This is a genomic window from Thermovibrio ammonificans HB-1 (assembly GCF_000185805.1).
GTDB lineage: Bacteria > Aquificota > Aquificia > Desulfurobacteriales > Desulfurobacteriaceae > Thermovibrio > Thermovibrio ammonificans.
Genome location: NC_014926.1, coordinates 1 through 53,870, shown reverse-complemented (window position 1 = coordinate 53,870; position 53,870 = coordinate 1). Strand labels below are relative to the sequence as shown.

The 53,870-nt window shown below is 48.9% G+C and carries 66 protein-coding genes and 1 tRNA gene (1 of these 67 running past the window's edge); 37 read left to right on the top strand and 30 right to left on the bottom strand.

Going from position 1 to position 53,870, the window contains the following annotated elements; translation table 11 throughout:
• The 3 genes from THEAM_RS00335 to THEAM_RS00325 form a co-directional block, all read left to right on the top strand.
• Positions 1-21: the 3' end of an efflux RND transporter periplasmic adaptor subunit gene (locus THEAM_RS00335; protein WP_013536826.1), read on the top strand. 1,164 nt of this gene lie to the left of the window's left edge; only the last 21 of its 1,185 coding nucleotides appear in the window; its start codon lies beyond the left edge, outside the window; it ends in the stop codon at positions 19-21.
• On the top strand, positions 14-3,124 hold the full coding sequence (locus THEAM_RS00330) for an efflux RND transporter permease subunit (RefSeq protein ID WP_013536825.1): 3,111 nt from the start codon (positions 14-16) through the stop codon (positions 3,122-3,124). Before THEAM_RS00335 ends, THEAM_RS00330 begins: the two co-directional genes overlap by 8 nt.
• Positions 3,125-3,156: 32 nt before the next feature.
• Positions 3,157-3,232: transfer RNA gene (locus tag THEAM_RS00325), tRNA-Asn, on the top strand.
• A gap of 423 nt (positions 3,233-3,655) precedes the next feature.
• Here THEAM_RS00325 and THEAM_RS00320 read toward each other — a convergent pair.
• The 17 genes from THEAM_RS00320 to THEAM_RS09330 form a co-directional block, all read right to left on the bottom strand.
• Positions 3,656-4,183, bottom strand: a complete 528-nt coding sequence (locus tag THEAM_RS00320; protein ID WP_013536824.1) for a YiiX/YebB-like N1pC/P60 family cysteine hydrolase — start codon at positions 4,181-4,183, stop codon at positions 3,656-3,658.
• Positions 4,176-4,709: a hypothetical protein gene (locus THEAM_RS00315; protein WP_013536823.1), complete on the bottom strand. Its 534-nt coding sequence runs from the start codon at positions 4,707-4,709 to the stop codon at positions 4,176-4,178. Before THEAM_RS00315 ends, THEAM_RS00320 begins: the two co-directional genes overlap by 8 nt.
• A gap of 12 nt (positions 4,710-4,721) precedes the next feature.
• Positions 4,722-5,630, bottom strand: a complete 909-nt coding sequence (locus THEAM_RS00310; RefSeq protein WP_013536822.1) for a hypothetical protein — start codon at positions 5,628-5,630, stop codon at positions 4,722-4,724.
• Position 5,631: 1 nt separating this feature from the next.
• Positions 5,632-6,015, bottom strand: coding sequence for a hypothetical protein (locus THEAM_RS00305; protein WP_013536821.1), 384 nt, complete (start codon positions 6,013-6,015; stop codon positions 5,632-5,634).
• Between the two features lie 69 nt (positions 6,016-6,084).
• Entirely contained in the window at positions 6,085-8,505 is a 2,421-nt protein-coding gene (locus THEAM_RS00300) for a phage tail tape measure protein (protein WP_332254044.1), read from the bottom strand.
• A 916-nt stretch (positions 8,506-9,421) separates the two neighbouring features.
• Positions 9,422-9,730 (bottom strand): hypothetical protein, encoded by a 309-nt coding sequence (locus tag THEAM_RS00290; protein ID WP_013536819.1) that lies wholly within the window; start codon positions 9,728-9,730, stop codon positions 9,422-9,424.
• 10 nt (positions 9,731-9,740) lie between these two features.
• A complete protein-coding gene (locus THEAM_RS00285; protein WP_013536818.1) occupies positions 9,741-11,000 on the bottom strand; it encodes a terminase large subunit domain-containing protein in 1,260 nt (419 codons plus the stop codon).
• Position 11,001: 1 nt separating this feature from the next.
• Complete coding sequence (locus THEAM_RS00280) at positions 11,002-11,496, bottom strand: phage protein Gp27 family protein (RefSeq protein ID WP_013536817.1); 495 nt, start codon at positions 11,494-11,496, stop codon at positions 11,002-11,004.
• Complete coding sequence (locus tag THEAM_RS00275) at positions 11,496-11,786, bottom strand: hypothetical protein (protein ID WP_013536816.1); 291 nt, start codon at positions 11,784-11,786, stop codon at positions 11,496-11,498. Before THEAM_RS00275 ends, THEAM_RS00280 begins: the two co-directional genes overlap by 1 nt.
• Positions 11,765-12,184, bottom strand: a complete 420-nt coding sequence (locus tag THEAM_RS00270; RefSeq protein WP_013536815.1) for a hypothetical protein — start codon at positions 12,182-12,184, stop codon at positions 11,765-11,767. The genes THEAM_RS00275 and THEAM_RS00270 overlap by 22 nt, the downstream gene beginning before the upstream one ends.
• Entirely contained in the window at positions 12,174-12,455 is a 282-nt protein-coding gene (locus tag THEAM_RS00265; protein ID WP_013536814.1) for a PDDEXK family nuclease, read from the bottom strand. The genes THEAM_RS00270 and THEAM_RS00265 overlap by 11 nt, the downstream gene beginning before the upstream one ends.
• Positions 12,452-12,892 carry a 3TM-type holin gene (locus THEAM_RS09340; RefSeq protein WP_013536813.1) on the bottom strand — a complete coding sequence of 147 codons (441 nt, stop codon included), beginning with the start codon at positions 12,890-12,892 and terminating at the stop codon, positions 12,452-12,454. The genes THEAM_RS00265 and THEAM_RS09340 overlap by 4 nt, the downstream gene beginning before the upstream one ends.
• A complete protein-coding gene (locus THEAM_RS09335; protein WP_013536812.1) occupies positions 12,892-13,395 on the bottom strand; it encodes a lytic transglycosylase domain-containing protein in 504 nt (167 codons plus the stop codon). The genes THEAM_RS09340 and THEAM_RS09335 overlap by 1 nt, the downstream gene beginning before the upstream one ends.
• 9 nt (positions 13,396-13,404) lie before the next feature.
• Entirely contained in the window at positions 13,405-14,313 is a 909-nt protein-coding gene (locus THEAM_RS00250; protein WP_013536811.1) for a hypothetical protein, read from the bottom strand.
• A 73-nt stretch (positions 14,314-14,386) separates the two neighbouring features.
• Positions 14,387-15,283, bottom strand: a complete 897-nt coding sequence (locus THEAM_RS00245) for an LAPAL motif-containing putative phage structural protein (protein WP_013536810.1) — start codon at positions 15,281-15,283, stop codon at positions 14,387-14,389.
• 54 nt (positions 15,284-15,337) lie between these two features.
• Positions 15,338-16,402 (bottom strand): hypothetical protein, encoded by a 1,065-nt coding sequence (locus THEAM_RS00240; protein ID WP_013536809.1) that lies wholly within the window; start codon positions 16,400-16,402, stop codon positions 15,338-15,340.
• Positions 16,403-16,418: 16 nt separating this feature from the next.
• The gene (locus THEAM_RS09330; RefSeq protein ID WP_013536808.1) at positions 16,419-17,087 is read right to left on the bottom strand and encodes a LexA family protein; all 669 of its coding nucleotides are present in this window, start codon (positions 17,085-17,087) and stop codon (positions 16,419-16,421) included.
• A gap of 146 nt (positions 17,088-17,233) precedes the next feature.
• Here THEAM_RS09330 and THEAM_RS00220 point away from each other — a divergent pair, with 146 nt between their 5' ends.
• The 12 genes from THEAM_RS00220 (at position 17,234) to THEAM_RS09620 (ending at position 21,560) form a co-directional block, all read left to right on the top strand.
• Positions 17,234-17,473: a hypothetical protein gene (locus tag THEAM_RS00220; RefSeq protein WP_013536807.1), complete on the top strand. Its 240-nt coding sequence runs from the start codon at positions 17,234-17,236 to the stop codon at positions 17,471-17,473.
• A complete protein-coding gene (locus THEAM_RS00215; RefSeq protein WP_013536806.1) occupies positions 17,470-17,667 on the top strand; it encodes a hypothetical protein in 198 nt (65 codons plus the stop codon). Before THEAM_RS00220 ends, THEAM_RS00215 begins: the two co-directional genes overlap by 4 nt.
• A 220-nt stretch (positions 17,668-17,887) precedes the next feature.
• Positions 17,888-18,436 (top strand): RNA polymerase sigma factor sigma-70 region 4 domain-containing protein, encoded by a 549-nt coding sequence (locus tag THEAM_RS09325; RefSeq protein ID WP_157629595.1) that lies wholly within the window; start codon positions 17,888-17,890, stop codon positions 18,434-18,436.
• The gene (locus tag THEAM_RS00205; protein ID WP_013536803.1) at positions 18,436-18,738 is read left to right on the top strand and encodes a hypothetical protein; all 303 of its coding nucleotides are present in this window, start codon (positions 18,436-18,438) and stop codon (positions 18,736-18,738) included. Before THEAM_RS09325 ends, THEAM_RS00205 begins: the two co-directional genes overlap by 1 nt.
• Before the next feature lie 63 nt (positions 18,739-18,801).
• Positions 18,802-18,987 carry a hypothetical protein gene (locus THEAM_RS00200; RefSeq protein ID WP_013536802.1) on the top strand — a complete coding sequence of 62 codons (186 nt, stop codon included), beginning with the start codon at positions 18,802-18,804 and terminating at the stop codon, positions 18,985-18,987.
• Positions 18,988-19,021: 34 nt separating this feature from the next.
• Positions 19,022-19,282: a hypothetical protein gene (locus tag THEAM_RS00195; RefSeq protein WP_013536801.1), complete on the top strand. Its 261-nt coding sequence runs from the start codon at positions 19,022-19,024 to the stop codon at positions 19,280-19,282.
• Complete coding sequence (locus THEAM_RS09625; protein ID WP_013536800.1) at positions 19,282-19,437, top strand: hypothetical protein; 156 nt, start codon at positions 19,282-19,284, stop codon at positions 19,435-19,437. The genes THEAM_RS00195 and THEAM_RS09625 overlap by 1 nt, the downstream gene beginning before the upstream one ends.
• A 110-nt stretch (positions 19,438-19,547) precedes the next feature.
• Positions 19,548-19,766: a hypothetical protein gene (locus tag THEAM_RS00190; RefSeq protein ID WP_013536799.1), complete on the top strand. Its 219-nt coding sequence runs from the start codon at positions 19,548-19,550 to the stop codon at positions 19,764-19,766.
• 12 nt (positions 19,767-19,778) lie between these two features.
• Entirely contained in the window at positions 19,779-20,072 is a 294-nt protein-coding gene (locus THEAM_RS00185; RefSeq protein ID WP_013536798.1) for an HU family DNA-binding protein, read from the top strand.
• A complete protein-coding gene (locus THEAM_RS00180) occupies positions 20,072-20,833 on the top strand; it encodes a hypothetical protein (protein ID WP_013536797.1) in 762 nt (253 codons plus the stop codon). Before THEAM_RS00185 ends, THEAM_RS00180 begins: the two co-directional genes overlap by 1 nt.
• 9 nt (positions 20,834-20,842) lie before the next feature.
• Entirely contained in the window at positions 20,843-21,220 is a 378-nt protein-coding gene (locus THEAM_RS00175) for a hypothetical protein (RefSeq protein ID WP_013536796.1), read from the top strand.
• 13 nt (positions 21,221-21,233) lie between these two features.
• The gene (locus THEAM_RS09620; RefSeq protein ID WP_013536795.1) at positions 21,234-21,560 is read left to right on the top strand and encodes a hypothetical protein; all 327 of its coding nucleotides are present in this window, start codon (positions 21,234-21,236) and stop codon (positions 21,558-21,560) included.
• Here the strand turns inward: THEAM_RS09620 and THEAM_RS00170 are convergent.
• Positions 21,502-21,900: a hypothetical protein gene (locus THEAM_RS00170; RefSeq protein WP_013536794.1), complete on the bottom strand. Its 399-nt coding sequence runs from the start codon at positions 21,898-21,900 to the stop codon at positions 21,502-21,504. The genes THEAM_RS09620 and THEAM_RS00170 overlap by 59 nt on opposite strands.
• A gap of 71 nt (positions 21,901-21,971) precedes the next feature.
• Between THEAM_RS00170 and THEAM_RS00165 the strand changes: the two genes are divergently transcribed.
• The 20 genes from THEAM_RS00165 (at position 21,972) to THEAM_RS00075 (ending at position 37,533) form a co-directional block, all read left to right on the top strand.
• A complete protein-coding gene (locus tag THEAM_RS00165; protein ID WP_013536793.1) occupies positions 21,972-23,249 on the top strand; it encodes a ParB N-terminal domain-containing protein in 1,278 nt (425 codons plus the stop codon).
• Positions 23,250-23,252: 3 nt separating this feature from the next.
• Positions 23,253-24,659 carry a helix-turn-helix domain-containing protein gene (locus THEAM_RS00160; protein WP_013536792.1) on the top strand — a complete coding sequence of 469 codons (1,407 nt, stop codon included), beginning with the start codon at positions 23,253-23,255 and terminating at the stop codon, positions 24,657-24,659.
• Between the two features lie 13 nt (positions 24,660-24,672).
• Positions 24,673-25,392: an AAA family ATPase gene (locus tag THEAM_RS00155; protein WP_013536791.1), complete on the top strand. Its 720-nt coding sequence runs from the start codon at positions 24,673-24,675 to the stop codon at positions 25,390-25,392.
• Positions 25,389-25,949, top strand: coding sequence for a hypothetical protein (locus THEAM_RS00150; RefSeq protein WP_013536790.1), 561 nt, complete (start codon positions 25,389-25,391; stop codon positions 25,947-25,949). Before THEAM_RS00155 ends, THEAM_RS00150 begins: the two co-directional genes overlap by 4 nt.
• Positions 25,939-26,445, top strand: a complete 507-nt coding sequence (locus THEAM_RS00145; protein ID WP_013536789.1) for a hypothetical protein — start codon at positions 25,939-25,941, stop codon at positions 26,443-26,445. Before THEAM_RS00150 ends, THEAM_RS00145 begins: the two co-directional genes overlap by 11 nt.
• A gap of 8 nt (positions 26,446-26,453) precedes the next feature.
• Entirely contained in the window at positions 26,454-27,098 is a 645-nt protein-coding gene (locus THEAM_RS00140; RefSeq protein WP_013536788.1) for a P-loop NTPase family protein, read from the top strand.
• A gap of 25 nt (positions 27,099-27,123) precedes the next feature.
• A complete protein-coding gene (locus THEAM_RS00135; RefSeq protein WP_013536787.1) occupies positions 27,124-27,423 on the top strand; it encodes a helix-turn-helix domain-containing protein in 300 nt (99 codons plus the stop codon).
• Between the two features lie 68 nt (positions 27,424-27,491).
• Complete coding sequence (locus THEAM_RS09320) at positions 27,492-28,097, top strand: OmpH family outer membrane protein (protein ID WP_013536786.1); 606 nt, start codon at positions 27,492-27,494, stop codon at positions 28,095-28,097.
• Positions 28,097-29,218, top strand: coding sequence for an SU10 major capsid protein (locus tag THEAM_RS00125; protein ID WP_013536785.1), 1,122 nt, complete (start codon positions 28,097-28,099; stop codon positions 29,216-29,218). The genes THEAM_RS09320 and THEAM_RS00125 overlap by 1 nt, the downstream gene beginning before the upstream one ends.
• A gap of 11 nt (positions 29,219-29,229) precedes the next feature.
• Complete coding sequence (locus THEAM_RS00120; RefSeq protein ID WP_013536784.1) at positions 29,230-29,436, top strand: hypothetical protein; 207 nt, start codon at positions 29,230-29,232, stop codon at positions 29,434-29,436.
• On the top strand, positions 29,423-29,881 hold the full coding sequence (locus THEAM_RS00115) for an HK97 gp10 family phage protein (RefSeq protein WP_013536783.1): 459 nt from the start codon (positions 29,423-29,425) through the stop codon (positions 29,879-29,881). Before THEAM_RS00120 ends, THEAM_RS00115 begins: the two co-directional genes overlap by 14 nt.
• Positions 29,881-30,234: a hypothetical protein gene (locus THEAM_RS00110; protein ID WP_013536782.1), complete on the top strand. Its 354-nt coding sequence runs from the start codon at positions 29,881-29,883 to the stop codon at positions 30,232-30,234. The genes THEAM_RS00115 and THEAM_RS00110 overlap by 1 nt, the downstream gene beginning before the upstream one ends.
• Positions 30,234-30,635 carry a hypothetical protein gene (locus THEAM_RS00105; RefSeq protein ID WP_013536781.1) on the top strand — a complete coding sequence of 134 codons (402 nt, stop codon included), beginning with the start codon at positions 30,234-30,236 and terminating at the stop codon, positions 30,633-30,635. The genes THEAM_RS00110 and THEAM_RS00105 overlap by 1 nt, the downstream gene beginning before the upstream one ends.
• Positions 30,636-30,637: 2 nt before the next feature.
• The gene (locus THEAM_RS00100) at positions 30,638-31,960 is read left to right on the top strand and encodes a phage portal protein (RefSeq protein WP_013536780.1); all 1,323 of its coding nucleotides are present in this window, start codon (positions 30,638-30,640) and stop codon (positions 31,958-31,960) included.
• Entirely contained in the window at positions 31,957-33,549 is a 1,593-nt protein-coding gene (locus THEAM_RS09315; RefSeq protein WP_013536779.1) for a structural protein, read from the top strand. The genes THEAM_RS00100 and THEAM_RS09315 overlap by 4 nt, the downstream gene beginning before the upstream one ends.
• A complete protein-coding gene (locus THEAM_RS09615) occupies positions 33,482-33,766 on the top strand; it encodes a hypothetical protein (RefSeq protein ID WP_157629594.1) in 285 nt (94 codons plus the stop codon). The genes THEAM_RS09315 and THEAM_RS09615 overlap by 68 nt, the downstream gene beginning before the upstream one ends.
• Before the next feature lie 69 nt (positions 33,767-33,835).
• A complete protein-coding gene (locus tag THEAM_RS00090) occupies positions 33,836-34,174 on the top strand; it encodes a hypothetical protein (RefSeq protein WP_013536778.1) in 339 nt (112 codons plus the stop codon).
• Positions 34,171-34,770, top strand: coding sequence for a phage minor tail protein L (locus THEAM_RS00085; RefSeq protein ID WP_013536777.1), 600 nt, complete (start codon positions 34,171-34,173; stop codon positions 34,768-34,770). Before THEAM_RS00090 ends, THEAM_RS00085 begins: the two co-directional genes overlap by 4 nt.
• Positions 34,767-35,126: a C40 family peptidase gene (locus THEAM_RS00080; protein WP_013536776.1), complete on the top strand. Its 360-nt coding sequence runs from the start codon at positions 34,767-34,769 to the stop codon at positions 35,124-35,126. Before THEAM_RS00085 ends, THEAM_RS00080 begins: the two co-directional genes overlap by 4 nt.
• Positions 35,113-37,533 (top strand): phage tail protein, encoded by a 2,421-nt coding sequence (locus THEAM_RS00075; RefSeq protein WP_013536775.1) that lies wholly within the window; start codon positions 35,113-35,115, stop codon positions 37,531-37,533. The genes THEAM_RS00080 and THEAM_RS00075 overlap by 14 nt, the downstream gene beginning before the upstream one ends.
• 340 nt (positions 37,534-37,873) lie before the next feature.
• On the opposite strand, the gene THEAM_RS00070 is transcribed toward THEAM_RS00075, so the two are convergent.
• The 10 genes from THEAM_RS00070 to THEAM_RS00025 all read right to left on the bottom strand — a co-directional run bounded on the left by THEAM_RS00070 (position 37,874) and on the right by THEAM_RS00025 (position 48,282).
• Positions 37,874-38,650, bottom strand: a complete 777-nt coding sequence (locus THEAM_RS00070; RefSeq protein WP_013536774.1) for a DUF1828 domain-containing protein — start codon at positions 38,648-38,650, stop codon at positions 37,874-37,876.
• 6 nt (positions 38,651-38,656) lie between these two features.
• Positions 38,657-39,220 carry a DUF6978 family protein gene (locus tag THEAM_RS00065; RefSeq protein WP_013536773.1) on the bottom strand — a complete coding sequence of 188 codons (564 nt, stop codon included), beginning with the start codon at positions 39,218-39,220 and terminating at the stop codon, positions 38,657-38,659.
• A 211-nt stretch (positions 39,221-39,431) separates the two neighbouring features.
• Positions 39,432-40,451, bottom strand: coding sequence for a hypothetical protein (locus tag THEAM_RS00060; RefSeq protein WP_013536772.1), 1,020 nt, complete (start codon positions 40,449-40,451; stop codon positions 39,432-39,434).
• An 81-nt stretch (positions 40,452-40,532) separates the two neighbouring features.
• On the bottom strand, positions 40,533-42,386 hold the full coding sequence (dxs, locus tag THEAM_RS00055; protein ID WP_013536771.1) for a 1-deoxy-D-xylulose-5-phosphate synthase: 1,854 nt from the start codon (positions 42,384-42,386) through the stop codon (positions 40,533-40,535).
• Positions 42,387-42,471: 85 nt separating this feature from the next.
• On the bottom strand, positions 42,472-43,356 hold the full coding sequence (locus THEAM_RS00050; RefSeq protein WP_013536770.1) for a polyprenyl synthetase family protein: 885 nt from the start codon (positions 43,354-43,356) through the stop codon (positions 42,472-42,474).
• Between the two features lie 9 nt (positions 43,357-43,365).
• Positions 43,366-43,944 carry a glycerol-3-phosphate 1-O-acyltransferase PlsY gene (gene plsY, locus THEAM_RS00045; RefSeq protein WP_013536769.1) on the bottom strand — a complete coding sequence of 193 codons (579 nt, stop codon included), beginning with the start codon at positions 43,942-43,944 and terminating at the stop codon, positions 43,366-43,368.
• Positions 43,941-44,462 (bottom strand): CDP-diacylglycerol--glycerol-3-phosphate 3-phosphatidyltransferase, encoded by a 522-nt coding sequence (gene pgsA / locus THEAM_RS00040; protein ID WP_013536768.1) that lies wholly within the window; start codon positions 44,460-44,462, stop codon positions 43,941-43,943. Before pgsA ends, plsY begins: the two co-directional genes overlap by 4 nt.
• Positions 44,462-45,556, bottom strand: coding sequence for a DNA polymerase III subunit beta (dnaN, locus tag THEAM_RS00035; RefSeq protein ID WP_013536767.1), 1,095 nt, complete (start codon positions 45,554-45,556; stop codon positions 44,462-44,464). Before dnaN ends, pgsA begins: the two co-directional genes overlap by 1 nt.
• A gap of 247 nt (positions 45,557-45,803) precedes the next feature.
• On the bottom strand, positions 45,804-47,219 hold the full coding sequence (gene dnaA / locus THEAM_RS00030; protein WP_013536766.1) for a chromosomal replication initiator protein DnaA: 1,416 nt from the start codon (positions 47,217-47,219) through the stop codon (positions 45,804-45,806).
• Positions 47,212-48,282 carry a glycosyltransferase family 4 protein gene (locus tag THEAM_RS00025; RefSeq protein ID WP_013536765.1) on the bottom strand — a complete coding sequence of 357 codons (1,071 nt, stop codon included), beginning with the start codon at positions 48,280-48,282 and terminating at the stop codon, positions 47,212-47,214. The genes dnaA and THEAM_RS00025 overlap by 8 nt, the downstream gene beginning before the upstream one ends.
• Before the next feature lie 42 nt (positions 48,283-48,324).
• On the opposite strand from THEAM_RS00025, the gene THEAM_RS00020 reads away from it, so the two are divergent.
• Positions 48,325-50,031 (top strand): proline--tRNA ligase, encoded by a 1,707-nt coding sequence (locus THEAM_RS00020; RefSeq protein WP_013536764.1) that lies wholly within the window; start codon positions 48,325-48,327, stop codon positions 50,029-50,031.
• A 22-nt stretch (positions 50,032-50,053) separates the two neighbouring features.
• Positions 50,054-50,866: a RecB family exonuclease gene (locus THEAM_RS00015; RefSeq protein ID WP_013536763.1), complete on the top strand. Its 813-nt coding sequence runs from the start codon at positions 50,054-50,056 to the stop codon at positions 50,864-50,866.
• On the opposite strand, the gene dnaB is transcribed toward THEAM_RS00015, so the two are convergent.
• Both dnaB and trpE read right to left on the bottom strand, forming a co-directional pair.
• Positions 50,863-52,317 (bottom strand): replicative DNA helicase, encoded by a 1,455-nt coding sequence (dnaB, locus tag THEAM_RS00010; RefSeq protein ID WP_013536762.1) that lies wholly within the window; start codon positions 52,315-52,317, stop codon positions 50,863-50,865. The two genes, THEAM_RS00015 and dnaB, sit on opposite strands and share 4 nt — an antisense overlap.
• 30 nt (positions 52,318-52,347) lie before the next feature.
• The gene (gene trpE / locus THEAM_RS00005) at positions 52,348-53,826 is read right to left on the bottom strand and encodes an anthranilate synthase component I (protein WP_013536761.1); all 1,479 of its coding nucleotides are present in this window, start codon (positions 53,824-53,826) and stop codon (positions 52,348-52,350) included.
• Between the last annotated feature and the right edge of the window lie 44 nt (positions 53,827-53,870).

The following is a 53,870-nucleotide window of genomic DNA, read 5'->3' as shown; positions in this document are numbered from 1 at the left end:
GCGGAGGCGTTCAATGGGTAGGTTCGTTGAGTGGTATCTAAAAAAACCCCACGGCGTTCTCGCACTGCTACTTTTCCTGTGCGCCATAGGGGTTTTAGGTTTTAAAAACATTCCCAGGAAGTTCTTCCCCGACGCAAACAGGCCGACCGTTGCAGTCGTAACCTTATACCCGGGAGCTTCCGCAGAAGACGTAGCCTCGGAAGTGACAACACCCATAGAGAGAAGGCTGAAAACCATAGACCAGGTAAGGCTGGTAAGGTCTACCTCAAAAGACGGCGTTTCGGTAGTTACCGCAGAGTTCAAGTACTCTAAGAGCATAGACGCCGCGGCAACCGACGTAACAAACCAGCTCTCAAGAGTCCTCCCCTACCTGCCGAAGGGGATTCTACCTCCCCAAGTGCTCAAAGTGACCGACGCCACAAACCCGGTGATGGTTCTCGCCGTTTACCCCAAAAAAGGCTCTCACCTCACAATGGCCCAGGTCAGGGAGATAGCGGAGAACCAGATAAAGAACAGGCTCCTTAACCTGCCCAACGTAGCAGACGTTGAGGTATTCGGAGGGTTCAAAAGGGAAGTTGAGGTAGAGCCCGACTACCTGAAAATGGCCCAGCTCAAAGTGAGCCTGAACCAGCTTTTAAAGGCCATAAAAGAGAACAACGAGAACGCCTCCGCCGGCTTCATAATAAACAGAGAGGGAACCCTCGTCCTGAAGCTAAAGGGAAAGGCCGAGAGGATAGAGGAGCTACGCCAGATAGTTGTAAAGCCGGGAGTAAGGCTTAAAGACGTTGCAAAGGTGAAGTGGGGCCATGCCGACAACTTCTCGGCCTACCACGGTAACGGCCACAGGGCAATCGGTATATCCATTCTGCGCTCCGAAAAAGGGTACGAGCTTCCCGCCATAGAGTCGGTAATGAACTACCTGCCGAAGCTGAAAAAAGAGTTCCCGCAGCTGAACTTTGAAATCGCAGACACCCAAAAGTGGCTGATAGAGCTATCCAACAAAAACATGCTGGAGTCCCTACGGGACGCGATAGTAATGACCCTGCTGGTAATCTTCCTCTTCCTCGCAAACGTAAGGATGCTCATCGTCTCGTTCCTCTCAATTCCGGTAACCTACCTAATTACGGTGGGCCTTATGTGGGCCTTCGGCTTCAACTTCAACATAGTTACCTTAACGGCTGTTATCCTGGCCCTCGGAATGCTTACAGACGACGCAGTTGTGGTTCTCGAAAACATAGAGCGCCACTACTTTGAGCTAAAAAAACCGATAGAGAGGGCGGCAGCCGAAGGAACCAAAGAGGTGATGCTTGCGGTCTTAAGCGGAACCTACACAACGGTTTTAATGCTGCTGCCCATAGCGTTCGTAGGCGGCTACGTTCAGAAAATAATGAGGCCCCTGTCGCTCACCCTAATAATAGCCCTTGTGGTCTCCTACGTTGTTGCGGTAACGCTGATTCCCATAGCCGCCCCTCACATACTCAAGAAAACCCCCGATAAAAACTGGCTCGAAAGGCGAATATACGACTACTTCGTAAAAGGTGCAGTATACAGGCTGAGGGAGTTTTACGCCTCCCTTACAGAGCCTTTTCTGAAGAGAACGTGGCTGAAAGCTCTGGCGGTAGTTCTGGGGTTCTTCCTGTTCGGAATAACGATGAAATCGGTAATGCCGGTAATCGGCAGAGACCTGATGCCGCCGATGGATACCGGCATAGTAATAGTAAGGGCGGAAGCCGACCCTAACACCTCCCTCGAAAAGAGTGAGGAGATACTTACGAAAATGGAAAAGCTCCTATACCAAATGCCCGGCGTGATAAGAGTCTCCTCTACCGTAGGCTCCGAGCCGGGAGTTCTCTCGTTCGGAAGCGGCAAAACCCCCCAACAGATAGAGATGAAAATCCAGTTCATAGACAGGTTCCACAGAAAAGAGACAATCTGGCAGATAGAGGAAGAACTTAGGAAGAAGTTCTCCGCCGTTCCGGGGCTCAGGTATGTAACGGTTATGGACTTCGGAGCAACGCCCCTTTCGTCCATAAAGGCAACGATAGACGAAATGATTTACGGCGACGACCCGAAAGTCCTCAATTCACTTGCCCAAAGGCTTGAAGGTTTAATGCAAGAGGTGAGGGGGCTTACCTCTACCGCAAGGAGCTGGTACTACGATAAAGAGGAGCTACGGCTTAAGGTAGACGGTAGTCAACTTGCAGCTTACGGCCTAACCCCGCTGGAGCTCGTTAAGTACATAGCCGCTTTTGTTAAGGGGGTTCCGGCATCAACGTTTGTCGTGCCCTTAGAGAACGGGCTGAGCGTGAAGCTCATCCTCCCGCAGAACAAAAGAGACTTTGCCGATAAGCTCAACTCCCTACCCGTCCAAACGAAACTCGGAGTTGTTCCCCTCTCAACATTTGTAAAAGTGGAAACGGTTAAAACCCAGAGCAAAATAACCCACCAGAACCTTCTCAACACCATAGACGTGTACGGCTACAGGGCCACCGCTCCAACAACTTTTCTTCAGTCCCAGGTAAACAAACTCGAAAAGGAGCTGAAGCTCCCCACAGGTTACGGCATCTCCCACGAAGGCGAGATAAAACAGATGAACGAAAGCTTCAAAAGGCTAATGAAAGCCCTCGTTATAGGAATAATCATCCTCTACTTCTCGCTTGTTCCCGCCTTCGAGTCGTTTGCCTACCCGATATCTATCCTTGCTGCAATCCCGCTGGCACTCATAGGAGCCGCCTTTTCAATGCTTATAGCCCACAAACCCCAGTGCATGCCGTCGTTTATGGGAATGATTCTCCTTGCGGGCATAATCGTCAAAAACTCCATACTCCTAATAGACTTCATAAAATGGGCCCGGGAGAGGGGTGAGCCCCTTCAAGCAGCGATAATAAACTCCATACGGGTCAGAACGCGTCCGGTTCTAATGACTGCATTTGCAACCTCTGTTGGAATGCTCCCCATAGCCCTGGGCTGGGCGCTTGGGCTTGAAAGGCTTGCTCCCCTTGCAGTTGTAGCAATAGGAGGCCTGATACTCGGAACCTTCCTTACCCTATTCTTCGTTCCGGTTCTCGTCTCACTTATAGAGGACATTAAAAGTTTTTTAACCGGGAAAAGGGTTGACACCTAAGGAAGGTGGTCTATATTATTAGGCAGCAAAGCTCCCCGGTAGCTCAGCTGGTAGAGCGGGTGGCTGTTAACCACCAGGTCGCTGGTTCGAGCCCGGCCCGGGGAGCCATTTTTATTTATACTGAGCTACCCGCTTATAATTTTTAAAAAATTCTGTATAATTTTTAAAAAATTCTGGAACGCCTACAATAACGTTGTAGATTTTTCCCCTTCTCTCCCAACGTCTTAACAGCTCGTTGAAAAAACTTGGAACGGTGTTCCATCAAAATTCAAAACTTTGGGTTTTATGGTTAATCTTCTTAGTCAATACAAGTGGGGAAATTCTTACCCGAGTAAAGAATGCACCATCTCTGTTAGAAATATTCAGATTTTTACCCGGGTAAGGAATTGAACACTTTAAGTTAAGTCTTAACGCTTCTTAGAACATTTTTCAACTTTTATTATTAAAGTTGGCACAAGAGTGCCGTTGATATTTTTAAGCATCAAAGGCTGAATTATTTTGACACAGTCTGCAGTAGCTGTTGAGAAAACACTAAGTAGAAGTACAATGACAGCCAATCCTCTCACGTTCATCCCCCAAATTTGTTGAATATTCAAAGGTCAGTAGCGGGCTCTTAAGAAAGAGCCTTGGGCTAACTTCGCTTGGGTGTGTATTTTTGAGGAGCTCTATCCCTGCTCTCTTGAAGGCCGTGAAAACGAGTTCCGAGCAAAACCATCTATTCCTCTTTTCCAGTTTCCAGTTGCGCAGAGGAAAGCCGAGAATGCCCAGCCAGTCGTAGGGCTTTCCTACCTGGTCGTGGAGGAAAATTTCAATAAGTTCCTTTTGAGCCTCTGATACCTTCACGGAGTAAACGGCAAACTCTGTTCCAGGGGTGTGAGCCCCTGAGAACCTACCCTCTCTAACCCCGCTCCACCACGCCTCAACGACGGTAGGGTCGGTAGGGTCAGATAGGTCCAGCACATACCCTACGTGAGTAAATTCAAAGCCCCACTGCCACCACCTGATAAGGCGGCTCGTGAGACTGATGCCCTTAGAGGCGAGGACGTAAGCCTTAGTCACCGCTGACCTCTAACGGGATTTGGGCATAGGCATCTTGGCAGAGTTTCTTCACGTCAAGCTGGAGGAGCTCCTCAAGGGTCATTGAGTCAACTTGTTCTTCAAGCGTGGCTTCAGCTTTCCAGATTGCCTCCTTCCACGCGATTATCTTTGCTATCTCTACAGCGCGCTTAAAGTCCGGGATAAGGTCTTCAGGAATGGAAAGCTCAGAGATGGCTTCGTCTACTGTCTTTTGTCCTATTACGACGGCAACCGTTGCGTTCCTGACATCTTCCGGTGAAATACCTCTGGCGGCGAATACCCCTTCAAGCCAAGATTTTTCTGATACAAGGTCAGGCAAATCTTCCTGAATTTCTTGAAGCTTCTGATTGATGTATCTTGTAGTGAACCAGTCAAGAGTATCTTTGAAACAGGATTTTAGCTCTGTTTCATCCTGAGGAATGTTCCAGATTTCATTTCCGTTTTCATCAACGGTTTTTGGTTCAATATTTTGGTATATAAGATTTCCAATTTTGATTAGCTTAAGCATTAGTTACCTCCGTTAAAGAATTAAGTTTGAAGTAATATTTCTTGGTATTCCGTTTGCATCGCGAACAAGATTTGCTATCAGACCTGCCAAATCGGTTATTTGTGTTCCGTTGCAAGTAATTACAGTATCTGTAAATCGAAGTATGTTCGTATTCCTTGCATCACATAGCTTAAATAGGTTATTGCCTGTTGAATTGTTGTAGTTTATTTGCGTTTGATAAAAACGCATTACAAACTCGGAGCTACCAAGGTAAACGTAGTAATCACTATCAACGTTTATGTTGATGTTACAACCCCAAAAACCAAGTGTATTTAGCATTGAATTTCCTGCTTCTCCTGCGAAAATGTGCGTAGCCCATTGAAAGAGCGAACCAATTGGGGCTGTAAATCCAGACGCATTGATTTCTGTATCAACCCACCTGAACCAAAGTTTGTTTCCGCTACCGTACAGAAAGTTGCGAACGTTATTTAGCGTTATTTTTGGGTTAGCGTCTAATCCCGGGTATCTATCAAAAACAACTGTTATGTTATCTCTCTTTGCAGACAAAAGAGAGACATCATCAATCGTGAAGTCTCCCATTACGAAGATTCTTCCACAGCCTCCATTAGGTATAGCAGAGAGAGCTTTAGCCGGACTTGCGAATGGCGCATCTTCCGTCCCCGGCGCGTTGTCGTCTCCGTCTGGGTGGACGTAGAGGGTTCTGTTCCACCACTCCTTAATCGTTGCCTCTGCGTCGTTTATAAACCCGTCAACTTCGGCTTTTAGTTTCGGGAGGCCGGGGAGGGCAATTTGGGTTCCGTCGCTGAAGGTAAAGGGAACATCACCGTTTGTGGTGGCTATTTCTGGAAGTTTAGAAAGGACCTCTCTTGCATCCATTCCAGCTGCGTTTAATGCTGCAAGGACTTCTTCAAGGGTTGCCATATTAACCTCCTAATTTGCTTTCAAGGATTTCAACTCGGCGGCGCAGTCCGCTGAGCTGGCTTTGTAGGTCAAGGATTGCCGAGAAAAGGGTTGATATGTTGATGATTAGAGCGTTTGCTACTTCATCTGAGATGTCTTTTACGGCCGTAAGGTTGACAAGGTCGGCTATGAAGTTTTGGAAGTCTACCCAGGTGATGCCGTTCCAGAAGTAGAACTTATCTTCGTCTATGCGGTAGCAGAATTGACCGGGCCGGGGATTGGGAGGGAAAGTCTGGCCCATAAAATTCGTTCTAAGGGCTTCAAGAGCAGATTTCAGAATTGGTGGATACTCAGTTAAGGCTGTGTTTATGTTCAATTTATCTATGGGGTAACTCTGTTCTGACACGCCGGCCTCCGTGGTGTTTGTTTTAGGTTACGGCAGGCCGTCGGTTAAGGCTGTTTACTGTGGCGAGAATTAGGCTTTTATAACTTTTCTGAGTATTCCATTCTGCATGTAATCTTCAGCAACCCAGAGGATAACTTGCTTTTTGCCTATTTGAGGAGCTGGAACCTTAGAGCGGTCGTCAACGAGAACGATTTCTATGTTTACCTGTCCGTTCCCTCCTTTCCCTTCAAACTTCACTGGTATTGACCGGCCATCCGGGAGCGGAACAACGGCTTCAGGGTATTTCCCTTCTCCCACAAGTCCGAGGGTTGGTCTATCTACTACTCCGCCGTTTGCGAAGGCTTTGATGTTTGAAACTAACTGTGCCGTTAGCGATTTGAGCAACAAACTGCTATTTTTCTCCGACTTGTAGTAAAGCGTTCTATCAAAGACTTCTGAATTAGAAGCGATAACATAAGCCGTTCTTTCAGAGTTTCTACTTTGAATCTCTTTTAGAATTTGAATAGCCTGTGCAGGTAAAGATATGAACGGTAATTGGCCTAAGCTTGAATTTTGCTCGGTACTGATTATACTTGCAGGAATGCTGAGCCCTGACGGAAGAGGCACGTAGGCTTTATCTCTTTCAACAACAACCCGTATAGACTTTTTGTCCAGTAGGGGGACGATAGCTTCAGGATATTTGCCCTCTCCCACAAGTCCGAGGGTTGGTCTATCTACTACTCCGCCGTTTGCGAAGGCCTTGAGGGGTATGAAGTGGCCCTGAATTATGCCCCCCTCTGCGGCGGTAAAGCCAAGGATGGACTTTCCAAATTTCACGATGCTTGAAGCTACCCCATGAGCGGCTATGCCTGCAATAGCACTTTCTACAGAAGCTAAGAAGGAGTTAACGTAATCACCAAGGGATTTAAGTTTTCCCCTCATAGCGTCAAAGAAGATAGTTTCAAGGCTGTTTTCTAAAGCCTGAAAGGTTTGGGTCGTTGCATCGTAAATGAGCTGATTTGTATCTCCCCATTTCTTCGACAACTCATCAAGGGACTGAAATACCCCGGCTTTCCAGCTGCTCGTTTGGCGTAGCTTCTCTATGTAAAGCTTTTTCTCCTGCTCGTGTGCCGTCTTTTCTATTTCAAGTCGCTTGTGCTCATAGACCTCCTGAAGCTCCTCGCTCTCTCCAAGTATTCGCTTCTGTTCCTCGTACCACTCCCGGAGCTCAGAAAGTTTAAGCTTCTTCCACTCCTGAGGTTTACGCTCCTTTGCAAACTCTAAGTACTGCTCACGCAACTTCTGAGAGGCTTTTTCTATTTCTGTTTGTCTTTCTAAAGACAGGCTTTCAAGGCTGTAATCGGGCATCAAGGAGAGAGAATTCTCAAAGCTCTTTGAAAGGCCAAAGTCGTAGTTAAAGAGCTCCTTCTTGTTTAGAACGCTTTCAAGTAGCGTTTCTTCAAGCGTCTTTGAGCTGAAAAGAGAAAAGGCCTGAGAGCTTAATAGACTCTGAGTAACCTCAAAGGTTGAAAGGAGCTCTCCCTGTTCCTTCTGGCCACTTTTACCGGCTTTAGGAGCTCCTTTAGGGGAGTAGGAAATCTCTTCCTTTGAAGAACCTTTACTCCAAAAGTCCCCGCTAATTACTCTCTGCTCCAGCTCGCGTAGCTTCTTAAGAATTGCGTCTCCGAGCTCAGTAGTGCTTTCGGTTTTAACAGGCAAGGGCACGGGAGTGTCGGTGAGTTTCTTCGGGTGGTTCCTTTTGTATTCTTCAAAGGCCTTGAAGGTTTGAGCGGAAGGAAGCTGTGGGGGTTGGCCTGATATCCCCAGAACCGAACGTATGTTAGGCTGTTTTTCAAACATCTGACTGGTTGTAGGAAAGGCTCTCTTTGATTTTTCTGCTATTTCAGCTATGCCGCCTATAACGGTTCCAAGGAGAGCTCCCCTTTTACCCAGCAGAAGGTAGCCAAGAACGCCAAACTCCGTAATCTCTTTGTGAGAGTTAACAAAGTCGTAAATGCTTTTGCCGAAACTATAGAGGCTGTCTGCCGCAACTATTACGCTCTCTGTGGCATGTATGAACTTAAGGGCAACCTCTTTTGAAACAGACTTCAGTTTCTCCTCATCTTTCAGAAGGCCTTGGAGGTAATCCCTTGCGTCTTTAAGCGCTTCATTCATAACGTGGAAGGTATCTTTAAAGACGCTTCCCTCAAGCATTGAGATGAGGTCTGAAACTGAGGAGGTCACGCCCTCCCAGGTATCTGCAAACTCTTGTGAGGCCTGAACGAAAGCACGGAATTTCCCCATTACATTTTCGTAAAAGGTTCCCTGCTCCTTCCAAGTTTGAAGGAGCTCCCTATTAAGCCCTAAAGCCCTCAAAAGCTGGTCGTTCTGGTCAACGTACCCCATGAGGAGGTCTCTACCTTCCTGTGCCGCCTGTCCGTAACCGAGTCCTATAGCCTTTGCGGCGTTAACGAGAGCCTCGGAAAGGTTTAAGACCTGCTCAAGGGACATGCCCATTTGGGCGGCAAAAGGAAGGATGGCCTGAAAGGTCTGAAGGAGCTCCTGAGAGGTTGAAGCCGTCTGCATTGCTCTATAGAGAATTTTCCTGTAGAGCTCCTCAGCCTCGGCCTGAGCGGCCTTAAAGGCCTCCATGCCAGAAAGAACCTGCCCCTGAGCGTCTCTGAGCTCGTAAGCAGAGGTTATGAGGGCCGCCAGTCCCAGCTTGGCGGTTTGAAGCTGGGAATTGAACTCTATTCCGCCCTTGACAATTTCGCTGAAAGTAAATCCACTTAATGCCGTGGCGGCTATTGTTTTGAGATTGAATACCGCGCTCTGCAGGGCCTTTACGCGCTTTTCTAACACGGAAAAGGCGGCAGCACTCTTACTTGCAGCCTCTTTAGCCGAAAGAGATAAAGAGCGAAACCTGCCAGAGGCTTGAGTAGTCTCTTTCTCAACTCTGTCAACCTCTTTCCCCAGCTTTTGAAAACTATTTGAAACCAGACCAACAGAGGTTGCGGAAGAAGAAAACTGCTTAAGGTTCTTTGAGAGCCCTTGAAGCTCCTTCGCAGCCTTTTCAAGCGTCGCACTGGCCTTATCTACTGCCTCAATTTCTATTCTGAGCTTAGGTTCCATCTCTCGGCCTCTGCCTCAGCTATAAAAGACTTAATTAGTTCAACTATCCTGATGTCCCTGAAGCTCCAATCTGACAGTTTCTCACCGTAAAGCAGGTGGCCGTCTTTATAGTGGTTGTAGAGCCTAAAAGCCCTTCTGATTTCAGGATTAAGGAAGTAGGCAAAGGGACACCTGTTAACGACGACTCCGTTTTTAGGGCTTCCGATAGTTTTAGAGAACTTACTGCCCGCCTTATTCGGGCAGTTTCTAACTCTTTTGAGGTTCTCCGTGCACTTTTCACAGTTGAACTCATCCCTTAGCTCCTCTGAGAAGACTGCGACGAAGCTGGCGGCTCGGAGCTCCTCTCTAAAAAATCCGGAACGAGGGTAAGGCCAATAACAGCGTCAACGACTGCCCTCATGTCAAGGTAGTGGAGTTCCTCAGGGTTAAACCCAAGTACCTTGGCGATTTGAGCCTGATGTTCAGGGTGAAGGAACCTTCCCTCTTTGGCCGCTTTATTAACCTCAAGCTCAAGGTCAAAGGGTAGCTGAGCCACCTGTGCCCCGGTAAGGGCTTTTACTTTCACTTTTTGCTTAGAGACCGGGAGAGTAATCTCTTTTTCCACGGTTAACCTCCTAAATGAACTTGAGTTTTAAGGGTTTAAAGAAAAATCCGCCTCTCTTTTGAGTGGCGGCGTGAACGGCCAGAGCCAGACTCCAGAACCTGTCGGCGTGGCTCTCCTGCGTAGAGCCCTCGTATCTAACGTTGCCTGCGTTCGTAACGGTCTTCCTGACAGAGTGTAGGTCCTCTCTTAGGTCAGGGTCTGCCGGAACTCTTATGAGCCTATCCTGAAACTTGGCACGGAGCTTTTCTGCAAGCTCCTCTTTGTTTTTCGCAGAAAAGTAAACGGGAATGACTTTGGAGCCAAAGCGCTCTTTCAGCTCCTCGGCAAGTTGCATTCCAAGACCCGTTTCGTCTATCGCTAAACGGCGGGCATAGTGAGCGTAGTGGCTGATTAATTCAAGCTGTTCCCTGAAGGGCTTTTTTGAGAGCTCCTCAATCCTGCGGACGTAGAGGACGTCTCCGAGCTTTTCAAGGAGAGTAATCACAGTAAGGTCTTTCCTCCTTCCAACGTCAACGCCGCAGTAGAGCTCTCCCTTTAGCTCCTTAATGTCCTCAACGAGGAGCTCCTCTTTCGGCATTTCGCACTTTTGAATCAGCTCGTAAGGGAGAACGGCGTCTGCCTCGTCTATGAACTCAACTAAGTACTCGGTTCTCCATGCGTCCTCATTCTTTATACCGGCACGGAGCTCCTCTACGTCAACTTTAAGGCCCTTGGCAACTGCCTCAAATATGTTCAGGGAGTAGCGGAACCACTTAGGATTGTTCTCGCTAATGCTCCAGAGGTAGTAAAAAAGGTCGTTCTTCCCGAAGGGCGTTGAGATGGCAACAAGCTTGTAATCTTTCTTCCTCGTGATAATCGGAAATACCGCCCTGTAAACTTCCTGCCAGTTCTTGAAGAAGGCCACCTCGTCCATTATGACGTCGCCGGAGAAACCTCTAATGCCGTCAGGGTTTGCAGGAAGGGCTATTATCTGGCTACCGTTGGGGAAGTTGACCTCAAGCTTTTTAAGCTCGGTGTCTTCAAAGAACTTAACGCCGGTTAACCTCATTGCCTTTATGTGGAGCTTCACCTTGTCAACAAAGAGCTTGCTCTGCCTCTCGGTGGGAGAGACTACGACTATCGCGTGGTTGGGCTTTGTGGTTGCCCTCCTCGTTGCCCAGTAGGAGACCACAAAGGACTTTCCTGTCTGGCGAGCCATCTTGATTACGCTGAACTTGTGGGAGTCTATGCCTTTAACTATCTCTATCTGGTAAGGAAGGAGTATTGCCACTTTAAGCTCCGTAGAGTTCCTGTATTTTCTTCAGGATTTCCGGGGCGACTTTGCCTTCCTCGGCTCCCTTTTTAAGGATTGCCATTGCCGCCTTTTCTCTCTCCTCTCTTGCCTTCTGGAGCTCGGAGATGGTCTTTGCTAACTTCTGAACCGAGGAAATCAGCTCGTGGGGGTCGTCAAAGTCCATTGATTTAATGTCTTTAACGAACTTAAAGAGGCGGTTGGCAAGGATAACCGATATGCTCTCTATAACGTCGGTTGCCGGGTTCTCTTTGAGGGTCTCTATGAGGGCCTTCGTCTCCTCGTAGATTTTTTTGTAATCCTCAGCGGCCTCGGCGTAGGTTCTGTAAGCTCTATGGATTGAAGACTTTGAAATGTCGTAGCCCTCGCTCCTTAAAACGCTCTCTATCTGCTTGAAGCTCAGCTTTTCCTTCTCGTAGAGGTAAACAATTCTATTTATAAGGTCGTTAAGGGTAGCTTTGCTCCGCCTTGGCATTACTCGTCCTCCAGCAGGATACCGTCGTCGCTTAGAGTCCCTTCAAGAAGGTCCTTACCTCTGGGCAGGAGCTTGAAGACCTTTATTTTTCGGCGGCGTTTAAGGGGGTGGGGGAGCTCCCTTTTTTCTACGTACCCCTTGTCAGCCAAGTATTCAAGGCTCTGCCTTATCTCTTTATCTCTCCAGTATTCGTAAAAGACCTCTATTACTGCCGTCTCGTCCGCCGCTTCAGGGTATACGTCGTGAAGGAAGGAGAGAATTAGCCCTCTCAGTCTTTTCTGGCTGTGCATCTATCACCTCCAGCAAGCTTGAAAAGTTGCTCTGTAAGCCACCTCTGGTAGCCGTCTATTTTGAGGTGGAGCTCCCTTACTTCTCCCCTCCATCCTGAAACGTCCTTCCAGTGGAGCTCCTTTGGGGTGTATTCCTTTTGAACGCTCTTCACCTCTACCTTCAGTTGACCCAGCTCGTTTTTGAACTGCTCGTGCTCCTCCTTGATGTAGCGGAGCTCCCTCTCAAACCACCTCTGGAGCTCCCTGTTTTCTGACTTTATAGTCTGGCGGAGCTCCAGTATCTCGTCGTGTAGAGGATTTGAAACCCAGCGCTTGAAAGCCCAGATTGCCGTGATTATCGTTGCTCCCATCTGGGCCGCTATCTGAAGAACTTTCAGAAAATCTGCATCAAGAGTCACAGTTTCCTCCAATCAGCTTGATGAAGGTTTTTAGGGGAACAACAATTAGAGGCTCCTTCTTGTCTGCCTTGACAGCTAAGATGTCTGCTCCCTCAAAGAGACCATAGATAGAGAGTTTCTTCCTGACTTTGCACTGAACGCTCCCAAGGCCCTCTACAAAGAGGTCTGCTTTTCCAAGGCTTGCCGCAGACCTGACTACCTCAAAGCCTGCTTCCTCAAAGACCTTCTTTACCTGACGCTCAAACCTCGTCCCCTTTGCCTTTGCGTTCATTTGCTCCTCACGATTTTGACAATCTTCTCAAGGCTCCTGCCACCGAAGTAGAAACCGTAAACCCAGAGCAGGAGGCTCTGAAAGGTGTTAACCATCTGGGCGGCAAACTCGTTCTTTGCAGATAGAAAGAAAGCTATTGTGAACATTACAGTCAGGTAAATAAGAACCATCGGGCGAACGTTCTTTGAGAGGAAACTGTCGCTGGTCATGTCGTACCTGGCCATTTCCCTTGCCGAGGCCCTGTCGGCAAGCTCCCACTTTTCCGGTTCCATCTGGAGCTCCATCTTCCGGATGGCCAGTTTCTCAAGCTCAATCCTCGTCTGAGGGTCGGAAAGGAGCTCCTCAACTTTCTGAGCAACGTCAGGAGCTTTCTTTTTGAGAAGTCCTTTCAAGGCTTCAACTATTCCCGGAATTAGCGCCGCCACGACGGGAGCCATTACTTACTCCTCCACTTGTCTGCTCTTTTAAGAACCTTGTTTACATAGCTTTGGTTTACATATGTGCCGTCAGATTTTCTCCTCGGGCTTCCGGCGTTGTAGGCCGCCACTGCGTCGGGGACGTTCCCGTACTTTTCGTAGAGCCTGAGGAAGAACTTAACGCCGTAGTAGAGCTGTTTTTCCCAGTCGTCAAAAAGAGCCGTGAGCGGGCCCTTGTAGCCCATCGTGCGGTAGTTGGCCCCCATAACTTGCATGAGACCAAGAGATGTTTTCTGAAGGATTACTTCTATTTCCGGGCTTGAGGAGTAGTAGCGGTAGTAGCGCTCTGGGGAGACGAGATAGCGGAAGTGGGATTCGTAGCGGGCGGCGTAGGGGTTGAAGGAACTCTCAGTCTCCACTATCCCCATTATTACCGGTAGCAGGTGCCGGTACCTTTCGGGAAGGAGCTCCTTTACTTTTTCCCTTACCATTTCAGGGCTAATTTCAGGGCTAATTCTCGTCATCTCAACCTCTTACCAGATTTCAATTGTGAATTCGTCATCTACGCCGGTTGCTTCAAACTGAATCTCATCAACTACAATGCCGTCTTGAACTGCATCTGAGACGTTGGTGTAGGTGACGCGGGGAAGGGTTATCTTGTAGCGGCTTCCCGGCTCAACAACTGTCATGGTTGGTCCTGAAGCGTCAACGACTATCGGGTCGGTCCCGTTGCCAAGGTAAACGCCCCAGACGTCAAAGGTTGCCCTCTTTTCAGCGTCAGGGTTGAACTTGCCCTGAACTACCCTTTCCTGAACCACAATCCCGGCTATTCCACCGGGAGCCGTAATTGCCGCCCTCGGCTTAACGTCAAGTCCAAAGTCAAGCTCAAAACTCTCGCAGGTAACCGGGTAAGCAGTTTCCCCTACAAGGATTTTCACGTTCTCGTTTACAAGGGGCGTGGCAATCGCTTCGGGAGCTTCGTCTGGAAGGTCGGCATCCTGAATGTCCTGAATAAGGGCCGTGAAGGTGTAGTTAAGGTAAGGAATGTTCCCGCTTTTTATTTCTATCTTTGCTGAGCCTTTACCCGCAGAGCCTACAAACTTTTTCCCTGCTCTATACAGCTCAAACTGAACGGTGTCGGAGCTCCCCGTAGTTGGGGTTATTACAGTTTTGCCGTCTGAGAAGTTTACCTTGCACTCGCAGGCCTTTAGAATCTCCAGATGGGTCGCTACCCTATCGCCGCGGCCGCACAGGGGCATCTTGAAGGAGAGCTCTATGTATCTCCTTACAACCCTGTCCGGCTGGATTTTTGAGATTGTATTTCTGTAGATGTTTCTTCCAGCTTTATCCGTCTTTACTGAATAGGAAATGTCCTCGGCATCAACGAGAACTAAAGAGGAAGTTCCAATGCGAAGGGCCGTCTGTTTGTCGGTGAAAGGCATATTTACCTCCTGCTCGGCTGTTGTTTTTCAGGTTATCGCCGAACAGGAGATATTACTGTTTACTGTGGCAGGATTAGTAATTCAAAGGAAGTTGCGGCTGTTGAGGTGGAGGAAGTACCTCGTGGACTTTCTTAACAATGTATTCTTTGTTAATGTACACCCTTAACTCTTTGTCAAGAACTTGAACAATTTCCAAATCACAGATTAATCTCGTTCCCACGGTGAAAGAGTACTTTCGGTTTTTTAAGTTTTCATAGAAAGTATCATCCTCAATATAAGCAGAGATTTTTTCTCCCTTGTAAATAAACTCCCACTTACGCTCCCGGGCAAAAACAACCTTGAGTACTATGAGCTCTTCTTTTTCAAAAAAGAGGCACCTTGTCTCCTCTTTAAGAAGTGGGTTTGTCTTTATAATGTAAGGGATTTCTGACTTAGATAGTTGAAACAGCTCTTTCCTCTCGTTTCCTATTATTTCCTCTATCTCTACACCAGATACCTTATCTTCCTCTACTATAGGTTCAAAAGTATCCTTAATGGCCCTATCTATCCTCTCGCTCTTAGTGATTATCTTGTAGGTTGTTTTATCCAGCTCTATACGGTTATTGTCGCCACTAATAATTACAACCTTGCTCCCCTTATCTTTTATCTCCTTAGGTTCTTCACCCCTAAGGAGTTTTTTGACCATTAGTATGGCACCGACAGTGTAGGTTATCTTTTCAAGGGTTTGAGCATCAAGGTTGTTAAAAAGACTCTTAATTTTCTCAAGAGTATCAAGCAGTAGATTGAGGTCTACTAAAAAACTTCCTCTACGGGTGGAGGATATGCGGATATTGAGCTTTTTACCAGTTCTAAGTTCTTCATTGACCTGCTCAATTAAGGAAACAAACCCCAGGAGAGATTGAAGCAGTACCGGGGCTGAAATATCCTCTAAGTCTCCCTTGTACTTAAAGGTGATTCTCTTTTTCTCCATTACATTACCTGGCATAGTCCGAAACTCAACGCTTCCAAATGATAACAAAAAATATCAATCGGTGCAGACTACTCCTTTAAGGCTTTCCTTGACCTGTTCTTCGTTGTCGTAGTGGTAGGTTTCAGTCTGATTATCAATAGTTTGTGTTATATCCATACCGTTAGAGCTGTAAGAGATTACGACGCTTCCATTCTGAGCCTGAACTGTTATTTCCCCATCAGTAACTTCGTCTCCGGAGTATTTAAGCGGCCTGGTGGTTTGCACCTTCAGCCAGCCGTCAAGGCACCCAAGTTTCACGTAGCCTGAGAAGGAGTCGGAAGTTTCATTACCGCTTCCTGCTATGTCAAAGTCATAATCTATCTGGGCTTCCGTGGCCAGAGGGAAGTCGCCGAGAACGTAGGTTGCCCAGCCGGTAAGTTCGTAGTTTGCCGAGGAGAGCTCCTCCCCTGACCAGGTAATATTTGTATACGTCAGTTTTAGGTTGTCATAGATGTAAGTCTCGTCAACATAACCGTCGTATGGGTAAGCTTCGTCAGGAGTCCCGTTTTTAAGGTGCTTCACAGTACCACTGACCTCTATTGTGGCACTCTGGGGAAGACAATCTGGGTCTTTCAGGTCTGACGCGGTTATTTTCATAACGAACTGAGGAACCTTATCGCCACCAACAATGTAGTCGCCCAACCGACATATCATATCTGACTTAGAGTAAAGGGCTATGCGAATGTACTTTATATCACTACAACTTTGTTCCTGCACAACTCCCTCTTTCAGCTCGTAAAGGACTGAAGCTCCAAGCCAGTTCCCGTTATCGCACCTGATGGATGCTATTCCCCTGCTCGTGCTGGGGTTTAAGTCTTTAATTCTGTTTAAGATTTGAGGAATTAAGCCGGTCGGCTGGGAGCTCCCTCCTCTTGTATTAATACCCTCTGACGAAATTCCGGTAAGGCTGTTAATAGTTCGGGCAGTAGTTGTAGGAGTAGCTTCAACTTCTTCAGGACTGGATATTTCCGCAAGTTTATAGGTTTCAGTAGTTGTAGAAACTGACGAGGTTCCTCCTCCACCGCCGCCCCCGCAGGAGGCAAGCAGGATAACTCCCCCTACCGCTAATGCTTTCTTCATAATATCCCCATAAAACTTATTTATGGTTATAGTCTATCAGGTCACCGTTTGGAACTATAAACCTTACAAGGGCTATGTCCCTTAACTCTTTCGGCCTTACAACTATTGGGGGATAAGAGGGGTTAATGCTCTCAAGAACTACCGTTCCATCGCCGTTGTTTTTCCAGTAGCGTTTAACCACCAGGGTGCCGTCTTTTAGTAAAGCCGCTACCAGGTCCCCCTTACCCACCGTGGCATCTTTATCTACCAAAACAATGTCCCCCTCAAAGATGCGAGGCTCCATAGAATTACCAACTACCTTAATGAAGAAGAGCCTGTGATTTGCAAGGCTTGTAGGAACCGGGAACCACACGACTTTATCTGGTTCCACTAAATTCGGGATAAACTGGCCAAAGCCTGCCTCCCCTTCGGCTATCAGGGGAATAGGCTTTACAACAAATTCGGGGGTTGCAATTATCTGGGCCTCTGTTTTGGGCCTGAACATCTCCCCCTTGCCTTGGCGGAGCCACTCGGGGTTTACGTTGAATGTTGCCTCAATTTGACGCAATGCTCTTTCCGGAATGTCGTATCCTACCTGTTCGTATCTTTGATAAGTTTTTAAACTTACCCCCAACTCTTTTGCCATCTTGCTTTGACTTAACCCTAAATGCTCACGGAGTTTTCTTAATCTCTCATTTACGCTCATTCAGCTCTCACTGTTGAATTTTTACCCGGGTAAGATTTCAACACCTCAAAATTCACCTACTCCACTTGACTGCTACCTCATTTTGTCCTATACTATCCATAAGCCCACTACGAAACACGCTACAAACCAGCTACGGGGTAGAGATAATGATAGCAAAAACCTCCACACGGCGATATTTCGGCAAGAACAAGGCCAAGAGGATTAAGAGAATAATTCTCCAGAAATACCCCACTCTGAAGGCCCTTGCACAGGAGCTTGAAGTCAACCCCAATACCCTCCGTGGAGTTGTTAACGGAACCGTTTTTTCCCGCCGTATAGCCCGCCTCATTGAGGAAAGGGTTGGCGAAAAACTTTTCCCCTATACCCAAGCCGGAGGTGAGAAATGAAAAAGCAGTTATCGGAGCTCACTATTGAGGAGCTCCAGCAGGAGTGCCTCAAGAGGGGCCTCGTGGCAATACCTGTTGAAGCCCTCTACCTCATGGCTGTTATTCCTCCTGAGAAGCGCGACCTGAATGAGTTGCCCTATCCCCTTCGGATTCTTCCAGGCATTCCAGAACCGTTTGGTGGAGAGCAGAAATGAAAGAAAACAGGTTATTCCTCAACCTTTTCTGGTATTCCTCGTATGAAAGAGTCTTTGGTTTCACTACGGCAACCAGGTCTTTAAGTAAGCCTCCTTCTTGGAGAAGCCTCAGTGTTTCAACTGTAAGTTCCATCGCTTTTACCCTTTTGTCCATGTTCCACCTCCAAGCTGTTTTCCTCCCTGCCTCAATTCTACAACGGGGTGGGGAGGCCCTCAATCTTTGTGCAGGTTTGTTTTGAGCAATCAAAAAACCAAGTTGGGAGGAGATAGGATGAGCAGAGCAAGAGCCAAGGTAGTTGAGAGGGTTCTTCCCTACGAATCAATGAGTGTTAAGGAGGTTTTAAACACGGCAAGAGGCGTCAGTGGAAGGACTTATTCGGAAATCGCTGATGAGATGGGAATAGGTACAGAGACAGTAAGGCGATACCACTCAGACCCTGATTATAACCCGCCGCTGCCGAGGGTTCCAGAGCTTAACAGGGCATACGGAAACGACATTCTTATTCAGTGGCTTGCCCGCAAGTGCGGTGGAGTTTTCATAAAGACCAACGAGGTTCGCTCCCCTGCAGAACTCCAGAAGGAAATTGCTTTCCTTGCAAAAGAGTTTTCTGACGTTTTAAGGGTTCACGCCGACGCGATTAAAGACAACGAGCTTACAAAAGAGGAACTTGAAAAGCTACACAAGGAAGCAGAGGAGCTCCTAATCAAGTGCGCCGAAGTGGTCTTTGCAGTTAAGAAGGCAATTCAAGGAAACAGGGAGGGCGAGTAATGGAGAGGCTTGTGGAGCTCTCCCTCATCGTTATTGCTGCGTCAGCCTTGGCCTTTGCCTGCGGTTACTTCGTTGCCCTTTTAGTCGCGTCAGCGGCTGAGCTCTTTGAAGAATTTAAGCAAGTCCGCAAAGCTCCACGCAAAGTAAAGGAGGAAAAGGAAAGCGAAGTAGATACTTCCAATGAGGACAGCAAGGTTAAGGAAGTCAACGGCTCTACTGACGTCAACTCCGTAGCGCTTCTTGATAAGCCCAAGAAGAAAAAGGGCAAAAAGAGAGCAGAAGTAGAGAACAAGGAAGGTTAGAAGACTGGCTGGTTTAACGAACTTTACAAGCTCAATAAACTCCACGACTTACCGGAGGTGGTTATGAAAAAGTTTAGCACCTTTGACCACTACCTGCAAGAGGCTCTCAGGGAGCTTGATAAGCCCTGTGAGGAGTTTGATGAACAAAAGTGCCAAAGGCTCCTTGAGCGCTACTGCAGTGCCTTAGTTAGTAGCCAGAAGCCAAGGGAGAACAGCAGGAAAGAGACTGAAGACCAGAAGCCACTTTAAAGCCCTTTCAACTTCAAGAGAGTAGGGGAGAGAGATGGAAAAGAGGAATTCAGCAAAAGGAACCTTTAAACGGGTGAAGAGCCTGATGATTTCCATTCTTATAGCGGTAGTCCTGTTCCCCGGCTTTACCCTTTTGCTGTCGGGAGCAATCCTTCTGTCTCTCTCCCTAAAACTTCTGGAGCTCTTAGGAATAGAAATTAGCTCCTTTGGCCTACGGGTCCTGTGGCATAACCTCGTCTTTTTCAAGAGTGAAGTTCCTCCGAACTACAAAGAGGTTCCCGAGGAGGTTCACTAATGAATGTTCCCGGTAAGGAATTGAAACTGTTCACTGTGGTAATTGACGAAAAAAGCGGCCTAACGATTGAAGTAGAGGGGAATACTCTTGAAAAAGCCCTTGCTGAAGCTCTTGAAAAGTTAACTGGCATTAAGACTACTGTGGTGGAGGATTAGCCGTGCTTGGCATAGCCGCTGAGTTTCCCCCGTTTCTCCCTCCTTCCCATCGCGGCGATGGCGGGCCTTCGGGCCTGCCCCTTTTTCAAAAACAAACCAAGGAGGTTGTTATGTGGCTGGAGCTTAACGGAGTGCTCATCAATCTTGACAACGTAAAACACATTGAAAGGAGCGGTCGTCTTGTCGTCTTCCACTACCGGGGCGACAACACCCCGCTTACGGTTTCCTTTGAGTCTGAAGCCGTAGCTCAGGGGTGGCTTGAAGCGTTTGCCCTTTTGAACAAGGGGCAGAAAAATCTCATCAGCGTAAAGGCTTTAGACCTTAATTAACGGAGGTGGCTCATGACAAAATACGAGCTCGTAAACGAACTAAGACAAAGGGTTTCAAGGAAACTGGGTAAGCAGGTTAGGAAGGAGCTCATTGAAACAACTGTTGAAGAACTCCTTGATTTGATTGTGTTCAAAGTCTTCGGGGGCGAAGAAGTAAAGATAAGGGGGTTCGGCAAGTTTTACCTAAAAGAAGCTTCCCCGAGGAGGGCCAGGAACCCGAAAACTGGAGAAGTTGTCAATGTTCCGCCAAGAAAGGTCTTTGCATTCAAACCCAGTAAAGACATCAGGTTCGTGGAGGTTAAGTGATGGAGGGTAAAACTGCAACCGTTGAGCAGGTGAGGATAAAGGTAGCTCAGGAGCTTGCTAAGAGGTGGCTTGACCCCAATCAGATTAAGGGGTGGCTGAAAGGATACAAGGGAATTCCACAGGAAGCTCAGGAAGAACTTTCACAGGTAATTCAGGCTCTTTACGCTGAATACGGCCTGAGGCCTGATTTGGGCCACATCGTAATTCTCGGCGACCGCCCGTACGTGACCAGAGAAGGACTCCTTTACTACGCCCACAGAACTGGGAAGCTAACCGGAATAAGCGTTGAGCTTGTGGAGAAAGGCAAGGGCTTCTGCATCGTTAAGGCCACGGTGATTACTGAAGGCGACAAGAGGTTTGAAGCCTTTGGGGACGCAAGCGTAGAAAACACCAACAGAATGGTAAGCCCCCACTTAATAAGGATGGCTGAGACAAGGGCCATAAACAGGGCCCTGAGGGAGGCGTTTCCAATTGGCCTGTGTAGTTACGAGGAGCTGAGCGAAGAAGACGTTAAGGGAGCTCCCCAGAAGGAGGCAGCCGTAAACGGCTGGAGCGAAAGAGGAATAACTCAAAAACAGCTCTCCCTTGTCTGGAAGCTGGCTCAAGAGGTCTGGCCTGACAAAAGCAAAGAGGAGGTGAGGGAGCTCCTTCACAAGCTGATGGAAGAGAACTACGGAAAGAGCTCCTCAAAGGAGCTAACAGCTAAAGAGGCAAGCGACCTGATTGACACTCTGAAAGCGGCTAAAGAGGCAGGGGTTTAGGAGGCCTAAATGGCAGACAAGGCGTTTGTTAACGAGGCAATTTTAAGGATACTGACGACCCTGTACGAAGCCTTCCCTAAACCGATAGACCTTAACCCCAAGACTCTTGACCCGGACGCTGGAGCTGAAGAAAGGGAGATTTACTACGAGCTGATTATCTGGCTGAGGGACGAGGGCTTTATCCGTTGCGGAAGCCCTACCCTCAGCGGTGTTTTCAGAAGGGCAGTCTTAACCCTTAAAGGTTTTGCCGTCCTGAACGCCATTCCCGAAGCTCTTGGAGAGAGAAAGAGCTTTGGAGACTACTTTAAGGAGCTCTTAAAAGAGGGTTCAGTAAACGCAATCAATCAGGCGGTAAGCCTTTTCTTGAGCTACCTGATTAACAAGTAAGGGAGGGATTAAGATGATTAGTAAAAACGAGAGAGTTCTTGAAATTCAGGAAAAGTCTCTTGAGTTAGCTAAGAAAATCTTCACTCAGGTAGAAGCCTTTTGCAGAGAAAACCCAGAAATAACTCCTGAACGGTTTATGGAGTTTCTCCAGAGCATCTTTTATGTATACAAAGAATGCAAAAGGCTGGAGCGAGGGGACCTTGATTCTGTATCCAATCATCTTCTACTAACAGCCTCTGACCTATTGAGAGCTTTAGTTCAGGATGGCTTTGCTCTTGAAGCTATTCTCGGCACTTCTCCGGATAAAACTCCCATAGGTTCTCAAGGAGGAAATCAATGAAGCCTCTAATTGACCTAAGAAGCTCCTCCCACAAAAGCTGGGGCCCCTCAAAGGAACTCGGAACCACTATTGGCTCTGTCTCATACTCCAGCTTCTCCTCGGGAAACGAGATTTTAAGTTTGAGAGCAGGCGTTTTGCCCTCAAGTTTTTCCACTTCTGCCGTAAAAGAAGCCTTTTCCTTCAAATTGCTTAAAAGAGAAACTACCTCCAGTTCACCTGTATACCTCTGGGTTTCCATTAAGTGCTTGGTGAACGTTTCACAAAACTTCTCTACGGCAAGTCTAAAAGCTTTTAGCTCTTGCTCCTTAGCAGGTAAAAGCTGGACAAGTGGAAAATTCATGGCAGTCCCCCATCATTGGTTTATTTCCCCCGCTCCAGCCTTTTTAAATCTTATCACCAGGAGGCTTAACAATGGTTAACGAAAAGTTATTGCTGAAGAACTACAACCCAAAGCTTTTTAGAAGGTTAAAGGAGCTTGGCTGTGAGTTTGAAGATGTAGCCCTCGTTGACCCAGCAGAAATTGTGGTTGACCAGGGAATCTACCCCCGCTCCTCTACCGATACCGACAGGGTTGAGATGTATAAGGAAGACCTCCTCAAGGGCGACCAGTTCCCGCCGCTGATAGTCACCAAAAAGGAAGGCAAGCTCCTTTTGGTTGACGGAAACCACCGCTATTTTGCCCACCTTAAGGCCGGCGTGAAAGTTCCGGCTGAAATCTGGAGAATACCGGGCCACGAAATTCGCTACGTTGCGACCATCTGCAACGTTTTAGGCAGGGGCAGGGCCGGTAAAGACCTAACGGGCTCAGAGAAAAAGAGGGGAATTATCTACGCCTTCAGCGAGGGGATTAACACCGTTATGCAAAAGCTCGCCGAAGACTTTGAAACGACAGTTTCTTACGTGCGAAAGGTTCTGAGCCAGGCCGGCCTCATAAGGGACCGCAAAGAGGAGATGAAAAAGAGGGCGAGGGAGCTTAAAGAGCAGGGATTGAGCTCTCGCCAGATAGCCGAAAGGCTTTCGGAAGAGTTTGGAGAAAGGATTCCAGATGCTACTGTTAGAACCTGGCTGTTGAAAAATTACCCGGGTAAGAATTCAACACTTGAATCCACCATTGGGGAATCCGTTACCCAGGTAAGAAATTCCCCAACCGACACCCCCACCGTCCGCTCCACTCTTGACGACCCCGAAAGGCTAATTCAGGAGGAGGAAGAAGAACTTTTAGCAGTTGACGCAGTAGCAGAGGAGGCCGACGGGGAGCTATCTCTCAAGGAAAAAGTTGAAGAAGCCAAAAGGCTCGTTAGAGAAGAAGGGCTGGTTCCCGCAGAGGCTTACGAGAAAGCAGGTCTTCCAGAAGACTGGGAGAGAAAAGACGAAGTAATTATGGAGTTAGCGGAGCTCTTTTACGGAAAAACCACAATAGGGCGTTTAAAGGCCCAAGAAGCCTCTGCCGCCATCAGGAAAGAGCAGAATGGACAAAAACAACCCAAGCTCAAGAGTAAGGAAGACATCTACAAAGAAGTTCTTGACACTATTAACGTTCAGCTTGCCCGCTGGGAGTCTATTGCCGGCAGAGAGGCCGTAATAGAGCTCCTTGAAACCCTCCTCCAGCAATGGAAAGACGGCTCCTACACCAAGGACCCTTTTTACCGCCGCGGCCGTGCAGTCTATGAGGTTGAGTACAGGAGGTAAAAGTTGAAAGGAGAGGCCAGAAAAGTGAAGCTCCTGAGGGAAGAGGGCTACTCCTACAGGCAGATAGCGAAAATTCTAAACCTTCCCCTATCAACAGTTTACAGACTCTCCAAGCAGTCAGAGAAGAGAGGTAAGAAAAGGGGAGGGAAACTAACAGAATACCTTAGGGCCATTCAGGAAAACAGAGAGCTTCGCGACAGGCTCGTGGAGCTCCTGCTCTTTACCAGCGAAGAGAAAGGAACCAAGCGCCCTCTTCCCTACTCCAAAATCTGGAAGGAGATGGAGCTTCACCTTCAGGCGGCAGGCCTCTCCTTTGGCTACCACAGGTTTTTACAGGTTCTCAAAGCCTTTATAAAGGCCGAATTTGGGGGCCAGGCAGAGCTTGAGAAGCTCCGCCGCCCCAAAGAGGCCCACAGGTTCAGGGTCAGCAGAGGAGCGGTTATCAGGGAGCCGGAGCTCCTTGAAATTGACGCAACAGGCTACACCTATAGGGGCGTTCAGTACTCAATGCTGTTTGCCTACGACGCCTATACCGGCTTTCTCTTCATGCCCCTCGTCGTTGAGAACAGGGAAAAGGGAGCAACCTGGTACAACAGGGCCTTTTCCTCTTACGACGTTGCTCTATACCTCTCTGAGCTGTTTGCCCGGTTCGGGGTTCCAAAGGCCGTTCGCTGTGATAACGAAAAAATACTTAAAAGCGACCTCATTAAGAGGGGATTTGAGAAGCTCGGAATAGAGCTAAAGAATACCCGCCCCTATAACCCAAACCACAAGGTCATAGAGAGGGCTTTTCGCTCGCTAAAGGAGGAGCTCCGCCTACACGCCGCCCTCAATAAAGAGGCAGACTTTATAGAGCTCCTTGAGGGGGCAGTAGAGGCTTACAACCGCTCCCTTCACAACTTCCAGCACCTCTGTGAACCTGTAATTCCCCACGAGGTCTTTACCGGATACTCAAAGAAACTGCCGGAGCTACTTGTCAGAAACGCCTTTACCCTCTTAGAGGAGAGAACCGTTAGGGACAACCTTATTCAGATAGAGGGAAGGATTTACAGAATGGTTTCTCCCCTGGGGGTAAAGAGGAAGAAAGTTCTCGTTGAGATTTCTCTATCTCAGGCGCAAGAGGTTAGCGTCTACGACGCTTCAACCGGAGAGCTGGTGGGAATAGCCCGCCTTGAAGGGAAGCCCATTGAGGTTTCAACCGTAGAGGTTAAAGAGGAAAAACGCCAAAAGGCAAAGCTCAAAAGGAGAGAAAAGAAGCTCCAGCAGGAGCTTTCAGAAATTAAGAGAGAGCAGTCGCCTATTGAGCTTGAAGACCTTGACTCAATCTCCCTTGAGGAAATCCCGGTTCAGCCCACCAAAGAAGAGCAGGTGAGCCAGAACGACGGCTGGCTCACCTTAGAAGACCTGTAAACGGAGGTGAGTTATGAAGATACACGTTCAAACTGCGATTGAAAAGGCAGTTCAAAATTTACTGCAGTTCTATCACGAAAGGCAAGAGGCCCTGCACGGGGCACTCTGGGGCGAGTGGATGGCAGGAAAGACAAAGAGCGCCCTCCGTGTGGCCTCAAAGAACCCGAAAGTGAAGTACATGAAGTTCCCGGAAAGGAGGATAACCGAAACCCAGTTTGTTTCCCAGATAGTCCTCTCCCTGAAAGTGGGCCCAAAGAGGAGCTTCGTTGAAAACCTTGACCTAATAAAGGAGTGGATAACCCACAGGAACGAAACCTACGTCCTGATAATTGACGAAGCCCAGAGGCTCTTTGAAAAGCCCAGGTTCCTCTCAATCCTCAAAGACATTGTAGAGGAGATAGAAGTCTACTACCCTGCCGGCCTTCTTCTACTCTTCCTGGGCGACAGGAAACTCTCCCGGTTCCTTACAAACGAATACCATTCCCTCGTCAAGAGGATAATAATCAGAAAGGCCCTAAGCCCAATAGCCAAAGAGACTGTTGTCTCACTCCTTTCAAAACACTCATTTGAGCCTGAAGCCGCAGACCAGATTACCGCTCTTTTAAAAAGCGAAGGAATAACTACAGGCGAGCTTGACGTTGCCCTTCACCTTGCAAGAAAGAAAGGCCTTAAAGAGATAACGCCTCAAAGCCTTGAAAAGTTCCTTAAAGCCGCCGTCGGAGGGATAAGATGAGGGCCTCTGACATTGCTATTGCGATGGACAAGCTAAAGGTATTCCAGATAAACGAACTGGTTGACCACCTAATGGAAGAATGGGGCTTCCTTGGAAGAAGCACCGTAAAAACCAAAGTGGAATCAACTGTTTACAGCTGGCTTAAGTACAAGACCTTAGTCAGGGTAAACAAGGAGCCCCCTATATTCGCTCTTCCTGACTATGCAGACCGCTGGAGGGAGCTCTACGGCAGGGAAAAGAGGTGCCCAGTTTGCGGAAAGACATTCTACAGCAGGCGAGGTAGTCAAGACAAATACTGCTCCCGCAAGTGCTACGAAAAGGCGAAGGCAAAAAGGAGAAGGGCCGACACGAGAAGGAGGGTAAGGAAATACCTCCAGTCGGCCGACCAGGCCGCAGTCAATAAGGGGAAACCCTGGACAAAAGAGGAAGTCAGGAAACTCGTGGAGCTCCGAAAGGAGGGCAAAACACTAAGGGAAATCGCCCTGCTCCTTGGAAGAACTGTTTACGCCGTTAGATGGAAAGCCAAAACCCTCAAGGAGGTTAGCAATGCGCACTGACACTGTAATAAAGAGGCTTCGGCTTGCGATGGAGCACATTGCGGCCGGTAATGTGATGGCGGCTTTTAAGGTTATACAGGATACAGAGAGAAGCCTTAGAGAAGACCTTGAGAGGAAGAAAAGCAAAAGCAGGGAGCCCGAGGTTAGGGAGCTAATAGCCTGGTACAGAGAACTCTGGAACAACGAACCACCGGAGCTCCTCAGATTTAGCGACCCGTGGAAGGTCATAGCGAGACACTTTAAGGACCTCATCAAGATTTACCGCAACAACAACCTTGACACCGATACCCTTCGCTATGAGTACGAGGCTTTCAAGGACGCCAACCCAAAGCTAATAGGATGGAAGAAGAAATTACTCGGCGACAGAGGGATTGTTCAATTCCGCTACGTCCTCCCCAGATGGAAGGGCGACACATCCGGGAAAAAGTGGACTACAGAAGAGAACGAAAGGGGTTTGGACCACTACCTCCAAAAGATTGACGAACCCGGATTTTGAGGTGAGCCGTGCAGGTTGCTACGCTTGAAGCTCTTAAAAAGCAATACCCTGAATGTTCAATCATAGAGCAGGATAACCTGTACTTTGTACTTACAGAGGGGAGAGCACTCAAGTTCCTCAAACCCCGTCGCAAGGAGCAAATCAAGGAAATTCTCCTTGAGGGAAACTTCCCTAAAAGATATATAGACAGGGTTCTCGGTAGCGAAAAGAAGAAAACAGAAGCCCTGCAGGTAGCTCTTTCAGCCCCAAAAGGCCTATTCCTGATAGGCTCGGCAGGGGTGGGGAAAACTTACGCCTGCGTCTACAAAATCGCCTATCTCCTCAAGAACCTCAAAGTAAACCGTCCGCTCTACCTTCCCCTCCAGAACATTAAAGACGTCTTTGAAACAAAGAAAGCCCTCTGGGATTACGACTCCTTCCTCCTTGACGACTTGAACCCCAACCTTGGAGAGTGGGAGAGGAAACTGGTAATAGAGGTCATCTACCACGCCTACAACGAGGAAAAGCTTCTATTCATAACCTCCAACGCCTCATTCAAGGCCATTGCCCACTTCCTCAAAGAAGAGCCAGTTGTTTCAAGGCTCCTTGAAATCTGCGACGTGAAAACAGTTAAAGGAGAAGATTTGAGGCTCGCCACAGTTAACAGAACATGAAAATTGCACGGAGCATAATGGGGATATGGGGTTCAACGTGCTACAAGAGAGGAAATACACAGTCAAAGAGGTAGCTAAGATACTCAGGTGCTCTCCCTCACAGGTCCGGTTCCTCCTTGCCACCGGCCACCTGAGGGGGTTCAAAATAAAAAAGAAAAACAGTAAGGGGAGCTGGAGGATTTACGAGAGCTCGGTAATTGAGTATCTCATAGAGAGTGACAACTTCGTTGAGATATTTAACCTTAAAGATTTCTCCCACCTTGAGGAGAAGGCTATTCTTCAAAAGCTAAAGAGCAAGCTCTTCAGACTTGCCAGTCAGTCTTAATCGCCACAGTGAACAGCTCTCAAACCCTCCCGGCTGTAAGCTAAAACAAACCTACCGGGAGGTTAACCATGCCAGAAGATAAGCCTACTCCGGCACCTTCATTTGACCCCACCACTCTGGGTTTCAGCTCCATAGATGAGCTAAAAGCTTTTGTTGAGGCCCAGAGGAAGAAAGAGGGGGACTTTACGAAAATCCTTGAGGCCAAGGAGAGAGAGTTTCAGAAGAAGCTTGAGGCCTACGAAAAGAGACTAAAGGAACTCCAAGCACAGCTTCAGGAGAGAGAGCAGGCGCTTCAGCAGAAAGAGGCCGAGCTGAAGAACCTCGTCGTCACAAACACCCTGACGAAACTTGCCGCCGAGAAAGGAGTTCTTGACCCTGAAGTATTCCTTGCAATCGTCTCCGGAAAGGCCGAGCTAACCGAAGACGGCAAAGTCGTAATTGAGGGTAAGGACCCGGCAGAGTTCATAGAGAGCCTGAAAGAAAGCAAGCCTTTCCTCTTTAAGGCAAGCGAGAAAGAAGGCTCAGGAGCAACAAATCAGTCTTCTCCGCCTGCCTCAAAGAAAGAGGAGCTCCTTAAAGCTTACGAGGAGGCCAAAAAGGCCGGCGACATTGAAAAAGCCTTGGCTTTAAAAGGAGAGCTTGCCAAACTTGAACAGAGCGAAGGAGGTGAATAATGCTTGGCTCATACGACCTTAAAAACGTCGTTAGAGACTTAACCGACGAACTTTCAATGATTGTCCAGAGGCAACCTACTCTTATCTCTTTAATTCCCCACGCCGCTCCGCCCCAGTACGCCAAATCTCCCACCCACGAATGGCTTGAAGACATAGTTTCCCCGGAAGTTGACACCCTTACGGCCGACCTTGACGCTTCCTCAACCTCAATGAGCGTTGCAGACGGAACCAAGTTCCAGCCCGGAATGGTCCTTACGTTTGAAGGCTCAGATGAGCTTGTCAAAGTTACGGCCGTTTCAGGAAATACCCTCACAGTCGCAAGGGGCTACGGCGGAACCACGGCAGAAGCTCACAACGCCAACACGGAAGTAAAAATCATTGCCCGTCCGAGGGACGAGGGGACCCTTCCCGGGGACGACAACCCCGGAGCTCTCCCCGGAACCGAGTGGAACCAGACCCAGATTTTTGACATCACGGTCAAAGTAACGAGAACGGCCCAGAACACCGCCCAGTACGGAATAGATAACCTCATCAACCACAGGGTAAATCAGGGGCTTCAAGTTATCTCCCGCAGGATGAACAACGCCGTTATCTACGGCCGCAGGATAAAGAGAGTTGAGGGAGTAGAGCCCGGAATGATGGGCGGTATCCTCTACTTCCTCAAACAACCCGGCGGAAACGTCGTAAACGCCGCAGGCAACGACCTAACTCAGACCCTCCTAAACGACACGATTGAGAAAATCGTTCAGGACGGCGGCTCTCCCAACGTCCTCGTGTGTAACACCACTCAGGCAAGGAAAATTTCTGCTTTCAACGCCAACAACATCATCGTCCAGAGGGAAGACCAGACTGCCGGAAACTTCGTCGCCAGGTTCGTTGCAGACCTCCCGGCAGGAGTGATAACCACCATCGTAGTTGACACAAACTTCCCCAAAGACAAAATCGCAATCCTTGACACGAGCCGCCTGCGCCTCGTCCCACTCAGAGGCTCTACCATCAGAGACTTTGACGCAACACCAAACGGTGCCGACTTCATAGCCCGCAGAATTCTCGGCGAGTACACACTTGAGGTCAGGAACGCCAAGCAGGCCCACGGACTACTTGAAGGGCTCGCTTACTAAAGGAGGAGACCATGAAGTTTAAGGGGATGCCGGGACTGGTAGTAAACGACGGAAAGAACAAGGTTGAATTTCCATACAGCGGCATACTGGAGCTCAAGGGAAAAGAGGCCAAGTGGCTGAAAGGTCTGATTGACAGCGGCAAACTCAAGGGCGTTAAAGTCCTTGAGGAGGAAAAACCGGAGGAGCCACAGACAGAGGAGAAGGGTGGTAAGGGTTAAGGTAGAAGCCCAGAACCTTGACTGGCTCCTTAACGCGGCGGCTGGAAAGAGAGCACTTTCAGAGGGGCTGGGCGCTTTTGCGCTCAGCCTCTTTCGCTCTATTCACAGAGTCATAGACGAAGGAAAGGCCTTTACCCCCAGAACCGGACACCTCCAGCAGTCAATCCGTCCGGACTTCACGCAACTAAGTAAAGGCAAAGCCGAAATAGTAGCTGAGGCTTCTTACGCTCCCTTTGTAGAGTTTGGAACGAGACCACACCTGATAAGGCCCAGAAAGCGGCAGTCCCTTCGCTGGGCAACCGATGAGGGATATGTCTTTGCAAAACTCGTTCGCCACCCGGGTAGTAAACCCTATCCCTTTTTCAGAACGGCAATTAAAGAGGGCCTTGAGGAGGCTAAGAAAGAGTTTGTTCAGGCATTCTTAAAAGCTCTAAGGAGAGAGTAATGGCCAAGTACTGCGAGCTCTCAGACTTTCAGGATAGCTTAATTACTGGAAATATTACAGACGAAACCCTCTCAAAAGCAGACGCTTACGTTGACTCCCTTTTAAGCCAGATAGGCGTTGACCCTACGGTCGTTAATCCTTCTGGCTACCCAATCCTCAAACAGCTTGCCGTTTACTTTGCAAGCTACCTGACGGCGCTGGAGCTCTCCTCTGGAGAAAACGACGTGTACCTGCAAAAAGCAAAGGCCTATAAAGAGCTCTACGAAAAACTTGAGAAAAGGCTCATTGAGTACGGCCTTAGAGTTCAGACAGAAGACGAAACCGAAACGCCGATAAAGCTAACGAGGGGATAATGAGAAAAGAAATTTTGGCGGAGCTCCAGAGCTTTCTTGAAAGCAAATTCCCCTCCCTTTACGTAGGCAGAGGCTACAGGAACCCCGCTCAGGTTTTATCAGCTAAAGAGCGAAGTCACGCAATTTCAATAGTTCCAGCATCAGACACTCAAAAAAGACTTAACACCAAAAAACAGATTACCTGGAAAATCCTCCTTATCGTCAGCCTCCGAGCAAATACCTCGGAAGAAGGAATAGACACGCTCGTTGAAACCCTTGAAGCAATTGAGAAAGCAGTTGACCAGACGAACCTTAATGGCCTTGTAATTGACGTAAACACAACTGGAAGCATTCTGAACCCGGAAGTTTCACACCCTTTCTATGAAGCGGCACTTGAAATAGAAGTTCTGTATAGGAGATAAAGATGGCCTTAACGGGAGAGAAGTTCCTAATAGACGCTTACACCGGAAAAGGCGGCTTTTTGGACGGAACCTACCTAATAGCCCACCCGAGGGAAAGTGATGAGAAGTTAGAGCGCCGCAAGAAACTTGCCGTCTATCCTAATTACGTTAAAAAAGTCGTTGACTCCTACCTCTCACACCTCTTTAAAAAGTCCCCTATCCGCTCAATAGAAACTCAGGAATATCAGGAATTCATTCAGGACGTTGACAGGCAGGGAACCTACATAGACGACTTTATGAGAAGGGCCTTTAAGCTCTCAATGATTACTGGCGTGGTCTACATCATCGTTGACAAACCCCCGGGGAAGGCAACGACAAAGCTTGAAGAAAAGCAGTTAAACCTTCGGCCCTACCTTGCCCTCAGAACCCGCTCACAGCTGTATAGCTATACCCTTGACGAGTACGGCAGGCTCTCCTCTATAACCTTTAGAGAAACCCAGCCTGACAACACAATCATTTACCGCTACTTTGACACCCAAAGGTGGGCAATCTATACAGACCCGGAGCTAAAAGAGATTGAAAGTCAGGGAGAGCACAAACTCGGCGTCGTCCCCGTAGTTCCTCTCCACTCTACAGACCCGCTGCTACCAAATGACCTGACGGCGACCCCGTGGATACTTGACATAGCAAACTTGAACTTTGACCTCTACAACGCCCTGTCGGAGCTCCGGGAGCTCTTTAGAAACCAGACATTCTCTATCTTTACAATTCCCGTTAAGGACAAAGCAGATGCTGAAAAACTCAAAGACCTGACGATTTCTACAGAGAACGCCATTCCTTACTCCCCCGAAGGGGGCGGAAAGCCCGATTTTATCGCCCCTCCCCCAGACCCCGTTCAGGCCTACATGCAGTACATAGAGAGCCTCGTGCAGCAGATTTACAGGCTTGCAAACCTTGAATTCACCGGTGGAGTTCAAAAGAGCGGAATAGCAAAAGAGTACGATTGGCTTGAGTTTAACAGAACCCTTACCTCTTTTGCCCTTCAATGCGAGCAGGCCGAGTACAAAATTGCAGAGCTTGTTTGCCGCTGGCAGGATACGGAATTCAAGGGCTACATTCAGTACCCCCGGGACTTCTCAATCAGGAACCTTGCAGAGGAGCTTGAAACCGCAATGAACGCCATTACCGCCCAAATACTGCCGCCGACAGGGGTAGTTGAACTAAGGAAGAAACTGACAAGAGACATGTTAGGAGAATTTGTAGATGACAAGCTTTTATCCAAGATGGACGAGGAGATAGAAAAAGAAGCTCAAGATTTCACCAATAGGTTAAATGAAGAGCTATGAATTACGAAGAGCTCATAAAAGCCACACGAAGGGAGCTCCTCAGAAAACTCCTGATTACTGAAAAAGAGGCTGACAGGCTTGCCGAGGAGATAGTTAAAAAATTTCAAAAGGAACTTGCTCCAGACCTTTCCAACCTTGACGAGCTGATAGACAAATACCTTGAAGATTACGCTAACTTCTTAGCTGACAAACTTTTTGAAAACCTGAAAGCGGCGGCTGAAATCGGCGTCCTCCCGGCCCTGAGCCTATCCACCATCACAGAAAGCCCAGACAAAACCAGCCTTGCCGCAAAAGTGGCCGAGGAGCTCCTCAACTTTCGCTACCCGGACGGCCTCAACCTATCTGAAAGGGTGTGGAACTGGAAAAGGGAGCTCCGGGAAGGGCTAAAGAGAACCCTCCTCAATCAGGCAAGGATAAGGGCATCTGCTCAAAAGATTGCCTACGAGCTCCAGTACACGATAGAGCAGATAGAGAAAGGCAAGTTCACTATTACCCTTGCAGAGGAGCAACTGCCGAAAATAGTTAAAAAGCTAAAGCAGACAGCTCTCCTGTCTGCGGCCAACGGCGGCGACCTGACAGAGTGGCGAAAAGTAGTCAAGCAGGCTGAAAAATACATAGAGAAGCTAACAGACAACATTCAATACGGCCTAAAACCAGCCTACAAAAAACTTTTAAAAGACCTTGAAAAGGCAATCGTTGAAAGGAGCGAAGAAGCTATAAACGAAGCGGTCAAATGGTGGCTCTACGACAAACAGCTCTACCGCCTTAAAGTCATAGCCAGAACCGAAATGAGCAACGCCTACCACCTCTCCGTAATAAAGTCCACAGAGAAAAACCCGGCCGTAGTAGGCTACCGCTGGACCCTCTCAAGGAGCCATAAAATCAGGGACATCTGCGACGACCTTGCCCATAAAGACCACTACGGCCTCGGCCCCGGCATTTTCCCAAAAGACAAAGTCCCGCGAATAAAAACCCTCGCCTCTCACCCTCAATGCCTGTGCTATCTTCTCCCTGTGAGAGCCGATGAGGTTAAGGGAATGGACAAAGTTAAGAGAACACAGATACAGGCAAAGATTATTTTCAGAGATTTTCAAACGTTGTTCTCTAATGTTAAAGACGATAAGGAACTCGTAGAGACATTCCGCTCAATATTTTCCAGTAATAAGGTTTACTGGTCACACTTACGTAAACATGCTATACCTTCAAAAGTTTTAAAGGAATTGGGCATCAATTCTTGGAAGGAAGCAATGAGAAAATCTAAAAAGCTCTTTCCTTATCAAGTAAACTATGCCGCACAATTCCTGGACACCTTGGGACATATGGAAAAACTGGCCTTGCAAGAGCTTCCCAATAGCTCCATAGCACGACTTATCATCTTCAGTTCTAAAAACCGTCTTGCTGTGATACTTGACGAAAGTGGCAAAGTTGCTTCTCTATTTGAACTTGATATATTTAGAAACTGGGGAGAGTGGAAGTCCAACCTTACAAGTAAAGGAGCTCTCCTCCTGGAGGTGCCGATAGATGAGGAGCTTAGAAAAACGTCTTCTGAAATACGAGAACGAAGTAAAAATCTTTTTGGAAGAAGCTGACTTTGAAAATCCTGCTCAACTCATAACGGATTTTGATGACCTAATCATGTTCCGCTATGGACTTCCTGGAAAAATAGTAGAAGAATTAGACAGAAAATACCTTCCTAAAATTTATGAAGCCATTACTTCCCGTTACCCGGAATTCAAAACTTATGTTTTAAACTCTTTTAAATCTGCTGGAGTTGACCTTTCTCTCTTCCAGAAAATTCCTGCCTAACCGCCACAGTAAACAGCCCTTTCTCCCGGCTAAGCCCACTTTAAACCAAAACCTTAGCCGGGAGCTCTAATGGAAACCCTCCCAATTCCACCAGAAGTAGAGATAACCAAAGAATACATTGACCCTATCGTTTCTGTGACCTTTGAAAATGGCGTTGAGCAGGTTCGCCAGCGCTGGAGCAGACCTAAATACCAGTTTAGAGTTGACTTCTCGGCCCTTCAGGAGAGTGAAAAGAATACCCTTGAGAGCTTCTATGTCCGGCACCGGTGCTCAATACCTTTCCTCTTTCCTTACGAAGGAAAAACTTACACAGTCCGCTTCGCTAAACCCATTCAGGTAAAACAGACAGCTCCCAATCTCTACACCCTATCAGCCGAGCTTGTTGAAGCCTGGGGAGTAGAGCTATGAGAAGCCTATCCCCTGCTGCCATCCTGGAAAAGAATAAGCTCTACGGGAACCCCTTTATTCTCTGTGTGAACCTAAAACTCCCAGACGGTCACACCGTTCACATTTGCCAATACGATAAGCCGATAACCATAGCAGGAATTACGTACGAGCCTTTCCCCATCCACATAGGGGAGCTAAAGGAGAATAACAAGGGTGAACTGACGGAGCTCCCCATCCAGATTTCAAACGTTGCGCAGGAGCTTATCCCCTACATTGAGGACTATGAAGGCCTCGTAGGTCAGGAAGTAGAGCTCCTCTGGGTATTCCTTAGCGGGAGCTCCTACGAAGTTGCAATTTCAGATACCTTTCAAATAACCTCCTGCTCCTACGACGAGAAAACTATCTCCTTTAACCTCGGCCACTACAACCTTTTAGACGTCCTTATTCCTCAAAGGAAAGTAATAGAGCAATGCCAGTGGGAGTTTAAGTCCCCTGAGTGCGGCTACACCGGAACAGATGCAACCTGTGGAAAAACCTTCTGGGACTGCATTCAAAAAGGAAACGAAAGGAGATTTGGCGGTTTCCCGACAATCCAGACCAACAGGGTTTACCTATGATGAAGGTCAATGAGTTCATACTCAAAGCCCTCAGAGTTCCCTACAAAAGGTGGGGGAGCTCCTGGAACGGCGTTGACTGCTACGGGCTCGTCCGCCTCTTTTACCGTGAAGTTCGCGGCATAGAGCTCCCCGACATCAGAACCTACCGCTGGTGGGAAAGCTGGAAAAAGGTAAAGGAACCACAAACGGGAGACGTTCTATTCATAAACCTTGAAGAAGCCCACATTGCCCTCTATGTGGGTAACAGCAGAATTCTTCACGCCCTTGAAAAATACGGAGTCCGCCTTGATAGATACAACAAAAACTGGCAGAAACTAACAAAAAGCGTCTGGAGACTGAAAGATGAAACTCCTTGACAGAGTAATTTCTCCCAACGAAAAAGGAAAAACCCTTGCAGACGTTCTGAGAGAGCACGGGTTAAGGCCTGAGAGTCAAAACATTCAAATCTGGATAGACGGGAAACTCTCAAAAGTTCCCCCAGACAAACTGAAGGTAAGGCCCGGCTGGAAAATTGAGATAGTTCCCCTCCCCACCGGCGGCGGTGGAGGAGTACTCGGTGCAATTGGAGCAATAGCAGTCGGTGTTCTGACCGGCGGACTTGCCGCGGCCGCCATAGGCTCCATAACCCTCGGAGCTTTTACTCTATCAGCCTCAACTGTTTTTTCCCTCGGCTTCATGGTCGGGGCCGGAATTTTCAGCTACTTGACTGCCCCAAAGCCAAAGGTGCCAAGTTTTGGTGACATAGGCGATATGTTTGGTTCCTCACCCACCTATTCCTGGAACGGAGTTCAGACAGCGATGACTCAGGGAGTCCCGGTTCCGGTTGTCTACGGCAGGCACGCTGTCGGAGGTGTCAGACTTCAGTACCGGTTATTTGGAACCGATTGCGTTACAGGGAAAGTAGAAGACGGGGAACTCAAGATAGGTAGAACAGAAAACAACGGCACTCCAGTAGGTCGTTTTGCCCAATGGCTCTGGGATTTTGTTCTTCTTTCGGAAGGAGAAATAGAGGAGCTTGAGGAGCTCTGGCTGAACGACGTCTTCTATAAAAGCATAGAGGGTAAATATTTCCATTGCGTATACACAAAGGGAAAAAGCTCCCCTGAGCCGATAACTCTATTCTCAGGCAACCTTGCGCAGACCCCTTCGGGAAAAAACTGGTGGTGGGGAGAAATCGGATACGGGTATTTTCAGGCTCCTACCTACATTACAGTGCCAATAAACAAAACAGTCTCCAGTGACGAAAAATTTGTATACATCACCAAACTCCCCTCCAAGATGATAGAGAAAATCAGTATTAACCTTCACTTTCCGAACGGCCTGTTCAAAATAACAGACTCCGGCGGGCTCACTTTAGAGGAATGCAAACTAAAATTCACTCTGTACAAAGGTTATGAAAAACTTGGTGAAAGTCCGGAAATCCCAATCTACGGCGGAGTTAAGGAGCCATTTATTTACGTTTACGACATCTACATTAACAAAGGATTTCAAAAAGAAAACCAAGCTCCCTATCCTTTCGGCTATAACTTCTACGACCCACAAGATAACCTAACCTTAGAAGAAATACCTTACACCCTTATTATTGAAAAGGTTTCGGCAGATAACCCTACCATCAAAGATAGTAATACTCTCTCTATACAGTGCATAACAGAAGAATTGGGAAAAGGAGCCGGAGTTTCTCCTCCAAGTGACTCAGGTCTTAGTGACATAACTGAAAACCCCTTCAAGGTCTCTTACTCAGGCTCATCAATTCTCGTTTACAGCATAGCAGCCTCATCGGTTATTTCTGGCAACCTACCCAATATTAGAGCAGTTATGAAAGGCAAAAAAGTTAAGCTCTATAACTTTGAAACCGGCCAGTGGGAAATTGCATGGAGCGATAATCCTGCCTGGATAATCAGAGACATTCTCACAAACCCACGATACGGACTTGGCGATTTTATTACTGATGAGAACATAGACGACGAGAGCTTCATAGCCTTTGCTCAGTTCTGTCAGGAGCAGGGGTATAGGTGCAACCTTGTCCTTGACGGATTTCAAAGAGGTTGGGATTTAATCAACAACCTACTTGCAAAGTTTAGGGCCTTTATCCTGCGTAACGGTAGTAAATACAAGGTCAAGTTCCTCAAGGACGAGCCCCCGGTCCAAATGTTCACTATGGGGAACATCGTCCAGGGTAGCCTGAAGGTTCATTTCATATCCCTAAGCGACAGATACAACACCATAGAGGCCCGCTTCCTTGACGAAACCGACGGCTACAAAATGAAAACCATACTTGTCAGCACCGGCGACAAATATGAGAGAAAGAAGACCATAGACTTTTTTGGAATAACAGACAAATTTCTGCTCAACTGGATGCAGAAAGTAAAACGCTCAATAGAGTTTGATGTCTATCTTGACGCTCTCGCCATAGAACCAGGCGACATATTCCTATTCAGCCACGATGTTCCGAAGTGGCTTACAAGCGGAAGGATAGTAAGGCAAGAAGGAAATATTCTCATCTTGGATAGAACAGTTGCTCCCGAAAGCAACTACATAAAAGTGAGAACAAAAGATGACCAGATACTAACCTTTGAAATTGAGAACGTAGAAGAAACCAAAATCTACCTTAAGACCTCTACTCCCGAATTAGAGAACTGTCCTTACATCTGCGGAAAAATTTCGGAAACTCCTAAGCTCTACCGCTGCACCGAAATCACGAGAACCGCTGAAAACATTCGCCACATCGTAGCCGTTGAGCACATACCGGAGCTCTTTGATTAACCATAAACATGATTTTGAAAAAAGGTGGAACACCATTTTGAATTTTCGTGGAACACCGACTTTCATAAACATCTAAATATTTCTGTCCCGCAATGTCCCCAAAAGACCCGCAAAGTCCCGCAATTAACCATAAAAGCGTTTCACTTTTTTTTCAAAATTATTAATTCTGGAACGCCTACAATAACGTTGTAGATTTTTCCCCTTCTCTCCCAACGTCTTAACAGCTCGTTGAAAAAACTTGGAACGGTGTTCCACAAACATTCAATAAAACTGATTTAATTTCCGTTGGATGTAGGGAAGTTTATTAGAACAGAGAATAAAGAAAGTGTGATATTTAAAATTATGCAATGAGCTTTTTTACTTCTTCATATCTTTTGGACCAAAGAATATAGTTCGCTCCTTTTTGCTTGAGAGCATTAAGGTAATCTTCCGAAACATCTCTGTTCGTGTCATTGATAATCATTATAGCCTCAAGAGGTTTCTTTTTTGCCCTTATTTCTTTAACATCTTCCCACGCAAACAGAAATGTTGCAACTATACTCTTATTAACACTATTGCTGGCTTTAATCATTTTCTCTGCTTCTCTCGTTGTAATAAAAAAGTCTACATTGAATTCCAGCCCACTTTTTCCTCTTAGAATAATATCTTGAGCCACTGGAATCTTAAGGTCCTCCTCGAGAAACTTTCTAACATCTTCTTTGAAAATAGAAGTTATATGTTCCCTGCTCAGGAAAAACATATCATTAATCTGGAGAATAGCTTGAATAAGCTGATGTTTTCTTTTTACAAAATCTCTTTCTGTTGCTCTTACAAAAATAGATTCTCCATCGCTCATAACGCCGTGCGACAGAAGAATGCTTTCGAAAATCTCCTTTCTTTTCTTTGAACGGCTAATTTCTACACCAGCAAATTCAAGGTTGGAAAGGGTTTCTCCCCTATCCGAGATGATAATTTCATTGCCTTCTATCCGTATGTAAAGGTCTATTAAATCCCCCAAGAAATTCTCAAAAGGTGTCCCTACAAGAATCCAATCGGACCCTTCGAGGTCTATTACGTCAACTTTTTTGGTGAGCCATTCATAATAGCTCTTAATAAGATTCCTAACATTTTCAACCATAATTAACTAACCATACCAAAAAAGACTTTTCATAAATCTAATCCTATTTCGGGCGTTTATTATAGCTTCAAACTCACGTGTAACACGCTCAAGGTCATCAATGGAGTTGATAGCTTTTACAGAAAAAGCTTTCCCATCAAAATCAAAAACTTCCAAAGGAACCGCCCATTTAAGCCGTTGCATGCTGTATGTTTCTACATAAATGTGAACGTGAGGTTCATACCTTTCAAAATACTTACCTGCAAACCTAGCTATCCAACTGGGAACATGTTCATTAGCTCGGGAAGGATTTTTATGCTTTCCACCAAAATCAACTCTTAATAATCCTATATTTCCTACGCTTTTAGAACGGTGATTGTGGCTTGTTTTCCAAGTTTTGTATCTTCCAACAGATAGTTCAATTTTTATGACTTCCGCTTTAACCTCTATATCAACAAAAAACTTAAAGTTCTTCTGTGTTATGCTCTTCATTTCAAAATTGTATTTAGTATGGGTGAGGTCAATAATTGGCGGATTTAAAAATAGCTTTTCTTCTTTTATCAGGTTATAAGCTTCTTCATTGGAAAGCACAGCTCTTTCCCTCTCCTTCTAAGTTTTTTGCCATTTTGCCTGTTTTCTTTTCGGTTTCATTAATTACTTTACTTTCCGCTAACGGGAATATTATTAAACTGCTTTAAATCTGGATACAGAGACTAAGCTACCGAGCTACAAGAACTTTTAGAGAATAGCTGAAACAAAAAGTCCCCGGCCGAAATTCACCGGGGACTCCGATATGACTGAGTTACTCCTCTGCCGTGCAAACAATTCCTTTAAGATTCTCTTTTATCTCCTCTGCAGAGTTATAGTGGTAAGTCTCCGTCTGCCCATTTAGAGTTTGAGTTACATCTACACCGTTCGGACTATAGGAAATTACGATATCTCCGTTCTGAGCCCAAAGAGTAACTTCTCCATCGAGAATCTCATCTCCAGAGTATTCAAGAGGCTTCGTAGTTTGAACTTTCAACCAGCCATCTAAGCAACCGAGCTTTATGTAACCGGAGAAGGTGTCTGTAGTCTCGTTCCCTCTACCTGCTATTGCGAACTGATATTCCAACTCAGCGTCGGTGTTTACAGGATAATCACCTAAGAAGTAGGAGAGGCCACCTGTAAGTTTGTAATCCGCATTGGATATCTCATCGTTTACCCAGTTAATATTGAAAAAGGCCAAGCTAAGGTTATTGTAGAGGTATGCCTCGTCAACAGTTCCGTTAGCATCCAGATGTTTTACTAAACCCTCTACCATCATAGATGCGTTCTTTTCAAGGCATGTATCATCCGAGAAGTTCGAAAGAGTCACTCTCATAGTAAAGCGTTGATTTCCGTCTATTACATAATCCCCAAGCTGGCAGTCTTCGCCTTTAATGTTGTAAATATTAATGGTGATGTCTTTGATATCACTACAGCTTTGGGGTTGAGAAACCCCGTCAACAGTGTCGTAAACAACGTAAGCTTCAAGCGAATTCCCGTTATCACAGGGAATAGATATTAGGTCTCGAGTGGTATCAACTCTTCCGATTTTTTCAAGAATAGTAGGAGCTATACCTTTAGAAGATACCCCTCCTCCTTTTGTACTGGAGCTGCTCGAAGAAATTCCCGTAATACTTGTAACAGCATCTGTAGCAACAACGGGAGAAGTTTCGACCTCTTGTGCCTGGGAAACAGTAGCAAGTTTGTACGTCTCTTCAGATACCGAAGAGGTACCGCTGCCTCCGCCACAAGATGCCAATAAAACAATTCCCCCTAATGCCACTACTTTCTTCATTGTTTCACACCCCCTTGTTAATATTGAATCATCAATTTAAGTTAGGGCTAATTATAACAAAATTTTAATCTTTAGTCAAGTTTATCTCTTAATAATTCCGAGAATTTCCCGGACGGACTCTTTTATTCCATCTTTGTCTATTTTTACGAGCTTCCGAAGCAGAGCCTGGCTGCCGTGCTCTATGAACTTATCGGGCAGGCCAAGGTTGAAAACCCTGCCGTTGTACCAAAGGGCGAGGAATTCGTTAACGGCAGAGCCGAATCCCCCTTTAACGGCGTTCTCTTCTACGGTTATCACGGTGCTATGTTTAAGGGCAAGTTCCTTCAAGAGTTTTTCGTCTAAGGGTTTTATGAACCTTGCGTTTACAACGGTAGCCTCTATCCCTTCGGCAGAGAGCTCCCTTGCAGCTTCTAAGGCCTGGTAAACGGTCCAACCGGTGGCAAGGATGAGCAGGTCTCCCCCCTCTCTCAGAACTTCCCAAGAGCCTATTGGGATTTTTTTCAGCGGCTCTCTCAAGGTAACGCCGTAACCTCTACCCCGCGGGTACCTTACTGCAAAGGGACGGCCGGAGTAAACGGCAGTGTAGAGGAGGTGACGGAGCTCCTCTTCGTCTTTCGGAGCTGCAACCACAAGGTTGGGAACAACCCTTAGGTAGGAGAGGTCGAAGGCTCCGTGGTGGGTGGCTCCGTCTTCGCCGACGAGGCCGGCCCTGTCTATGGCGAAAGTTACGGGAAGCTCTTGAAGGGCAACGTCGTGGATTATTTGGTCGTAGGCTCTCTGTAGAAAGGTTGAGTAGATGGCAACAACCGGCCTCAACCCCTTCTTGGCAAGGCCGGCGGCGAAGGTAACGGCGTGCTGCTCTGCAATACCTACGTCGAAGTAACGCTCCGGAAATCTGGCAGCAAACCTGTCGAGCCCGGTGCCCGAAGGCATTGCAGCGGTAATGGCAACTATCGAGGAGTCTTTTTCGGCCATCTCTACAAGGGTCTTGGAGAAGACTTCGGTGTAGGTGGGAGGTTGGGGCTCTGAAAGTAGTTTCTTAGGTGAAACCCCGTGGAACTTATCGGGCCTCTCCTCTGCCGGTTTGTGCCCTTTTCCCTTCTTCGTGAGAACGTGAACGAGGGTGGGGCCTCTCATCTTGGAAACGTTTCTTAAGGTTGTAACAAGGGTCTCTATGTCGTGGCCGTCTATTGGGCCCACGTAGCGGAAGCCAAGCTCTTCAAAGAGCATCCCCGGAGGAAAGAGCCCCTTGACTATAAGGTCTTCAACTCTCTTGAGGCCCTTGTAGAAGGTGTCGCCGAATATCTTCTTCGTTACCTCCTCCAGCCGCTCCTTGGCCCTCCTGAGGCTCTCTCCGGTTGTCAGTTTCGTAAGGTAGTTGGATATCGCACCGATGTTTTTGGATATGGACATCTCGTTGTCGTTGAGGATAACTATCAGGTCTTCCTTGAGCTGACCGGCGTTATTGAGCCCTTCGTAGGCTTCACCGGCGGTTAGTGCACCGTCGCCGATAACCGCTATTACGTGCCCTTCCTCTCCTTTTAACCTTTTGCCGACCTTTATCCCGAGGGCGGCAGAGATGGAGGTTGAGCTGTGGCCAGTGCCGAAAGCGTCGTACGGGCTCTCCTTAATTGACGGAAAGCCGGAGATTCCGCCGAACTGCCTTAGGGTTTTGAACTTCTCTTTACGGTCGGTGAGTATCTTGTAAGGGTAGGACTGGTGGCCAACGTCCCAGACTATCTCGTCTTTGGGAGGGGAAAAGACCTTAAGGAGGGCTATTGTGAGCTCCACTACCCCCAAGGAGGAGGCCAGGTGCCCTCCGGTTTTCTCAACAACGGAGATTATGTAGTCTCTCAGTTCAGATGCCAGTTGCTTGAGTTCCTGAGTTGTCAGTTTTTTCAGGTCGTCCGGGGAGTTGACCTTGTCGAGTATCAAAAAGCGCCTCCAAACTCGGGTAGTTGTTGCAGTATTCTGATTATAGGCGAACGTCTGTGAGTTCCCATGATTCACAATTTAGTCCCTAATACTCCCTTTCAACAACGAAACGGGCAATGGCTTCAAGGGGTTCCCGTTTTTCGGCAGGGAAGATGGACAGTGCCTCAACGGCCCTTTCTACTTCTTCGTAGGCCATCTTCCTGGCCTTTTCAACGCCGAAGATTGTCACGAAGGTGGTTTTTCCTTTCTCAAGGTCGGAGCCTACGTTTTTGCCGAGCTTCTCCTGGTCTCCTACAACGTCTAAAACGTCGTCGATTATCTGGAAAGCAAGGCCGAGGCTGTCGCCGTAACGCCTAAGCGCGTCAATTTCTTCGGGTGAACCTCCGCCGGTTATGCCCCCCGAAACTACAGAGGCGGTGATGAGCCTGCCGGTTTTGTGTTTGTGGATAAATAGGAGCTCTTCAAGGGGAACGTCGCCCCTGCCCTCGGCATCGAGGTCGCACTGTTGACCGAGAACCATTCCCAGCATGCCGGAAGCTCTCGCAATTTCGGAGATAACTTTAACTTTCCTGTTACAGTCGAACTCCCAGTCTGCAAGAACCTCAAAGGCCCTGTTGAGAAGGGCATCTCCGGCCAAAATGGCGGTAGCCTCGCCGAACTTCACCCAGGTTGTTGGGTGGCCGCGGCGGAGGGTGTCGTTGTCCATGGCGGGAAGGTCGTCGTGGATAAGGGAGTAGGTGTGAATCATCTCTATAGCACAGGCCGGGGTTAAGGCGTCGTTTCTGTTACCGCCTACGATTTCGCAGCCGGCAAGGCAGAGTATCGGCCTGAGTCTCTTACCTCCCACGGTGAGGGAGTACTTAACCGCCTCGTAGAGCTTCTTACCAAACTCGGGCTCCGGCGGCAGGTAGGTTAGGAGAACCGAGTCTATAAGGGCCTTTCGTTCCTTTAGGTAGGCTTTAAGGTCCATAACACCCCCTTATCGGAATTTCTTTTCCTCTCCCCTGAGCAGTCTCAGTATGTTCTGGTAGTGCTTTGCCACAATCACAAATGCCGTAACGGCAACGGCTATGAAGGAGGCCTCGTCGGGTTTTTCAAAGAACTTAAAAAGCAGCGGATACGAAAGGGCAGCGGTAATTGAGGAGAGTGAGACGTACCTTGTCAGCAGGAAGACCACGATGAATATAAGAAAGGCAAAGAAGGTGACTTTAGGCGATATTACGAGGAAGGCTCCCAACCCCGTTGCAACGCCCTTTCCTCCCCTGAAGCCGAGGAAAGGGGAGAAGCAGTGGCCGAGGACAGCGGCCAGACCTGCAAGGACCTGGTAGTGAAGGGGAGCTCCCGAGAGCTTAAGGAGCAACACCGGCAGGGCACCTTTTAGGGCATCGAGTAGTAGAACAACGGCACCCCACTTTTTCCCGAGAACTCTTGAAACGTTTGTGGCCCCTATGTTGCCGCTGCCGTGTTTCCTTACGTCTACCCCTTTAAGCTTTCCTATCACGTAACCGAAGGGCACGGAACCGAGCAGAAACGCAAGCAGTATAACGGCGAAAATCATCTATCCCCCAAAGCTTTGAAGAAGTTTACGAAGTAGAGAACTCCGGTCAGTATGGCCACAGCCGCAGAGACGATAAGCAGAAGCTCTCCGATTTCCCTGAACCCTGCAAGGAGCAGGAGTATGGAAGCCATTATAAGGACGGTTTTCACCTTGCCACCGGCAGAGGCCGGTATAACCAGTCCACGGGATGCGGCCATGGCCCTCATGCCGGTAACGGCCTCCTCGCGGCCTACTATGGCTATAACCGAGTAGGGGTCGCAGAGCTTCACGTAAGCCAGCGAAATCAGCGTAGAGGAGGTGAGCAGTTTGTCTGCAACCGGGTCGAGCAGCATACCCAGGTAGGTAACAGATTTTGAGCGCCTCGCCAGGAAACCGTCGAGGAAGTCTGTTAAAGCCGAAAGGGTAAATAGAACCAGGGCCAGCAGGTTGTGGCCCTGGATAATCGACACAACGATAAAGGGCAAAAGGGCTACTCTTAAAACGGTAAGCAGGTTGGGGAGCGTTTTCACTCTGCCCATCACACCTTCATCGGCATGATAACGTTGGTGAGCTGAGGCTCCTCCGGAGAGGTGATAAGGACGGGAGTAACCGGCTCCTCCATGGCTATCTTTAGGGTCTCTCCGTCGAAGGAGCCCACAGATTCAATAAGGTGAACGATGTTGAAACCTATCTGGAACTCCCCGCCGGAGTAGTCTACGGGAATTGTAACCTCGGCCTCTTCGGCGGCATCGCCCTCAATCTTCCTGGCGGTTATAGTAAGTTTTCCGTCGGAGAGGGTGAAAACCGCTCCCCTTACCTCTTCTTTGTCGAAGATTACCGCAACCTCCTTCAGGGCGGAGAGAAGCTCTTCCCTGTCGGCGGTAAGAACTTTGGAGTTCCCTTCGGGGATAACGGCGGTGTAGTCCGGGTACTCCCCTTCTATCAGGGAGGTCCACATCACCGTGTCGCCGGTGTTGAAGTAGAGCTTGTTGCCCGTTTCCACAATCCCCACCTCTTCGCTCTCTCTGAGCAGCTTTTTAAGCTCGCTGAGCGATTTTTTCGGAATTATCGAGTTCACCCCTTGGGCGGCTGCAGAAATCTCGTAGAGGGCCAATCTGTGGCCGTCGGTGGCAACTGCGTGGAGAGCACCGTTTACAGAGCGGAACAGGACGCCGGTGAGGATGTAACGGGCCTCGTCCTTGCTTGCGGCGTAAGCCACCTTCCGTATGGCCCTGTCTATCTCCTGAGAGGGCAGAGTAACGGGAAAGGTTTGGGGAAGCTCAACCTCGGGGAACTCCTCGGGGGGTAAGGTGGCAAGTGAAAACCGGGAGTTTGCCGTTTCTACAACGAGCTTAGAGTCGCCTGCAGACAGGCTCACCTCTTCCCCCGTTATAGAGGAGAAGAGCTTCGCCGCCTTGCCCGCGTTAACGGTGGTTTTTCCACACTCCTCCACCGAACAATCCACAACTGTGGATATCCCTATCTCTAAATTCGTTGCCACAAGCCTTAACAGGTTATCCTCGGCCTCCAGCAGAACGTTCGAGAGTATCGGAACGTTACCCCTCTTATCTGCGGCCGAGGCTGCAACTTTCACCGCGTCCCGAATCAGGGCCTTGTTGACTTTAATTTTCATTAAGCTCACCTCCCTATATATATTTACTTCTATTACGGGATATATAGATATATATCTCTAAGTAATAATAATTATAGGTGCACAAAAATTGTGCACTTTTCGGAAACTTCCTTACGCCCCAAAGGCTTCGACCCTCAGAGTTATCCACATTATGTGGATAACTCGGCGATTTTTCTGTGGATAACTGTGTGGATAACTTTTTTATGTGGATAACTGAAATTTACGGTTAATAAGTTATCCACAGATTTCAGTTATCCACAGACTTATCCACATAGTTATCCACATCACTGTGGATAACTTGGGAAGAGCGTTCAACCTCTTCTCTAACTTTGAGTTCAAGCTTTTCTAAAAGCTGATTAATCTTTTCATCCCTCTTCCGGAGCTCTTCCACCTTCCTAACGGCGTGGAGAACCGTTGTGTGGTCGTCCCTGTTGAAGGCCGCAGCTATCTGGGTGTAGGGGTAGTTCCCTATCCTCTTTGCCAGGTACATCGCCACCTGCCTTGCCAGGGCAACCTGTTTCTTCCTGGACGAGCTCAAGAGGAGCTCTTCGTCTACTCCGAACTCGCTGCTCACGGTTGTCTTTATGAGCTTCAGCGAAATCTCCCTGCGCCTCTTTTCTGCCCTTTCCTCGGGACTCTCTTGGGAGAAGAGCTCCCTTACAAGCCGTTCGGTTATCGGTTTCCCTTCCAGCGTTGCCTTTGCCTTCAGTTTTATAAGGGCCCCTTCAAGTTGCCTGATGTTGGACTTTATTATCGTGGCTATGAGCTTTATGACCTTGTCGCTGACCTCTATTCCCTCAAGCTCTGCCTTCCTCTTGAGTATTGCAACTCTGGTTTCAAAGTCCGGCGGCTGTATGTCTGCTATGAGTCCCCACTCAAAGCGGCTCCTGAGTCTCTCGGTTAGGGTGGGGATATCTTTCGGCGGCCGGTCGCTGGTGAGAACAACCTGTTTGCCGGCGTCGTAAAGGGCGTTGAAAGTGTGGAAGAACTCTATCTGGGTACGCTCTTTGCCCCCTATGAACTGAATGTCGTCTATGAGCAGAACGTCTATGTTCCTGTATTTTTCTCTGAACGACGAGATGTTGTCGGACTTCAGGGCCTCTATAAGCTGGTTCATAAAGGTTTCGGTGGTTACGTATATGACCTTTTTCCAGGGACTTTTCTTCTTGATGTAGTTGCCTATTGCCTGCATCAGGTGGGTTTTGCCGAGCCCTACGCCTCCGTAGATGAACAGGGGGTTGTAGGCCTTACCCGGGTTTTCGGCAACTGCAAGGGCCGCCGCGTGGGCAAACTGGTTACTCGTTCCCACTATGAAGTTCTCGAAGGTGTACTTGGGGTTGAGGTTGGACTGAAGCTCCTCCTCCTTCTTCTGGCTCTTCTTAAATAGGCCGAGTTCGAGCTGCTGTGGCTGTGGCGTTTTTACCGGTTCTGAAGGAACGGTAAACTCGACCTTTACCGGGCCGAAAACCTTTTTGGCTGCTTCCTCTACCACCGGCCGAAGGTTCTTCTCAATTACCTCCTTCAGCACCGAGTCCTTCACCTGAAGGAGGATTCTCTCGTCAGACCGCTCGGCGAGCTTCATATCCTTAAAGGCACTCTTAAAGAGGGAGGGTTTTACCCTCTTTTTAAGCTCAGAGAGAAAGCTCTCGTAGGCCCTATCCACCTAAGACCTCCCCGTAAAGCTCCAGGTAAGAGTCTACCATTACCTCCTTACAGAAGCGCCCTACCACTTTAGAGTAGGCGTTTTGGGTGAGCTCCCTCTGGAGGCTCGGAGAGGAGAGGAGCTTCAAAACCGCCTCCGCCAGCTCTTTTGGTGATTCAGGGGGAACCAAAACACCGTCTTTACCGTTTTCTATAACCTCAACCGTTCCGCCTACGGCCGTTGCCACAACCGGCACCTTTAAGAGCATAGCCGTAAGTATTACGCTGCCGAGCCCCTCGTTCCTCGAGGGCAGCACGAAGAGGTCGAGGGCCTTCATGTAGTTCGGAACGTCCTCTACAAACCCGTAAAGGGTAAAGTTACCGGTTAGCTCCCTCTCCTCTATCAGGGCTTGGAGCCTCTTCCTCAGCTTCCCCTCGCCGAAAACCACGAAGCGGGCAAAGGGGTACTCCTTCACAACCCTCCCTGCCGCCTCTATGAGGTTGGGGATATCCTTCTGGTGTGTGAGTGCGGCAAAGGAGCCGATTATCGGCTCTCCGCCGAGCTCCCTCCTTATCTGCTCAACCCTATCTGGGTCTACTGCACCGGCGAGGGAGGTATCTACCGCCGAGTAGATTACCTTCACCTTCCCCTTTAAAAAGGGGAGGCTGCTTTCAAGTACCCCCTTAACCGCCTTCGAGATTGCAACTACCGAGTCGGTGAGCTTGTACTTCAGTAGGGTGAGCCTGTTGAGCTTCGGCGGGTAGTCTACCCTCCTTGTGTAAACTACCGGCTTCCCGTGGAACTTCTTAGAGAGGGCGGCCAGGGTGTGGGCCTTGGCTGCGTGGGCGTGGACCAGCGAAAATCCCTTTGCCACCGCTCCGAGCCTGAAGAGGTCGGAGGTCTGGTTCCCCTTCAAGGGGATAACCTCCACCCCCAGCTCCCTGCAGCGGTTAAAGAGCCTGTCTCCCACCCGGCAGGCAACGGCCTGCCTAACGCCCCTTCTCTTCAGTCCCTCTACCAGGTAGAGGAGCTGCTGCTCTCCGCCTCTTAACCCTTTTTCCGTGTCTACGTGTAGAATTTTCACCGCTTCCACCTTAACTGTGGAATACCAAATTTTGGAGGAACGATGAGGTTTTCAAGGGCGTTTATACCTACCAAAAAGGAGTCTCCGGCCGATGCAGAGATACCGAGCCACAAGCTCCTTGTAAGGGCCGGTTTCATAAGGAAAGTGGCCTCCGGCCTCTACGACATTTTACCCCTCGGTGCAAGAGTTATCAGGAAGATAGAGCAGGTTATACGCCAGGAGATGGAGAGGGCCGGTGCGCAGGAGGTTATACTGCCCATTATGCACCCGGCCGAGCTGTGGCAGGAGAGCGGCAGGTGGGACGTTTACGGTAAGGAGATGATTAAGTTCAAAGACCGCCACGAAAGGGACTACGCCCTGGGCCCCACCGCAGAGGAGATGATTACAGACCTGGTTCGAAAGGAAGTGAAGTCTTACAAGGAGCTGCCCCTTAACCTCTACCAGATTGGCCGCAAGTTCCGCGACGAGATAAGGCCCCGCTTCGGCCTTATGCGCTCCCGGGAGTTCATAATGAAGGATGCCTACTCCTTCCACGCCTCCGACGAGGACGCCGAGAGGGAGTACTGGAATATGTTCGAAACCTACTCCCGAATCTTTAAGCGCCTCGGCCTTGAGTTTAAGGCGGTTGAGGCCGACACGGGCGAGATAGGGGGCAGTTTCTCCCACGAGTTCATGGTGATTGCAGATACCGGCGAGAGTAAGCTCGTTTACTGCCCCGAGTGCGGGTATGCCGCAAGCACCGAAAAGGCTCAGCAGGTAAGGCCGGAAGTTCCCCCGAACAGGGAAGGCGAGTTTGAGGCCGTGGAGGAGGTTCACACCCCGGGAATCAGGCGGATAGAGGAGGTCTCCCGGTTCCTCTCCGTTCCCCAGAAGCGGATACTCAAGCTCTTGGTTTACGTTATAGACGGAAGGCCCGTTGTCCTTGCCCTGAGGGGCGACAGGGAGGTTGAGGAGGCGAAGCTTAAAAAGGCCTTTAACGCCAAAGAGGTTCGCCTTGCAACCGACAAGGAGATAGAGGAGTTTACCGGTCAGCCCAAGGGCTACCTTTCGCCGGTCGGTTTGCCCCTGCCCGTTTACGCCGACTACTCGGTTATACCGATGGTTAACTTCGTTGCCGGTGCCGGAAGGGCCGACTACCACCTGAAGAACGTTAACTGGGGTAGGGACTTCAGCGTTGCAGAGTTCGTTGACGTTACCGAGGTAAGGGGAGGGGAGCCCTGCCCCAAGTGCGGCGCTCCGCTCGTTGAAAAGCGCGGCATAGAGGTGGGCCACATATTTAAGCTGGGAACCAAGTACAGCGAGGCCATGGGGGCCACCTTTGTGGACGAACAGGGCAACGAAAAGCCGATGGTTATGGGGTGTTACGGCATAGGGGTAACGAGGGTTATGGCCGCAGCCGTTGAGCAGGGTCACGACGAGAACGGGATAATCTGGCCTGTGGAGATTGCGCCGTTTGAGGTTATAGTGATACCCGTAAACGTAAAGAAGGAAGAGATAGTGGAGGCCGCCGAGAGGGTTTACTCTGAGCTTATGGAGGCCGGCTTTGACGTTCTCCTTGACGACAGGAACGCGCGGCCCGGCTTTAAGTTTAAGGATGCCGACCTTATCGGCATTCCCTACCAGGTTATCGTAGGGAAGAAGGCCTCTGAGGGGGTTGTGGAGCTTAAAATTAGAAGGAGCGGGGAGCGGCTCGAGCTTCCCGTTGATGGAGTTGTCGGAAAACTGAGAGAGCTTATCGGGAGGGGTTAGTCCCCTCCTTTTAAAGGGAGTTATGGCTTACCAGATAGAGCAGGATTTGACTGTAGGTATTGAGCACTTAAGGCCCTGGTCGTTTTCGAAGGTTCAGAAGGCCAAGCGGTGTCAGTATGAGTTCTTCTTCCGTTACGTCCAGAAGCTTGAACCCCTTGAAAGGGCAGACTTTTTAGTTCTCGGAAGCGGCGTCCACTTCGTTCTTGAAAACGCCTTAAACGCCGTTTTCCTGAGGCGTAAACCCCTTTCCAAGGAGCTTCTCCTCCACTACGCCCGACTCTACAAGGAGCAGGAGCCCCTTGCAGACCTAAACCGTATAGGTCAGTTCTTCCCGAACATACTCAAGTTTGTGAACGGCCAGCTCAGGCGGGTAGACAGGGGAGAGCTCAAGTTCTGGGAGCTTGAGCTTGCGGTAGACAGGGAGCTCCGCTGCGTTCCCTACGACTCAGGGGGCGTTTTCCTGAGGGGGAAGCTCGACTTCCTCTTCTCTAAGGGGGAGACCCTCTACATTGTGGACCACAAAACCAGCAGAAGCCACGACTTTGACAACCGGGTTAAGACCCAGCTCAGGTGGTACGCCCTGCTTGCGGCTGTTAAGTTCCCCCAGTTTCAGCGGTTCGCTTTAGAGCTTCACAACGTAAGGTACGGAACCGTTAAGAGGGTGGTCTTTTCGAGGCGGGAGATAGAGGCCTTCAAGGTGAAGCTCGTTCCCATAATCGAGAGCGTGGAAGAGGAGTTTTTGGGTAAGAGCTTCAGAGAGCTCACCCCGTCGCCTTCGGAGCTGAACTGCCGCTGGTGCGAGTTTAGGCACCTCTGCCCCGAGGCCCTCTCTTAGAAGTCGAAGTTGAAGCCGAAGTCGTCGAAGCTATCGCCGTCTCCCGGACCGAAGGGCTCCTCTACGCTGCTCTCTTCTTGAACCTCGAGACCCTGCTGCTGGCCCGGTTCCTCCTGGGGGCTCACCTGGGCCTCTTCAAGGTTCTCAAACCTTGTAAACTCCTTAATAAAGGCCAACCTGACCGTTCCGGTCGGGCCGTTACGCTGCTTGGCGATGATTATCTCCGCTATTCCCTCCTCTTCCGGGTCGGGCTTCTTCTTAACCAGGTCGGGCCTGTGGATGAACATCACAACGTCGGCGTCCTGCTCTATGCTACCGCTCTCCCTCAGGTCCGAGAGCTGAGGCCTTTTGTCTGCCCTGTGCTCAACCTGCCTCGAGAGCTGGGAGAGCGCTATAACGGGAACCCCCAGCTCTTTCGCCAGTATCTTGAGGGAGCGGGATATCTCCGATACCTCCTGCTGGCGGCTCTCGGTCTTCCTTATGCCCCTCATCAGCTGCAGGTAGTCTACGATTATGAGGTCGAGGCCCTTTTCCGCCTTGAGCCTTTGAGCTTTCGCTCTGAGGTCCAGGACCGATATGTTTGAGGTGTCGTCTATGTAAATCGGGGCCTCCTCTATCCGGCTGACGGAGTCGTGAATCTTCTCCATCTCCCTCTCGTTGAGGAAGCCGCTCCTTATCTTCGCGAGGCTTATCTTTGCGTCTTGGGCCACGAGCCTTGCGACAAGCTGCTCTTTAGACATCTCGAGGGAGAAAATTGCAACGCTCTTACCCTCGTTGACGGCAACGTTGTAGGCTATGGAGAGGGCAAAGGCGGTTTTACCTACCGACGGCCTTGCGGCAAGGATTATGAGGTCTGAGGGCTGAAAGCCCGACGTCATCTTGTCCAGCTCTACGAACCCGCTGGGAAGGCCCGTGACCATCTCTCTGCGGGTCATGAGCTCCTGGGTCTTCTTCACGAACTCGTAGAGGACGTCCTTTAGGGGAACGAGGGTGTTCGTGACCCGCTCTTCCGACAGGGAGAATACCTTCTGCTCCAGCTGCTCCAGCAGGTAGTCCGGGTCGGGTGCCTTCTGAATCGTCTCCTGGATGAAGTTGCCTATGTTGAATATCTGCCTGAGGAGGGCCTTCTCTTTGACCCTCTGGCACTCCGCTTCGAAGGTGTTCAGTGAGGGGGCTGCGTACTCTACGAGCAGGTTCAGGTGCTCCTCTCCCCCCACCTTCTCAAAGAGCCCCTTCTTTGCCAGCTCGTTCTTTATGAACGAGGGGGTTAGAAGCTCCTCCGGGTACCCTTCGGCAACTAAGTCTCTGAAGAAGCGAAAGAGGGTTCTGTGCCTTTCGGTGCTGAAGGCCTCGGGTTTTAAAAGCTCAACCCCCTTAAAGAGGGCCTGGGGGTCAAGGAGCATAGTCCCCAGAACCGCGTACTCACTCTCTAAGGCGATAAGTTCACTCATCTCCTCTCCCTAAGGGAGACTAAAATATAGTTAGGTGAGCCCCCTCTCTGCCAGCTCTACGGCCCTGAACAGGGCCTTGGCCTTGTTTACCGTCTCCTTTGCTTCAAGCTGGGGAACGGAATCTGCAACTATGCCGGCCCCCGCCTGGACGTAAACCTTGTTCCTCCGTACCACCGCCGTTCTTATGGCTATTGCCGTGTCCATGTTGCCGTCGAAGGAGAAGTAGCCAACGGCTCCTGCGTAAACGCCCCTTTCGGAGGGCTCCATCTCGTCTATTATCTCCATGGCCCTCACCTTCGGAGCTCCCGAGACTGTGCCGGCCGGGAAACAGGCCTTTAGAACGTCGAAGGCGTCTGCCCCCTCTTTCAGCTCTCCCACCACGTTTGAGACTATGTGCATTACGTGGGAGTAGCGTTCTATCACCATAAGGTCGGTCACTTTAACCGAGCCCACCTTTGCAACCCTGCCTACGTCGTTCCTTGCAAGGTCTACGAGCATTATGTGCTCTGCCCGCTCCTTTTCGTCGTTGAGAAGCTCCCTCTCGAGGGCCAGGTCTTCCTCCTTAGTTCTCCCCCTTCGCCTTGTGCCGGCTATGGGCCTTGTCTCTACCCGGCCGTTTTTCAGCCTTACGAGGACTTCCGGCGATGCCCCTACAACCTGGAAGTCTTGGTAGTCGAGGAAGTACATGTAAGGTGAGGGGTTAACGTGTCTGATGGCCCTGTAAAGGGTTAGGGGGTCTGCGTAGAAGGGCTTCTCGAAGCGCCTCGAGAGGACAACCTGGATTATGTCCCCGGCCCTTATGTACTCCTTCGCTCTCTCTACAGCTTTCATGAACTCTTCGTCTGAGAAGTTGACCACCCAGCCGCTCTGGGTTGGAGCCGGCTCGGTCTGGAAGGAGGCTCTTCCCTCCCTAAGGAGCTTCACAACCTCTCTGAGCTTCTCCTCTCCCTTCCTGTACTCGTTTTCCACTTCTCCCTTCTCGGTTGAGACGAAGGCGATTACCGAGATTTTGTGGGTGACGTTGTCGAAAACCACGAGAGCTTCCGGTATGGAGAAGACCATGTCGTACAGGAACGAGTCTTCCTTGTTCGGGTTGACGTTTACCCTGGGCTCGAAGAACTTAACGGCGTCGTAGGCCAGGTATCCGAAGAATCCCCCCCAGATTTCCGGAAGCCCTTCGACTTTATAGGGCTTTACCGTTTTGAACACCTCCCTCAGGAGCTCCAGGGGGTCGGTCTCTACCTCTTTTACCTCTATGCGGCCGAGCCGGTTTACCTCTCCGAACCGCTCTTTGCTCTTAACGGTTACGAGCCTGCCTATTCCGATTATCGAGAAGCGTCCCCACTTCTCTCCCCCCTCTACGCTCTCCAGGAGCATGTTGGCGCCAACCCCCTTCAGCTTTATGAAGGCCGAAAGGGGGGTGTCGAGGTCTGCAAGTAGCTCTGTATGGAGGGGGAACAGGTTGTAGCCCCGGGCGTGAAGCTCCTTTACCTGGTTGAGGGTAAGCATCCTCTCCTCCTTGAAATCTCTACCTTGAGAGTTTAACCTCTATC

Excerpts from the sequence above, each read along its gene's own strand:
- THEAM_RS00330 (WP_013536825.1), top strand. The coding sequence starts at position 14 with ATGGGTAGGTTCGTTGAGTGGTATCTAAAAAAACCCCACGGCGTTCTC.
- THEAM_RS00315 (WP_013536823.1), bottom strand. The coding sequence starts at position 4,709 with ATGCTTAAGCTAATCAAAATTGGAAATCTTATATACCAAAATATTGAA.
- THEAM_RS00310 (WP_013536822.1), bottom strand. The coding sequence starts at position 5,630 with ATGGCAACCCTTGAAGAAGTCCTTGCAGCATTAAACGCAGCTGGAATG.
- THEAM_RS00300 (WP_332254044.1), bottom strand. The coding sequence starts at position 8,505 with ATGTCCCTTGAGCAGGTCTTAAACCTTTCCGAGGCTCTCGTTAACGCC.
- THEAM_RS00280 (WP_013536817.1), bottom strand. The coding sequence starts at position 11,496 with ATGCCAAGGCGGAGCAAAGCTACCCTTAACGACCTTATAAATAGAATT.
- THEAM_RS00275 (WP_013536816.1), bottom strand. The coding sequence starts at position 11,786 with ATGCACAGCCAGAAAAGACTGAGAGGGCTAATTCTCTCCTTCCTTCAC.
- THEAM_RS00265 (WP_013536814.1), bottom strand. The coding sequence starts at position 12,455 with ATGAACGCAAAGGCAAAGGGGACGAGGTTTGAGCGTCAGGTAAAGAAG.
- THEAM_RS09340 (WP_013536813.1), bottom strand. The coding sequence starts at position 12,892 with ATGGCTCCCGTCGTGGCGGCGCTAATTCCGGGAATAGTTGAAGCCTTG.
- THEAM_RS09335 (WP_013536812.1), bottom strand. The coding sequence starts at position 13,395 with ATGACGAGAATTAGCCCTGAAATTAGCCCTGAAATGGTAAGGGAAAAA.
- THEAM_RS00250 (WP_013536811.1), bottom strand. The coding sequence starts at position 14,313 with ATGCCTTTCACCGACAAACAGACGGCCCTTCGCATTGGAACTTCCTCT.
- THEAM_RS00245 (WP_013536810.1), bottom strand. The coding sequence starts at position 15,283 with ATGGAGAAAAAGAGAATCACCTTTAAGTACAAGGGAGACTTAGAGGAT.
- THEAM_RS00240 (WP_013536809.1), bottom strand. The coding sequence starts at position 16,402 with ATGAAGAAAGCATTAGCGGTAGGGGGAGTTATCCTGCTTGCCTCCTGC.
- THEAM_RS09330 (WP_013536808.1), bottom strand. The coding sequence starts at position 17,087 with ATGAGCGTAAATGAGAGATTAAGAAAACTCCGTGAGCATTTAGGGTTA.
- THEAM_RS00220 (WP_013536807.1), top strand. The coding sequence starts at position 17,234 with ATGATAGCAAAAACCTCCACACGGCGATATTTCGGCAAGAACAAGGCC.
- THEAM_RS00215 (WP_013536806.1), top strand. The coding sequence starts at position 17,470 with ATGAAAAAGCAGTTATCGGAGCTCACTATTGAGGAGCTCCAGCAGGAG.
- THEAM_RS00205 (WP_013536803.1), top strand. The coding sequence starts at position 18,436 with ATGGAGAGGCTTGTGGAGCTCTCCCTCATCGTTATTGCTGCGTCAGCC.
- THEAM_RS00200 (WP_013536802.1), top strand. The coding sequence starts at position 18,802 with ATGAAAAAGTTTAGCACCTTTGACCACTACCTGCAAGAGGCTCTCAGG.
- THEAM_RS00195 (WP_013536801.1), top strand. The coding sequence starts at position 19,022 with ATGGAAAAGAGGAATTCAGCAAAAGGAACCTTTAAACGGGTGAAGAGC.
- THEAM_RS09625 (WP_013536800.1), top strand. The coding sequence starts at position 19,282 with ATGAATGTTCCCGGTAAGGAATTGAAACTGTTCACTGTGGTAATTGAC.
- THEAM_RS00190 (WP_013536799.1), top strand. The coding sequence starts at position 19,548 with ATGTGGCTGGAGCTTAACGGAGTGCTCATCAATCTTGACAACGTAAAA.
- THEAM_RS00185 (WP_013536798.1), top strand. The coding sequence starts at position 19,779 with ATGACAAAATACGAGCTCGTAAACGAACTAAGACAAAGGGTTTCAAGG.
- THEAM_RS00180 (WP_013536797.1), top strand. The coding sequence starts at position 20,072 with ATGGAGGGTAAAACTGCAACCGTTGAGCAGGTGAGGATAAAGGTAGCT.
- THEAM_RS00175 (WP_013536796.1), top strand. The coding sequence starts at position 20,843 with ATGGCAGACAAGGCGTTTGTTAACGAGGCAATTTTAAGGATACTGACG.
- THEAM_RS09620 (WP_013536795.1), top strand. The coding sequence starts at position 21,234 with ATGATTAGTAAAAACGAGAGAGTTCTTGAAATTCAGGAAAAGTCTCTT.
- THEAM_RS00170 (WP_013536794.1), bottom strand. The coding sequence starts at position 21,900 with ATGAATTTTCCACTTGTCCAGCTTTTACCTGCTAAGGAGCAAGAGCTA.
- THEAM_RS00165 (WP_013536793.1), top strand. The coding sequence starts at position 21,972 with ATGGTTAACGAAAAGTTATTGCTGAAGAACTACAACCCAAAGCTTTTT.
- THEAM_RS00155 (WP_013536791.1), top strand. The coding sequence starts at position 24,673 with ATGAAGATACACGTTCAAACTGCGATTGAAAAGGCAGTTCAAAATTTA.
- THEAM_RS00150 (WP_013536790.1), top strand. The coding sequence starts at position 25,389 with ATGAGGGCCTCTGACATTGCTATTGCGATGGACAAGCTAAAGGTATTC.
- THEAM_RS00145 (WP_013536789.1), top strand. The coding sequence starts at position 25,939 with ATGCGCACTGACACTGTAATAAAGAGGCTTCGGCTTGCGATGGAGCAC.
- THEAM_RS00135 (WP_013536787.1), top strand. The coding sequence starts at position 27,124 with ATGGGGTTCAACGTGCTACAAGAGAGGAAATACACAGTCAAAGAGGTA.
- THEAM_RS09320 (WP_013536786.1), top strand. The coding sequence starts at position 27,492 with ATGCCAGAAGATAAGCCTACTCCGGCACCTTCATTTGACCCCACCACT.
- THEAM_RS00125 (WP_013536785.1), top strand. The coding sequence starts at position 28,097 with ATGCTTGGCTCATACGACCTTAAAAACGTCGTTAGAGACTTAACCGAC.
- THEAM_RS00120 (WP_013536784.1), top strand. The coding sequence starts at position 29,230 with ATGAAGTTTAAGGGGATGCCGGGACTGGTAGTAAACGACGGAAAGAAC.
- THEAM_RS00110 (WP_013536782.1), top strand. The coding sequence starts at position 29,881 with ATGGCCAAGTACTGCGAGCTCTCAGACTTTCAGGATAGCTTAATTACT.
- THEAM_RS00105 (WP_013536781.1), top strand. The coding sequence starts at position 30,234 with ATGAGAAAAGAAATTTTGGCGGAGCTCCAGAGCTTTCTTGAAAGCAAA.
- THEAM_RS00100 (WP_013536780.1), top strand. The coding sequence starts at position 30,638 with ATGGCCTTAACGGGAGAGAAGTTCCTAATAGACGCTTACACCGGAAAA.
- THEAM_RS09315 (WP_013536779.1), top strand. The coding sequence starts at position 31,957 with ATGAATTACGAAGAGCTCATAAAAGCCACACGAAGGGAGCTCCTCAGA.
- THEAM_RS09615 (WP_157629594.1), top strand. The coding sequence starts at position 33,482 with ATGAGGAGCTTAGAAAAACGTCTTCTGAAATACGAGAACGAAGTAAAA.
- THEAM_RS00090 (WP_013536778.1), top strand. The coding sequence starts at position 33,836 with ATGGAAACCCTCCCAATTCCACCAGAAGTAGAGATAACCAAAGAATAC.
- THEAM_RS00085 (WP_013536777.1), top strand. The coding sequence starts at position 34,171 with ATGAGAAGCCTATCCCCTGCTGCCATCCTGGAAAAGAATAAGCTCTAC.
- THEAM_RS00080 (WP_013536776.1), top strand. The coding sequence starts at position 34,767 with ATGATGAAGGTCAATGAGTTCATACTCAAAGCCCTCAGAGTTCCCTAC.
- THEAM_RS00075 (WP_013536775.1), top strand. The coding sequence starts at position 35,113 with ATGAAACTCCTTGACAGAGTAATTTCTCCCAACGAAAAAGGAAAAACC.
- THEAM_RS00070 (WP_013536774.1), bottom strand. The coding sequence starts at position 38,650 with ATGGTTGAAAATGTTAGGAATCTTATTAAGAGCTATTATGAATGGCTC.
- THEAM_RS00060 (WP_013536772.1), bottom strand. The coding sequence starts at position 40,451 with ATGAAGAAAGTAGTGGCATTAGGGGGAATTGTTTTATTGGCATCTTGT.
- THEAM_RS00050 (WP_013536770.1), bottom strand. The coding sequence starts at position 43,356 with ATGGACCTTAAAGCCTACCTAAAGGAACGAAAGGCCCTTATAGACTCG.
- plsY (WP_013536769.1), bottom strand. The coding sequence starts at position 43,944 with ATGATTTTCGCCGTTATACTGCTTGCGTTTCTGCTCGGTTCCGTGCCC.
- pgsA (WP_013536768.1), bottom strand. The coding sequence starts at position 44,462 with ATGGGCAGAGTGAAAACGCTCCCCAACCTGCTTACCGTTTTAAGAGTA.
- dnaN (WP_013536767.1), bottom strand. The coding sequence starts at position 45,556 with ATGAAAATTAAAGTCAACAAGGCCCTGATTCGGGACGCGGTGAAAGTT.
- THEAM_RS00020 (WP_013536764.1), top strand. The coding sequence starts at position 48,325 with ATGAGGTTTTCAAGGGCGTTTATACCTACCAAAAAGGAGTCTCCGGCC.
- THEAM_RS00015 (WP_013536763.1), top strand. The coding sequence starts at position 50,054 with ATGGCTTACCAGATAGAGCAGGATTTGACTGTAGGTATTGAGCACTTA.
- dnaB (WP_013536762.1), bottom strand. The coding sequence starts at position 52,317 with ATGAGTGAACTTATCGCCTTAGAGAGTGAGTACGCGGTTCTGGGGACT.
- trpE (WP_013536761.1), bottom strand. The coding sequence starts at position 53,826 with ATGCTTACCCTCAACCAGGTAAAGGAGCTTCACGCCCGGGGCTACAAC.